Source organism: Pseudoalteromonas sp. Z1A8 (genome assembly GCF_011378855.1).
In the GTDB taxonomy this organism is placed as follows: Bacteria; Pseudomonadota; Gammaproteobacteria; order Enterobacterales; family Alteromonadaceae; genus Pseudoalteromonas.
Genome location: NZ_WTLB01000004.1, coordinates 106,462 through 149,855 on the forward strand (window position 1 = coordinate 106,462; position 43,394 = coordinate 149,855).

Here is a 43,394-nt window from a genome sequence, read left to right on the forward strand (position 1 = left end):
AACGTTGGTGCGCGACGGGTCGCGTTCAACATTCTAGCAACTGAGCTAGTGTCGCATTAATTGATGGTAATTCAATCACTCAAACACACTAACCCCGCGTGGGTTATCGTCTTGAGCGGGGCAGGATTCTACAATAATACGGAGTGTTTGCAAGTGTTTTTTACAAATTAAAGAAATTTTCTCTATAGACTTTTAATTCCATAATAGAATCTTTAATGTCATCCAAAGCAAGGTGTGAGCCTTTTTTGTTCACTTTTGCAAGAACTTCAGGTTTCCAGCGACGTGCTAATTCTTTAATCGTACTCACGTCTAAATTTCGGTAATGAAAGAAGTCTTCGAGCTCGCGCATGTACTTATTCATAAAGCGGCGGTCTTGCCCAATTGAATTACCACACATTGGCGAAGCGCCAGCTGGAACCCACTGCTTTAAAAACTCTATAGTTTGTTCTACAGCATAAGTTTCATCAAAGGTACTTGCTTTACAGCGCGCTGTTAAACCCGACTTGCCATGCTGAGTGGTACACCACTCGTCCATGCCATCAAGGAGCTCATTACTTTGATGAATGGCTATAGTTGGCCCTTCGGCTAATATATTCAAGTCTGCGTCAGTGACAACCGTCGCAATTTCGAGTATTTTATCGGTCTCTGGTTCGAGTCCGGTCATTTCAAGATCGAGCCAAATTAAATTTGATTTATTAATAGTCATAATTACCTAAGCGGTGCTTTCCTTTAGATCCAACGCATTTCGATATATCATATTAGCATCAACCGTCGAGCTAAAGCTTTTTTTAGGAAAAGCGACATTTAACTAAGGTTATAGGCCTCCAGTGGCAAAACAAAAAAAATTAAGTAAAGGCCAATCGCGTCAGATCAAGGCCAATCACCAAAAGCGCATTAATAGCGCAGACTCAAGACCTGCTAAAAAAGGGGCGCAAGAATGGCAAACCGATAACTTAGGTCAGGTCGAAAGCGCAATTGTGATCAGTCGTTTTGGCCAACACGCCGATGTCGAAACTGAAAATGGCGATGTACTGCGCTGTAATATACGCCGCACCGTATCAAATTTAGTGTGTGGCGATGAAGTATTGTTTCGCCGTGCAAAAGTAAGCGAAGGTGATTTAGCGGGTGTAATTGAAGCTACGCAAGAGCGCCGCTCGCAGCTTACTCGCCCAGACTTTTACGACGGTGTAAAAGTTATTGCAGCCAACATTGACCAAATACTGATGGTATCGGCTGTATTGCCTGAGTTTACCCCTAGCATTATCGACCGTTATTTAATTGCCTGTGAAGATATGGGCATTGAGCCAATTTTAGTGCTTAATAAAACCGATTTAATTGATGAAGCGGGCCTTAGTGAAATACAAAAGGTTCTCGATATCTACCGTAAACTCGACTACAAAGTACTTCTTGTTAGTAATATATCGGGTGATGGAATCGATGAGTTAAAAGAAGTACTTGTTGATAAAAATAATATTTTTGTTGGCCAAAGTGGTGTGGGTAAATCAACCCTCGTTAACACTGTTTTGCCAAATGCTGAAATATTAACTAAAGAAGTATCTGAAAACAGTGGCCTTGGCCAACACACAACAACTGTTTCACGCCTTCACCATTTACCAAGCGGCGGTAACTTAATCGACTCGCCAGGAATTCGTGAATTTGGTTTATGGCATTTAGATGTTGATCGTGTAACGTGGTGTTTTAAAGAGTTTAGAGAATTTATAGGCGGATGTCGCTTTAGAGACTGTAAACATCTAAACGATCCGGGTTGTATAGTTAAAGAAGCTGTAGCTGATGGCAAAATTTCGCAATTGCGCTTTGACAGCTACCACCGAATTTTAGAAACAATGGCTGATGGTCGTGCCGGTTCTCGCGCACCTCGCGTATAATTTAGGAAAAAACTGTGAGTTTAGACAAATTTAAAATCGCAATGCAGTATGCAATGCCAAAACATTTTATTTCGCGCGTAGTAGGTAAATTAGCTGCTGCTAAAGCGGGCGCTTTAACAACCACGTTAATTAAACTATTTATTAAACAATACAAAATAGACATGAGCGAAGCACAATATTCAGATCCTGCTCATTACAAAAGCTTTAATGAATTTTTTACCCGTCCTTTAAAAGACGGCGTGCGTCCAATGGTAGAAGATAGTGACATTATTATTCATCCAGTGGATGGCGCAATCAGCCAGCTAGGCGATATTGTTGATGGACAGCTAATACAAGCTAAAGGACACGATTACAGCTTGCAAGCGCTACTAGGCGGCTCACAAGATGATACAACACCATTTTTAGGCGGTAAGTTTGCCACTATTTATTTAGCGCCAAAAGATTACCACCGTATTCATATGCCAATTGATGGCACCTTAAGTAAAATGATTTACGTGCCAGGTGATTTATTTTCAGTAAATCCACTTACAGCGCAAAACGTGCCTAACTTATTTGCACGTAACGAACGCGTAGTTGCAATTTTTGAAACTGAAATTGGTCCGCTTGCTATGGTACTTGTTGGTGCAACAATAGTGGCAAGTATCGAAACTATTTGGGCTGGTACAGTAACACCACCAGCAGGTAGCGATGTATTCAGTTGGAAATACCCAACCACAGGCGATAACGCCATCACACTTAAAAAGGGTGAAGAAATGGGTCGCTTTAAATTAGGCTCTACTGTGGTACTTGCATGGGGTGCTAATAAAGCTGAAATACTGGATGATCAACTACCAGAAGTGGTAACTCGCTTAGGTACTGCGTTTGCAAAAATTAACGACTAAAATCAATCGTTAATTAGAAATCAAAAAACCGCGTTTATTTAAACGCGGTTTTTTAATTTTTGTAGGCGCTTACACGAAAAATGCAGTTTTTAATTTATAACTAATAGCTTACTTACTCATCGGTTTATCTAAAGCGCAGCGCCCTCTAAACCTCTTTGTGAATAAATCACTTAAGATCTTATTGCACAAAGAGAGGCAAAAGTGGAGTAAATGAGAAAACATAAAATATAGTAATTACGAGCTTTGCTCGTCACGCCAGCAAGCTGTGCATCTACAAGTTTGGTGTGAGAGTTTAGATTTACTGTAGGCGGAGAGCTTGCTCCCGCGAGAAGCGAAGCTTCTAATTACTTAACTTCGAACGGTTATAAACCATCAACTAAAACGCTTACTTCACGCCACACTCTTTACACTCTAAATCTTTAATCACTTTGAAGTGTTGTTGTTTTAAAGTAAGCGCATCAAACGTTATAAATACACTGCCACTTAAGTGACCTAATAATAAGTTAAGCGTAAGTTGCGCCTGCATGGAGCCAATTACACCAAGTAGCGGGCTAATAACCCCTGCGTTACTGCAATTAATAACCGGTGTAGCTTCGCCCTGTGGAAAAACACAGCCATAACATGGGCTATCACTTTGCCTAAAGTCAAAGCCCATTAACTGCCCTTTAGTTGCCAAAGCTGCACCTGAAATTAACGGTGTTTTATTAGCAATACAATAACGATTAACACTATAGCGAGTACTAAAGTTATCAGAGCAATCAAGTACGATGTCAGCCCCTTTTAGCATGTTAACTGCATTATTCTCATCTAACTTTTGGCAATGCGTTACTATGTCTATTTGATTATTAAGGCTCGCTAATACTTTAACTGCGGCGGCAACCTTGCTTTGCCCCAAGTGATTTATCTTATAAAGCACTTGGCGCTGTAAGTTTGAAAGCTCAACTTCATCATCGTCAATTAAAATAAGCATTCCAACGCCCGCAGCGGCTAAATATAAAAGTACTGGGCTACCTAAACCACCAGCCCCCACTACTGCAACCGTTGAAGATTTAAGCGTTAACTGCCCTTCAAGCCCAACTTCTTCAAGCAATAAATGGCGACTGTAACGCAGGGTTTCTTTATCGCTTAGCTCATTCACGTTTACCGGCCTTATTAGTATTACCCTTGTTAGTATTAATTTGCACTGCTTATGGCTACTTGCAGAGCGCTTATAGCCTCTACATAATTATCAGCCTCGGTAATCGCACGCACGACGGCAACACTGCCTACGCCGGTTTTCGCTACCTGCTTTGCACGGCTTAAATCAATACCGCCTATTGCTACCGTTGGATAGCTTTGCATAAGCGGTACAAATTTAATCAGCTTTTCAAGGCCTTGTATTTGCCCTGTCATATCTTTTGTTGTGGTTGGGTAAATAGCACCAAATGCCATGTAACTAGGGCGATAATTATGCGCACGCAGCATTTCATAAAAACCATGAGTAGAAAGCCCAAGCCTTAAGCCTGCCTCTTTAATTGCCACTAAATTAGCAATCTCTAAATCCTCTTGTCCTAAATGCACGCCATACGCACCATGCTTAATAGCTAACTGCCAGTAGTCGTTTATAAATACCTGTGCGCTATATTGCTTGCCCAGCTCAACAGCTTGCTTAATGAGCCCATCAAGCTCGTCTTGTGTTTTATTTTTAACGCGTAACTGCGCTGTTTTAATGCCTTGTTGTAAGCACTTTTCTAACCAATCGGTACTATTTACAACCGCATACAAACCCAGCGATTTACTTTCACAAGGCGCAAAATCAGCCGCCATATTAAAATCAAACGGTACATCAAAATCTAATTCATCGCCCAGCCAGCTACCTGGCTCAATTACTTGTGGGTAGTCATCTAAATTAGTAGGGAACGAGGTATGAGCAACCGGACCAATACCTTCTCCATAGCGTACCGACTGTTTTAGCCCTTGGTTTATATACGCTTTAGCTAAAATAAAGGCATCTTTTAATGGGTAGTCTTTAGCTAAACACGCAGCAATTACCGACGCCATGCTACATCCGGTGCCGTGGTTATGCGGTGTTTGTATTTTTTGATTGCCTAACCAATATTCTTCGCCATTTTGCGTATTACTATCAATACAATAATCAATGCAGTAGCCACTTGGATAATCCCAATGTCCGCCTTTAATAACAACCGCTTTAGCGCCCCAACTTAGTAACTTATTTGCCGCTTCTTTAATTGCAGCCGGACCAATTAAATACACACCCGTTAATAACTGTGTTTCGTGTGTGTTTGGAGTTATTACATCCACCAGCGGCAGTAAACATTCTTTTATTGCGCTTACTGTGTCTTCCTCTGTTAGTAAATCACCGCTTGAGGCAATCGCAACAGGGTCATATACAATAACGGGAGGCACAGGCCACTTAGCTTTATAGTGACTTATATGTTCGCTGATCAACTGAATTTGCTGCACATTGGCAAGCATGCCAATTTTTATCACTTTGGCTTTCATGTCTTTTTCAAGTGCAAGTAACTGTGATTCAATAATATCGGTAGAGACTGCATTAATTGCTTCTACACCTAAACTATTTTGCGCAGTAAGCGCCGTAATTGCCGTACACCCATGCACACCAAAACTTTGCATTGCTTTTATATCTGCTTGAATACCTGCACCGCCGCCAGAGTCAGATCCGGCAATTGTCCATACTACGTTATTCATATTCTTTCCTTACTGCTGATGCCAAAAAGGCATACCCATTGTTGGGGTTGATGGGGCTGCAACTTCTTTTTCAGGCATCGCTTTTGCCTTGTATGCAAAGCGCCCTGCTTCTACTGCGGCTTTAAATGCGCGGCTCATAGTAATTGGGCAACCCGCCCCTGCAATGGCTGAATTTAATAATACCGCATCATACCCCATTTCGAGTGCTTGGCAGGCATGCGATGGCAAACCTAAACCTGCATCTACTATCAATGTAGTATTGGGTAAGCGCTCTCGAATAGTTTTTAAATTATAACTATTTAACAAGCCTTTACCGGTGCCTATTGGCGCCCCCCACGGCATAAGCACCTCACACCCTAGCTCATTTAAACGCCGGCAAAGTACTAAGTCATCGGTGCAATAAGGTAATACTTTAAAACCATCATCAATCAATATTTTTGTGGCTTCAAGTAGCGCAAAAGGGTCAGGCTGTAAATTGTAATCATCGCCAATTAGCTCTAGCTTAATCCAATCGGTGGCAAATACCTCTCGGCACATTTTTGCGAGTGTAATCGCCTCTTTGACACTGTGGCACCCTGCGGTATTAGGCAGTATTTTTAAGCCTGTATTTTTTATTAACTGCCAAAAATCATCGCCTGCTGCTGCACTTTGTTGGCGCCTAAGCGACACCGTTACAATTTCAGCGCCTGATGCGGTTAGTGATTGGGTCATAATATCGGGCGACGGATAAAGTGCAGAGCCTATTAATAAACGACTCTTTATTTGCTCTCCATAAATAGTTAAACAGTCTTTAGTTTGCATGAGCTTTATCCGCCTTGAATGGGTGACAGCAACTCAACACTGTCGCCTTCATTAAGTACATAGTTACCGTGCTGACTTTGTGGAATAAATTCGCTATTAATAGCCACAGCAAAAGGCGCGGCTGCACCAAAACTTTGAAGTACCTCAACGAGCGCTTTGCTATTAACATTAAGTAGCTCGCCATTAATTGTAATGTTCATTTTATTCTCACTCTATTCTTACTGTATTTGCGAAACTGCTTGCGCCACTAATGCCGGCGCCAACATATAACCATGTCGATACAAGCCGTTAATACTAATTACATTACCTACTTTTGTTACTTCTGGGCGGTTGTCGCTAAATGCGGGGCGTAATCCGGTTTGAATATTAAGGAGCCGTGCTTCGGCAAATCCGCTGTGTACGGTATAAGCCGCTGAAAGTAACTCAAGGGTTGAGCGCACGGTTGCAGCGCCATTGTCTTGCGATTCTATTTCGGTCGCACCAATTACATATTCACTGTTAGGTTTAGGCGCTATATAAATTGGGTAACGTGGGTGCATTAAGCGCACGGGCCTGATTAAACTTACCTCTGGTGCGTATAACCTTGCTACTTCGCCGCGCACGCCTCTAAGCGGTTTATCACTTTGAGCTGTTTTAGCGCCAAGCCCACGACAATCAATAATGTAATCGAAGGGTCGATTGTTTATTTTGTTGTCGCTAATGGTTACGCGCTGGTTAAACACAAATTTTACTTTGCGTTTATTAAGCTGTGCAAAGCTGGCTTTATAAAATGCGTGGTTATCTATTTGCCCTTCGCAGGGTAAAAATAAGCCTTGATTAAAGCGCCCTGCAAGTTCGGGTTCAAGCATTGTAATTTGCTGAGCATTTACATGCTCAGCAGTGTGATCAGCTAACGGTTTTATACGTTGTGCAAAGCTTTGTAAATCACCTTTATCTTGCTGATGCGCAACGACCAATGTACCTTGCTGCTGAAAAAAAATCTCACTTTCAAGTTCAGCAATAATATCTGGCCAGCGCTTCATTGAATCAAGCCCCATTAAAGCTAAATCAGCCTCGCATAATACCGACTCTGCAAGTGGGGCAAGCATAGCTGCAGCCACTTTGCCCGCACTATTTTGTGTATGCTCGTCGTCTGCTTCAAAAATAGTGACATGATGCTGCTTACTCAGCTCAAGCGCAGCTAACCTGCCCGCTAAACCAAACCCGACCACCGCAATGTTATAAAACATAAAACCTCCAAAGCAGTTAATTAGTAGGTGCGAATTTACTTCGTACTTCTTCAATTTTTAAAGAAGCGAGGTATAAAACCTCACCTACAATTGCCTCTAATCCCGACTAATAACTTAAAGCAACTTTATACCGCTTTATGGTAAATCTCTGAGCCTGTTTGCTTAAACTGGGCAGATTTAGCTTTCATTTCGGCTTCTACATCAATCATTTTGATCTCGATAGCGTCCCCAGCGTTATTAGGATCAATACCACGTGTTTCTAAATCTTTGGCATAATCACGTACTTCTTGGCTAATTTTCATAGAGCAAAATTTAGGGCCACACATAGAGCAAAAGTGAGCCACTTTGCCTGATTCTTGCGGCAGGGTTTCGTCATGATATTCGCGAGCTCGGTCTGGATCTAAACCAATATTAAATTGGTCGTGCCACCTAAACTCAAAGCGTGCTTTTGATAGCGCGTTATCGCGCTCTTGCGCACCAGGGTGACCTTTTGCTAAATCGGCGGCATGCGCTGCAATTTTGTAAGTAATTAAGCCTTCTTTAACATCTTCTTTATTTGGCAGACCTAAATGCTCTTTAGGTGTTACATAACACAGCATTGCACAGCCGTACCATGCTATTTGAGCCGCACCAATACCCGAGGTTATATGGTCGTACCCTGGTGCAATATCGGTTGTTAACGGGCCTAAAGTATAAAATGGCGCTTCATCGCAGTGCTTTAATTGCTCATCCATGTTGGCTTTAATCATGTGCATTGGCACATGCCCCGGGCCTTCAATAAATACTTGTACGTCGTGTTTCCACGCAATTTTAGTCAGTTCACCTAACGTGCGTAGCTCACTAAACTGCGCTTCATCATTGGCATCAGCAATAGAGCCAGGGCGCAGTCCATCACCGAGTGAAAAACACACATCGTATTGTTTTAAAATTTCACAAATATCTTCAAAGTGCGTGTATAAAAAGTTTTCTTTATGGTGCGCTAAACACCACTTAGCCATAATTGAGCCACCGCGCGACACAATACCGGTTACACGTTTAGCCGTCATTGGTACATAACGAAGTAATACACCTGCGTGAATAGTAAAGTAATCAACGCCCTGCTCGGCTTGCTCTATAAGCGTATCGCGGAAAATTTCCCACGTTAAATCCTCAGCTACACCGTTTACTTTTTCAAGTGCTTGATAAATAGGAACGGTGCCAATAGGTACCGGCGAGTTACGTACAACCCATTCACGGGTTTCGTGAATGTAACGGCCAGTTGATAAGTCCATTACGGTGTCTGCACCCCAGCGGGTAGACCACACCATTTTTTCTACTTCTTCTTCAATAGATGAGCTTACCGATGAGTTACCAATGTTAGCGTTAACTTTTACTAAAAAGTTACGACCTACAATCATAGGTTCGGTTTCTGGGTGGTTTATATTATTTGGTAAAATAGCGCGGCCACGGGCTATTTCATCCCGTACAAATTCTGGCGTGATAAATTCAGGAATACTCGCACCAAACGACTCGCCTTTATGTTGTGCTGCAAGTAGTTCTTTACGAATTTCTGCACGTCCCATATTTTCGCGAACAGCTACATATTCCATTTCAGGAGTGATAATGCCTTGGCGTGCGTAGTGCATTTGCGTTACGTTTTTACCCGCGATACCACGGCGAATTTTTGGTAAGTGATCAAAGCGAATATGATCAAGCCCTTCATCTGCCATGCGTTGCTGCGAAAACTGTGAAGTAACAGATTCTAAAACTTCGGTGTCGTCACGGCTTTCAATCCACTGCTCACGAAACTTAGGTAAACCTTTGCGTACATCAAGTTCAAAATTAGGATCGGTATACGGGCCCGACGTATCGTAAACACGTAGCGGATCGTTTGACTCATAAACAGGGTTTTCATCTGTGCCGCCAATAAACGTATCACTTAACGTGATTTCACGCATACCAACGCGCACACCAGGTTGAGTACCTTCAACGTATACTTTGTGAGAGTTTGGGAACGGTTGACCCGTTAAGTTATAAATATATTCAGACGCGGCTGCACGAGTTTCGCGGCGCGATGCTTTATTTGTAGTATTTGACATGACTTGCCTCATTGCTTAAGGGTTGTCTTGTCAGATATTCCGAGGAATAGAGAAAGATCGTAAAGTAGCGTACATGCTACTTTGCAGCCTAAAATAATCAAAATCACTTTATTGTGCGCATAAAAAAAGACGCACAAGCGTCCTTATTTAGGCAGCTTGTTCCCTACGCAGGTATTAACCTGATCAGGTTCACGGATCCCGCTTTCGCGATCTCAGCCACAAACTAATTACTTAGCTTTGGCACTCCGACAAGTATTGATATAAATTCTGTTCGTTGATTTGAAGGTGTTATCCAACAAATCTGCGCTGAGTGTACGTCAGTTAAAAACTGCCCGCAAGGGGCTGTTTTTTAAAAATTTAAAATTACTTAGGAATAAACACAAATGTTTGCTCGCCTTGCATGACCAATTGCTGGTCTTGCATTTTAAGCTCTGCACCTTGCTTTAAGGCTTGCAGTAACTGCTGCTCAAACTCATCGAGTTCTTCGCCGCACGACTTACGCGTCATACCTAATTTACTTACGGTTAGGCTGCTGTCTTCAAGCGAACCTTCCCCAAAAAATTTGTTACAGCCAGCAAAACCATTTACTTGCAGTGCTTCAATAAAGCTCATTGATGCCTTAAAAGAAGGAGGAATTGCTAAACCATCAACTCGTGATAATTGCCATTGGGTGTATTTTAGCTGCTCAGTGGTAACTGTCCCTGTTGATGCGCAACCTACACATAAACCGATTACAAGCATCGGTATTGCTGCTAATTTCATGTTACTACTAACTAATTGTCTAATTAATGCAATTGTAACAATTTCTATGCTGTTTATCCGTTAAAAATGCATGTTTTAAATGTAAATTTTTGTTCTATGATAGTTTAAAAGTTGTTCTGTTAAGCACTAAGTTGTAGTTTTGAATAGGTTATCTATTTGCTCTGGTAAAAACGGTCTACCTTTTTCATTAACAGAGGTACCTATAACCAGTGCATTGAGCATTACTTTTTCATCGCTTTTACGTATAACCGTTTGCTTAAACGCAAATTTTAAACGACTAATACGCTGCGGCTCCACAGCCACATAAAATTCATCACCTGGTAGTAGTGAATGTTTATAGTCCATTTCGCTGCGCATCACGACTAGGTTAATTTTATCTTTCGCTAATTGAGCAAAATCAATACCGTGTGCGTACAAGAATTCATGGCGAGCATGCTCTAAATAATTAAAATAAACACTGTTATTTACGATACCTTGTAAGTCACATTCGTAATCACGTACTTTGAAGTCAACTTTAAAGTCCATATTAGTAATCCTGATTATTTAACGTATAATTGCCGCGTTTATAGCACATGTGTTTAAATAATTGCTACCATACGAGTCCCTAAAATGGAGTTAAGTAACCCAATGAACTTACGTTTGTCTTTAATTACTGCCGCACTTTTACCGCTGATTGGTGCACCACTTGTAGCTCATGCTGATGACAGCGATCTGGAAAGAATTGTTGTAACCGGCGATTTTCAGCGCGAAAGCATTCAAACTTTAAGCGCGAGTGCGAGCTTATTCAGCGAAGATGAAATTAATCAACGTGGTGCAAGTTACTTAGACGAAATGTTAGGCAGTGCCGCCAATGTAAATTTTGCATCTGGTGCGTCGCGTGGTCGTTACATCCAAATTCGTGGCGTGGGACTTCGCTCACAATTTGTAGACCCTATTAATCCATCTGTAGGCTTAGTTATTGATGGTATTAACTATTCTGGTCTTGGTGGCAGCTCATTATTATTTGATATAGACCAAGTAGAAATTTATCGTGGCCCACAAGGTACACGCTTTGGTGCAGACGGTATGGCTGGTATGATCCAAATGGGTTCAGCTAAAGCCACGAGCGATCCAAGTTTAAAATTACAAGTAGGTGCTGGCACATACAACACCCGCGAAGCAGGCATTGCAGCAAGCACAGGCTTAACAGATGACACTAGCGCACGCGTTAGCTACTTTCGCAGAAAGTCAGATGGTTACGTAGATAATCTGTATTTAAATGACGAAACACAAAATCAAGACGAACAAGTAGCCCGCTTTAAAATAAACAGTCAGCTTACAAAGCATTTAAATACTGAGTTAAATCTTCACTATATTGATATAAACAACGGCTACGATGCGTTTACGCTTGATAACAGCCGCAATAGTGTAGCCGATGAACCAGGCCAAGATACTCAAGAAAGCTACGCAATAGGTATTAATAATACTTACACGGGTTTTGATTTATTTGATGTAAACCTAAATCTATCGGCTATTGATACCGAGCTGCTTTATAGTTTTGATGAAGACTGGGGTTGTAATGATGCAAGCGAGCCACAGCTATGTGCTGCGGGCTTACATCCAGATGGATACAGCTCAACCGATCTCTATAGCCGCGATCGCGATGATCAATCTGTAGATTTACAGTTTAATTCTAAAACAGGTAACTGGGTTGCAGGTATTTATTACCAAAACCGTGATGTTGATTTAGAGCGCCAATACACATGGTTAGCAAGCCCATTTTCTTCAACTTACGAAACAAGTAATGTTGCAGTATACGGACAATTAGCGACTCCTGTTGGCCCTAAAACAACACTCATTACAGGTTTACGTGTAGAGCAATATCAAGGTGACTACACCGACAGTAACGGCTTTATACAAGATACTGACGACGTAATGGTTGGCGGTAAAGTTGCGCTAGAGTATCAAGTCATTGATCGCACAATGATCTACGCAAGTATCACCCGTGGTTATAAAGCTGGTGGTATAAACTCAGAAGCACTGGCTAAAGCGAAAGATGAAGGATTAAACCTAAGCGCTGATTTTTTCCAGCAGCATACGAGCTTCGACCCAGAATATTTATGGAGTGGTGAGTTTGGTGTTAAGGGCTCATCGCTTGATGATAAATTTACGCTTCGCTTAGCTGCATTTTACATGCACCGCGATGATATTCAGTTAAAAGCATGGCAAGTAGAAGGTCAGCAATTTACTGGTTATGTTGATAATGCCAGCTCTGGCAGTAATTACGGACTTGAAATTGAAGGTAGTTACCAGTTAACTGATAACTTATTTTTAACGGGTAGTGCTGGCTACCTAAATACAGAAATAGACGACTTTGTAACGCAGTCAGGCTTAAACCAAGACGGCCGCGAACAAGCACAATCACCTAAATACCAGTATGCGTTTACTGCTCGCTATAACTTTACAAGTGAGTTTTACGGTATGGTTGGTGTTGAAGGGAAAGACGATTACTATTTCTCAGATAGCCATAACTCACAAGCGCCAAGCAGCAACTTAGTTAATTTAAGTTTTGGCTATGAAGCAGACATGTGGGCTGTACGCGCATGGGCTCGGAACGTGTTTGACGAAACAGTCCCAACACGTGGCTTTGAATTTGGTAATGACCCACAAGATGGTTACGCAACGCATACATACACACAACTAGGCGAGCCTCGCGTAGCAGGTGTTACGTTTACGCTTAATCTGTAAAACACAGCCGTTGACTTTCAAATGAAAGATTTCAGCAAGCAATAAAAAACACCGCGTTTAATTTAAACGCGGTGTTTTTATTTGTAGCCGTCGAGCTTGCTCACGTGAGAAGCGCAGCTTCTAATTACTTTAAACTAAGTATAATCGACATATAATAAAACAACTTTTTAAAGCTTCGCTTTAACGCGTCAGCAAGCTGCACGCCTACAGAGTATTTAAAATACCAAGTTCAATTTTATGGCTGTGTTGTAGACGTAGAGCTTGATCACGTGAGAAGCGCAGCTTCTAATTACTTAAATTAATCATATAAAGAAATCTTAAAGCTTCGCTTTAACGCGTCAGCAAGCTGCACGCCTACAGGGTATTTAAAACACCGAGTTCAATTTTATGGCTGTGTTGTATCCGTCGAGCTTGCTCACGTGAGAAGCGCAGCTTCTAATTACTTTAAACTAAGTATAATCGACATATAATTAAACAACGTTTTAAAGCTTCGCTTTAACGCGTCAGCAAGCTGCACGCCTACAGGGGATTTAAAACACCGAGTTCAATTTTATAGCTGTGTTGTAGCCGTCGAGCTTGCTCACGTGAGAAGCAACGCTTCTAATTACTTTAAACCAAGCATAAGCGACATATAATCAAACAACTTTTTAAAGCTTCGCTTTAACGCGCCAGCAAGCTGCACGCCTACAGGGTATTTAAAACACCGAGTTCAATTTTATGGTTGTGTTGTAGCCGTCGAGCTTGCTCACGTGAGAAGCAACGCTTCAAATTACTTTAAACTAAGCATAAGCGACATATAATCAAACAACTTTTTAAAGCTTCGCTTTAACGCGTCAGCAAGCTGCACGCCTACAGGGTATTTAAAACACCGAGTTCAATTTTATAGCTGTGTTGTAGCCGTCGAGCTTGCTCACGTGAGAAGCGCAGCTTCTGATTACTTTAAACCAAATATAAACGACATATAATCGAACAACTTTTTTAAAGCTTCGCTTTAACGCGTCAGCAAGCTGCACGCCTACAGGGTATTTAAAACACCGAGTTCAATTTTATGGCGGTGTTGTAGACGTAGAGCTTGCTCACGTGAGAAGCGAAGCTTCTAATTACTTAAATTAATCATATAAAGAAATCTTAAAGCTTCGCTTTAACGCGCCAGCAAGCTGTGCTTGCCTACAGGGTTGGCATTACGCCCTTTGCACATCAAACGCGATTACGTCTTTAATTTTCTCTTTGTTTGTTGCGAGCATTACCAGCCTATCAATTCCCAAAGCAACCCCTGCGCATTGTGGTAATCCATGCTCCAGCGCTTTAATTAAGCGCGTATCCATTGGTACTTGTTTTAAACCGTTGTTGGCGCGGTATGTGTTATCTTCATTAAAACGTTTAGCTTGCTCACTGGCATTTGTAAGTTCGTTAAAGCCATTCGCTAATTCCATATTTTTATAATAAAGCTCAAAGCGCCCTGCTACTCGCTCATCGTGTTCACAAATTTGCGCTAGTGCCGCTTGAGAAGCTGGAAAGTGATACACAAAGCATGGCTTATCTTGTCCTATTGTTGGCTCCACTTTCATACAAAATAATAATTGCAGTAAGGTATCTTTATGCGTTTCATTTTGGGCTATATCAGCAAACCCATGCTCACACGCAAGTTGCTTTAACTGCTCTATGTTCGCTGTTAGCGGGTCAAGCCCGAGTGCTTGTTCAAACGCTTTTTGATAGGTAAATCTAGTTGCAGGTTCAACATCTAAAACAAGCTGCATTAGCTCATCCATTTCATCCATAAGTGCAAATTCGTCAAAGCCTGGGCGATACCATTCCAGTATTGTAAATTCGGGATTGTGATGTCTACCCGCTTCTTCATTTCTAAATGCTTTACAAAGCTGAAAAATAGCGCCTGAGCCTGCTGCTAACAAGCGTTTCATAGCAAACTCTGGAGATGTTTGTAAAAACAGAGGAAGGCCACCAGCATGGCCAGGGCCTACAAATGTGGTATTAAAACTGGCTAAGTGCACATCGGTTACACTGGCAGCACTTAAGCTTGGAGTTTCTACCTCTAAAACATCACGTGCATAAAAAAATTCACGGATGCTACGTAATATCGCTGCGCGTTGTTTTAGTGTTTCAATGCTTGCGCTTGGGGCCCAAAGATCTGCTGACATATTTTCTCCAAAAAAAATCCCAGCATTAAAGCCAGGATTTTATTAAACAACGTTAAAACTTACTTAACGCGGCTTACGTATTCACCATTACGAGTGTCTACTTTAATTACTTCGCCAATTTGTACGAATAATGGAACTCGTACCACAGCACCTGTGCTAAGCGTTGCTGGTTTACCACCAGTACCGGCTGTATCACCTTTAAGGCCAGGATCTGTTTCAGTGATCTCAAGCTCAACAAAGTTAGGTGGTGTAACAGCAATAGGGCTGCCGTTCCATAATGTAATTGTGCATAAGTCATTTTCAACTAACCATTTAACTGCATCGCCTAGTGCTTTTTCGTCAGCAGCAATTTGCTCAAATGTTTCGTTGTTCATGAAATGCCAAAATTCGCCGTCTGTGTATAGATACGCTAAATCTGTATCCATTACATCAGCACCTTCAACTGATTCACCCGATTTAAAGGTTTTTTCAAGCACCTTACCAGAGATAAGTTTACGGATACGAACACGGTTAAACGCCTGACCTTTACCAGGTTTTACCATTTCATTTTCTAAGATACTGCAAGGCTCGCCGTCCATCATAATTTTTAGGCCGCCCTTGAACTCGTTGGTGCTATAATTCGCCATCGTTTCCTCTATTTATATTTTTTCGAGTAATCTACATGCCAATGATACAAAGAAATGAAGCAAATTTGCATAAAAACTGGCAAAAAGAATTAGCAAATGTAGTTACCTGCCCAAAAACCTTGCTTAAAATGGTCGGTTTATCGAGCCAAGTCCATGAAAACGACCTAAAAGCCCGCAGTTTATTTCCGGTACGGGTGCCTATCCCTTTTATAAAAAAAATTCGTAAAGGTGACGCAAACGATCCGTTACTGCTACAAGTTATGCCACGCCATCAAGAATTTTTAACTAAATCAGGTTTTAATAAAGATCCCCTACTCGAGCAAGATAACGACCAACCAGGCCTGTTACACAAGTATAAATCGCGTGTTTTAGTGATGTTTAAAACCGGCTGTGCGGTAAATTGTCGTTATTGCTTTAGAAGGCATTTTCCGTATCAAGAAAACCAACTCAATAAAAAAAGCCTACTTGAAACACTGAGCTATATAAAATCAGATGCCAATATAAACGAAGTGATTTTAAGTGGTGGCGATCCGCTAATGGCCAAAGACGATGCAATAAGCTGGTTTTTAGATGAGCTTGAGCAATTACCACAAATTAAACGAATGCGAATACATAGCCGTTTGCCGGTAGTTATACCTGCGCGAGTGACCGATGAGTTATGTGAACGATTAGCAAAATCGCCGTTAAAAATTATTTTTATTAATCACATTAACCACGCCAACGAAATAGACGCTGACTTTAAAGCCGCCATGCAAAAGCTAAAGCAAGCAAACGTAACGCTATTAAACCAAGCTGTAATTTTAAAAGATGTGAACGATACTGTTGATGCGCAAATAAATTTAAGCGAAGCGTTATTTGATGCCGACGTATTGCCGTATTATTTGTATTTGCTTGATAAGGTAGAAGGGGCGAGCCACTTTGATATTAATGAAGCGCAAGCAATAAAAATAATGGCAGAGCTATTAAAAGCCCTGCCCGGATTTTTAGTGCCTAAATTAGTAAGAGAGATCGGTGGTCAAAAAAGTAAAACACCTATCGATCTTAAGTTAATTTAAACATATATATTTACGTTATTACCCAGTGATGCAGTCGCCGATTTAGCCGGCGTTTGCGCACTTGACGATTGCGCTGCACCTTCAATAAGTGCAAGCGCTGCAGCGCCATCAGCTAATTGCTGTTTTTTAGACAAAGCAGCAGTGTAAAGCTCACTGCCTTGGCCTGAACCAGACATAGCTGGTAAATTTCCACCTGATATATTCATAATTATAAGCCTTAATCAACCTGACTTTTAAATGTAATCCACGTATTATGTCGGCCATGCAGCACAAAGCTTTAGGAAAACCATGGATTCTATAATTGAACAACTCAACACTAACTTAAAAATTGTTTATCGTCAGGCACTTGACGCCGATAAAAAATTAGACGAATTACAACAACAAGGCCATGGCAAATTTAAAGCCTTATTTGCACAAGATGCCGGTTTTAGCTTTGAAGCTAAACGTTTTAAGCCTTATGTTCTTGATGTAGCCGCTGATGTTGAAAGCTTATCTAACGATGGTTTTGATGAAGAAAAACTTAAAACAACCGTTATTAAATTACAGCAAATACTCACGTTGTTAGCTACCTTTAAGTAAAGCTTAAAAACGAAAATGCCGCTATTTAGCGGCATTATTATTTTGAGTTAATCTAAACTTGGTAATATTTGCTCACCAAACCATTCTGTTAGTAAGCGTTTTTCGTAATAAAATGATTCGTCGCGACCCATTTTTATTTTATCCATAAAGCCCATGTCTTTAAGCTCTACGTCACTACCTTTACTTAATACTGTACCGTCGTTATCGGTTAACGAATAATTTAACTTAATGCGTGGAAAGTAAATCGGTTTTACTACACGAATTTCGTCCATACCGCCATAACGCACATCACCTGCTAAATCTAAATCAGTAAACTCTACATTTAATTTATAATCTTTTGGCAATTGCTCAGCTAATTTAGCCATATGTTTTTCAAAACTTGTCGCAATATTTTTATGATATGAGCTCTTAGTTTGGTTTGACGCTCGCACATCACGATAATCATTAAAGTCATGCCATTTAACAACAGACTCACCCGCATGGGCAAGTGCAGGCAATGCAATACACATTGTTGCTGCTATTTTTTTAACTAAATTCATATCTTTCTCCAAAGAGGTAAACCAATCACAAAAGTGTAGACTGGAGTAAACCTAGCATTAGCTATTACTAGACTCATTTTAGCACTTGTTTATTAACTATAACTTAATCTTAAGTATAAAGTGTTACTTGTACTGAGTAAAATATAATCAAAAGTGCTTGATTTACCGTTATTAAAAAAAGATGTTATTTAAACTATAGAAATTACAGATAAAGCATGTAAATCACCTCTATTTATGGTGAAATTAACTCAATTGATAAAAGGTACCCACGGAGCTTTCATGACTATTTTAGTAACCGGTGGCGCTGGCTATATTGGCTCGCACACTGTTTTAGAACTTTTACAGCAAGGTAACGATGTTGTTGTTATTGATAATTTAAGTAACTCATCACAAGAATCTCTTGCACGCGTAAAAAAAATCACAGGTAAAGAAGCTACTTTTTACCAAGGCGATATTCTCGATAAACCCTTTTTAGATTCAGTATTTGCAAAACACACGGTTGATAGTGTTATACATTTTGCGGGTTTAAAATCAGTGGGTGAGTCGGTTGCAAAGCCCGTTGAGTACTATCAAAACAATGTACAAGGTACACTTACGCTTGTTGATGCAATGCGCGACGCGGGTGTATTCAAGTTAGTATTTAGCTCGTCAGCCACGGTATACGGCGACCCTGCAAGCTTACCGATTAAAGAAGACTTCCCTGTAGGCGGTACTACTAACCCGTACGGCACATCTAAACTAATGGTTGAAATGATGCTACAAGATATCGCTAAATCAGATGAGCGCTTTGCGTTTGCTATTTTGCGTTACTTTAATCCAGTAGGTGCACATGAGTCGGGCTTAATTGGTGAAGATCCTAACGGTATCCCGAACAACCTTTTACCGTTTATCGCACAAGTAGCGGTCGGTAAATTAAAGCAACTTGCTGTGTTTGGTGATGATTACGATACCATTGATGGCACAGGTGTACGCGACTATATACATGTAGTCGATTTAGCAATGGGTCATTTAAAAGCACTTGATAAAATTGCCAGCAGCACGGGTGCATTAGTTTATAACCTAGGTACTGGTAACGGGTATTCTGTACTGCAAATGGTTAATGCATTTATTAAAGCAAGCGATCAGGCTGTACCCTACCAGGTTTCACCTCGTCGCCCTGGTGATATTGCAGCGTGTTATGCCGCACCAGAAAAAGCACTTAATGAACTTGGCTGGGAAGCAGTACGCGGTATCGATGAAATGATGCAAGATACATGGCGTTGGCAGTCAAATAACCCTAATGGTTATAAGGGTTAAGTAAAGCAAGCTTCAAACTTAAAGTAAGTGCGCGGTATAAAACCGCGCCTACAGAGTACTTTAAATACCGAGTTCAATTTTATAGCTGTGTTGTAGGCGATGAGCTTGCTCACGCGAAAAGCGCAGCTTTTAATTACTTAAATATCTATCCCAAAAACTGCGTTTTTGAACGCCTGCAAGCAGCGCGTCTACAAGAGAATTAAACCACAGTGCTAGACTTTACCTGTAGGCGAAGAGCTTGCTCTCGCGAAAAGCGCAGCTTTTAATTACTTATACATAATGATGGGCATCTTTATTATGTCTGTGCCCACTGTCTTAACAAATTATGATAAACACCCGTTAACTGAATAATCTCAGGGCTGTCTTCTACTTTGCTGCGCAAACTTTGAATCGACATATCTAAATCAAACAACAAACCACGTTTTTCGTCGCTGTTTACCATGCTTTGTAACCAAAAAAATGAGGCTAATCTACGCCCACTCGTTACAGGCATTACACGATGTAAGCTCGTTGAAGGGTACAGCACCATACTGCCTGCTGGCAGCTTTACGCTATGTGAGCCATAAGTGTCTTCAATAACAAGTTCACCGCCCTCATAGTCTTCAGGGTCATTAATAAATAACGTCATTGATACATCTGTACGAATTTTTACAGGCGTACCCGGCACTTGCCTGATTGCATTATCTACATGCACACCAAACGATTGCCCGCCTTGATAACAGTTAAATAACGGAGGAAAAATTTTTGCGGGAAGTGCTGCCGACATAAACAAATTACTGCGCGCAAGTGCTGCCATAATAATGTCGCCAAGCTCTTGGCATTCAGGGCTATTTTCAGGTAGCTGTAAGTTATTTTTTGCTTTGGTTGATTGATGTCCTGCGGTAATACTGCCATCAGCCCACTGCGCTTTAAGCAAAACCTCATGACAATAAGCCACTTCTTCTTTCGTTAATAGCTCTGGAATTTTAACTAGCATGTGCGCCCTCTCACATTTTTATCAAATAATTAAGGGCAGAGTTAACTCTGCCCTTTTATGCCGTACTTATTTTACTCTTAGAAAGAGTAGCTCGCTGTTAAGCTAAACTTACGACCATCACCTGGTACAAAGTGCCCGCCACCTAGCTGATCAACGTAATCTTTATCACCTAAGTTTTCACCATTAAACTGCAGGCTCAAATCTTTTGATATGTCATACGCAACCATCAGGTCAAAAATAGTATAACCTGGCGCTCGAGAGCGTGTTGCAGTAGTACCGTTGTAACGCTCACCTACATATTGCGCACCTAAACCAAACGATAACTTATCCGACATATCGTATGTAGTCCAAACACTTGCGCTATTTTTAGGCGTACGTGCAAGTTCGTTACCAATTTGAGTTGCGTCGTCGCCTAATGCTTTAGTTACTTCGCTATCTTGGTAAGTGTATGAAGCAATTACAGTCCACTCTTTAGTAATTAAGCCTGTCGCTGAAAGCTCTAAACCTTGTACGCGCTGTTCACCACCGAGTATTTCGTCTCTTGAGCTATCTGCAAAAGGGTCATCAGTACGGGCATTGGTTTTTTCAGTGCGAAATAGTGCCGCATTAGTTTGCAGGCGCCCATCCATTAAGCTCCACTTAGTTCCTAGCTCGTAGCTGCGGCTTTCTTCTGCATCTAAATCAGCTGCATTTGAACGTGTAGATACCGTTAGCCCTTCAGCAGATGGGTTAAATGAATTACCCGCGCCTAAATATATACTGCCGTTATCGGCTGGTTTATAAACTACAGCCGCATTCCAACTAAATAAGTCATCACTTGTAGAAATTAAAGCGCTTGGGTCATTATAATCGTTGTGATAATCCGTAGTGAAGCTATCAAAACGAATGCCGCCCGTTACTTCCCATTGTTTATTAAGTGTTACTGTATCAAATGCATAAATAGCTTGGTTTTTAGCTTTAGCTTCAATACTTCTACCGTCACGACCATATACACCGGTAAATGCAATTGTTGCATCAGGGTTGTATAAGTCATTGCGTATTTCGTCTTCAATTAGGTTATCAGGCGTAGTTGCAACAAAGTTATGGCGTGTAAACGTTTCATTTGCAAGCTCAACACCCACTACAACATCGTGAGTAAAGCCAGCAAATTCATAGTTACCAATTAAATCAACTTGAAGTGCAGCAAGTGAATTTTCTGTATCACGTGTTTTTTCATCTGCAAAGGTAATGTCAGTGTCTGTTGTAACAGAGAAGTAACGCGGTGCAGTTGTTACTGATTCACGTTTTACTTTACCTAAACGACCTTGAACACGTAACGTAGTATTTTGAGAAAAATCATACTCATAACGAGCTGTTGTTGAGTAGGCTTCAATATCTTCGTAATCACGATAAATATTACCGTAAAAATTATCAAAATCGACAGGAGAAGGTGAGCGCGCGCTATCTGCAAGTTCAGCTACTGGCGTATCACTGTAAACCCACGGAATGCCGTAATCTGGTAAATTGTCTTGGCGTTGATACTCTAGGTTTAAATCAAAACGGCTGTTTGTACCAAGCCCTGTTGCAAATGCAAACGCAACAGCATTTGTTTCGTTTTCAATATGGTCACGACCTGCAACATCACCTTTATCAGTAAGAAGGTTTATACGTAGTGCGCTTGTGTCGTTTACTTGAATGTTAGTATCAAAACGACCACGGTAATCGTTTTCTGTGCCTAAACGTAGCGAAACGTCGTTAAAGCTGTCTAACTTCGCCTTTTTACTTTCTAAATTAACACTACCACCTGTTGCGCCACGACCAGAAACTGCTGAGCCTGGGCCTTTTGCAACTTCAACGGCTTCAATGTTGTAAATATCACGTGTGTAACCTGCAACATCACGAATACCATCAACAAAAATATCATTTGTTGCACTAAAACCACGAATCGACATGCTATCGCCAGTAGGTGAGCCACCCTCACCTGCAGCTAAAGAAATACCAGACACATTGCGTAAAGCATCACGTAAGCTATCTACGTTTCTATCTTTCATTACCGCTTGGTTAATTACCGTTACAGTTTTAGCTGTATCGAGTAACGGTTGAGTGTATTTATGCGACGTTGATTTTTCAACAACATAGCTAGACTCTGTTTTAGTTTCTGCTTTAGTTACCGATAGTTCTTGAACATCCTGTGCACTTGCCCAAGTTGAAAGCGTTGCCGTAACAACCGCTGCAATTGGCTTTATGTAGGCATTTCCTTTATTCGATGGCTTACTCATGGTTACTCCGTAGTTTTTATTAAGCACTTAACTATTGTTAATTTAAGGTACATATTTAATTTCGGCGAAATCCTACCACCCAAACAACGCAATGTAAACGATAACTGCTATCAATTGCATTGTTATGTAAATTCCTATATTGTATACACACTCAAAAATTAACAGTAATTACGTCCTTGTAATTGCTTGTCGTAACTTTCAGGATTGTTGTTAAGTAATGCGAAGCTTAATTAAACCAATTAGCGTAGTTATCGCGCTTTGTAGCACTATGGCAGTAAAAGCCGACACTGTTAGTGAGCTAGAACAACTCGTTAATAAATGGCTACAAATAGAAAATCAAAACACAGAATTAAATACTCATTGGCTTGAACAAAAAAGCAGCATGGAGCAAACCTTAACGCTTCTAAATGCTGAGCAGCAGCAACTTAGCGAGCTTAATCAGCGTAGAAAAAAAAGCACCAGTGAGCTTGCCCAAAAACGCGAACAGCTTGTTACTCAGCAATCAGAACTTGAAAATGATCAACAGCAATTAAATGATCAACTAGCGCGTATTTCTCAGCAATTACTTTCATTACAAGTGCAACTCCCCCCGCCACTTTTAAGTAGTTGGAAAAACACCGGTGATTTAAGCGATTCAAAACTCAGTACAACTGACAAATTGCAAACAGCCCTAAAAATGCTGACGTTACTTAGTGATTTTCAACAACGTATTTCTATTCACGAAATGGCTATTAAGCATCCTGATGGGCAAGAAGTGTGGGTAAAGCAGCTTTATTTAGGTGCAGCACAAGCATGGTTTGTAAGCGAAGATTTAAGTTACGTAGGTATTGGTTTTCCAAGTGACTTAGGTTGGCAGTGGGAATTTGACCCAAGCATTAATGCTGAGCAAGTTGCACTGGGTATTGCTGTACAGCAAAAAAAGCGCGCTGCTGATTGGGTAACACTCCCAATATTAAGTTATGTAAATAAAAACCAGCAAGGGGCTAAATAATGGCTACTAACAGCATAATTGCAGTATTTAGCGCCACGGTTTTACTTTTTAGCGCAAATGTTTCTTTTGCAGCCAGCAGTGATGATGCTAAACAAAGTATTTTAAGTGATATTAAAACAGCGCAACGTACTCTAAATAAAACTCAAAATAGTATTTCAAAAGAGCAAGCTACCCTTGCAAAGCAAATTTTTACCAAGCAGCAATCGCTCAGTAAATTGCGCGAACAAGCAGCCGTTAATCGCCGCCTAGCTGACGAAAACACATTAAGTCTCGATCAGTTACAAACCCGATTAGATACTTGGCAACAGCAACAGCAATATCAATTAAACTTACTTAGCCGTTTTGTGCGCCAAAATACCAGCAATAGTGCTAGCAGTAACGAGTCGACTAATAACCAAAACGAGTTATTAAGCCGCGTTATATCGCAAATTAATAATCAAGAGCAGGCACTTTATCCACAGTTTAAAAAACAATCGGTTGTGCTAAGTAATGGCGAATTAAGCCAAGCTAATACCCTACAAGTAGGGCCTGTTGCATGGTTTAGTACGCAAACACCTAAACTTATGGGTTTATTAAATTTGGATGATGAATCTAATGCATTAAAGGTAGCGTTAGTACAATCAGCAAGTGACGATAACCCACTCGATAATACTTTAAAGCAAAACGGTGTAGGCTCAACATTACTTACTTTTGATCCTAGTTTAACGCACTTAGTAACTAGCCAAGCCCAACAAGAAAGTCCGCTTGAACACTTAGAAAAAGGCGGTTTATGGGCTATCCCTATTATTTTATTTGCCTGCTTTGCACTAACCATTGCGCTATTAAAAGCCGCGCAACTACTGCGTTTAAGTAAAATTAAAATGCACTCTCAAATGCAATTACAGCAATTTTTTAAAGCTGAAAATAGCAGTGAATTTGCAGGCATGCAGCAGCAGTTATTTAACTTAACGCTGCAAAGCGAAAAAGGCCAAGTACGAGACGATCAATTATTTAATCAGTTAATTCACGATAAGCATAAACTCGATAACTTTATTGGCGCTATTGCCGTTACAGCTGCAGTAGCTCCACTACTTGGCTTGTTAGGTACTGTTAGCGGCATGATCGAAACATTTAAAATGATGACATTGTTTGGCTCAGGTGACCCAGAAGTTGTATCGGGCGGTATCGCACAAGCACTTATAACAACTGAATTAGGTTTAGTCGTTGCCATACCAGCTCTGGTATTAAATGCACTGCTATCGCGTAAAGCAAAAGCGTACTACAGCCAACTCGAAGGCTTTGCATTACAGCTAAGTCAACTAGAAAAAGGAGAAACCAATGTTTGAAAAAATCGTTAGTAACCCTATTTGCTGGTGTATTCTTTTACTCGCTTTATTTGTATACCAGTTAATTTTTCATGACTTACTACACCTTAAACAATACCAAGCGCAGCGCAAAGGCTACTGGCAAGAGGTTAGCTCTATTTTAACGGCTGCTCTTCCGCTACTTGGTTTATTAGGTACCATTGTTGGTTTGCTTGATACATTTAAAGTAATGGCGCTGGGCCATAACGAGTTAATGAGTGATGCCATTGGTGATGCATTACTAACAACTCAATTGGGCCTTGTGTGCGCTATTCCCGCGTGGTTAATGCAAGCTTACTTAGCGTATTCGCAGCGTAACCCTAAATTACATACGTTAAGTAAACAGTTAGGGTAACACTATGCAATCACGTTTAAAGCACAAGCTAGAGCAAGAAGCGGGGCAACATATCGATATGTCGCCACTACTTGATGTGGTATTTATATTGCTAATATTTTTTATTGTTACAACTGTATTTGTACGCGAAAGCGGCGTTGAAGTTGATAAACCACAAGCCGTATCGGCCAGCCGTCTTGAGCAACAAGTTATATTTTTAGCTATAACCGACTCTCAACAAGTATTTTTTGATGGTAGCCAAATTGGTGTTGCTGGCGTGCGTAGTAGTGTCGAGCAAATGCTAAAACAGCAACAACGCCCTGTGGTTATTCAAGCTGATAAAACAGTACCTACAGAATTACTTGTTCAAGTAATTGACGAAGCAAAGCTGGCAGGCGCGGCGCAAGTTAACTTAGCGACCAAGCAATAATATGCACACGATTGACTCGCTTCAAAAAACAAAAAACAATCGCCATCCACTTTTTGCATTTGGCCTTAGCCTCATTGTGCTTAGTGCTGCATTACTACTTTTATGGCTTGGGCAACTTGCCGAACACCATATGCAAGACAAAGTGCTTGTACGTGAGATTGCCATGGTGGCACTGCCACCTCCTCCTGCGCCATCAATATCGCAACAGCAAACAAGTGAGCCAATGCAAAGCTTAACGGTAGAAGGGGCTGGCGCGTCTATTCAAGCCGTTAAAATTAAGATAAACAGCAATTTAAGTATTGTAAAACCCGATACACCTAGCGTAAAAGTAAGCGCGCCACAATGGCAATCAATGAGTGTAAATTGGGATGCGTTTAGCTTAAATCAACTCGATGGCCTCCCCACTTTACTTACACCTGTTAAAGCCGTTTTACCAAAAAGCTTAACCCGCCGAGGTGTTGATGTATTTACTGTAAAACTCGATGTATTTATTGATGAAAGTGGCAAGTTAAGTTTAATTGAGGTAGTACAAAATCCATATCCTGAACTTAAACCAGCTATCGACAAAATTATTAAACAAAGCCGCTTTAGTGCACCTAAAAAAGAAGGTGAAACAGTACGCGCTCGCTTTATTTGGCCAATCGAATTTAAACCTTAAGCCTATAAAAATGAAAAATATGAATATATTTAAAACGCTAAAACCATTAACTTCCGCACTGTTGACGACTGTAATGTGCTCATTACCTTTATTAAGTGCAGGTAACGTACATGCAAGCGCTGCCAGTGATACTAATGCGCCACTAAAAGTAACGTTATCGCCTAGCGATCCAACATGGCAGTTGGCTATAAATAATAAATTACTAGGCCCTACAGAGGTCCTTATTGAGCCGACCGAGCGCGGTTTTGCTCGCCAAGTGCAGCCACTCCTACAAGCCAGTAATTACAGTGAAGTTGCTGCGCTATTTAAAGGCCGTGATATAAGCGAAGATAGCACTGCTTTAAACTTATTACGTGCACAAGTTTTGCTTTCAACAAAAGACTTTAATAACGCTGAACGAGCCTACCTAGCGTGTTTAAAAGCCTCACCTGATTTAGTAAAAGCACACCAAGGTTTGAGCCTTTTATACATGCAACAAGCAAAGTATGACAAAGCGCAAACACACTTAGTTCACAGTATTGAACTTGGCCAAGCTGACGCACAAAGTTATGCGCAACTTGCTTATATACACGTACAGCACAACCAACCTTGGAGCGCTGTAGCGGCGTACCGCCAAGCACTTATGCTAGCGCCAGAAACAAGCCAATACCAACAAGGGTTGTTATTTGCGTTAATTGAATCGGGTGATTTAAATCAGGCAAATGCATTACTTAAAGAGTTACTTAATAAAACCCCCGATAAAGCTGAACTTTGGTTGCAACGTGCGCAAATAGCACTACAGCTAGATCAAAAAAAGCAAGCGCTTGCTGCTATTGAAGTGGCCTTAAAACTCAACCCTAAAGATACCAGTAACCAGCTGCTTGCTGCGCAATTACATTTAAGCGAAGGCAGTAGTAAACGTGCAGTTAGCTTATTAAAGCAAGGTTTAAAACACGCCACTAAACAGCAGCAAGTTGAGATTATTAATACCACGATGCAAACTTTAGGCTGGCTTGTATCTCAGCAAAAATGGGATTTAGCTAAAGAGCTAATAGGCAGTGCAAAAAGATTAACTAAACAGCTACCCCATGACGAACAAGCGCAGTTTTCTGTATACAGTGCACAACTTGCTATGCAGCAAGGTAATACTACGCGCGCTCTTAAAAGCTTAAATAATGCACTTAAAATAAACCCGAATTTAGGTGATGCCCTACTTAGTTTAGCGAGTATTTATCGTGATAAAAATCAGCTTACGCAAGCTAGGTTAATGTATGTACGCGCGCAGGCTCTGCCTGACTATCAACTATCTGCATGGCTTGGATTATCGCAAATAGCGATTGATTCTAAAGACTACTCGAGCGCGTTAAAACATCTTAGAAAAGCGTTGCAAGCAAACCCACAACGCCAAGATTTAATAACCAATATTCGCGCCCTTGAGAATATAGTGCGCCAAGAAGGATAAGTTTATAGGTTTTACGTGAGCAAGCTAAACGCCTACCGCCAAGGTGTAGCTGTGGGGTTAACTTGTAGCGTGTAAAAACGCAGTTTTTAAAATGGCTTAATAATTAGAAGCTGCGCTTCTCTCATGAGCAAGCACATCTACAATATATCAAACCAAAGCGTTACCAATTTTGCATTTCGACTATGCGCGATTGCGTGCGTGCATATTCAAAGCTCAACTTTTTACCTTTATACAAATGTTCAATGTCGGTTTGAGCATTTATCACCAGTAATTTATGGCAATCGTAAAACTCATCTACTAAGGCAATAAAGCGACGTGCTTCGTCGTCAAAGGTGTGCTCATCAAGCGTTTGTTTTTCACGCTGATAACTATCTTCTATACCGTGTACAATAACTTTACCCGTTGCTTTAACCCCCATTTGCGGCACGTTCGATACATATAACACATCAAATTGCGTTGCTAAAAACATATAATCGTTAGCACTACGAGGGCCTGAGCATAGCGCCATAAAATCAATCATCAATGCGTTATCGGCTTTTAATAAATAAGGTAAATCGCGGCCATGCACGCTAATTGTATTTCTATATGTTACCTCTGTATAAGAAGTTAAAAACTCATTTTCAAAATCGTGATTTGATAAATTAATAAAATAGTGACGGCTGTTTTTACCATATCTAAAGCGGTGATCCTCCTCCCCTGCTACGTTAATTATATGGCAATGGCTATTAATTAAATCGATGGTAGGTAAAAATCTCGTTCGTTGCAGGCCGTTGTAATAAAGTTGCTCTGGCTTTGCGTTCGATGTGGCCACCAGCACAACACCTTGTTCAAACAAGGCATTGAACAATCTCGCCATAATCATGGCATCGCCAATGTCGCTCACAAAAAACTCGTCAAAACACAGTATGCGGATGTTTTTAGCCCACTGTTTTGCAATCAAAATTAATGGATTTTTTTGACCTTGTAGCTGCGAAAGTTGGGCATGCACCTGCGCTATAAAATGATGAAAATGCAGCCGCTGCTTTTGCTCAGTAGGTAGGTTTTTATAAAATAAATCCATCAACATTGATTTACCACGCCCTACTGGTCCATATAAATATACACCTTTTATTAAAGGCGCTTTTTGCCACCATGATGTGTGAGCTTGAAGTTGCTCGCTTAATGTATTTAAAGCCTCCACTGCATTTTGCTGCGCAGCATCAAAACATAGTTCACCCGAGTTTATTTTTGCTTGGTAAAGGCTTAAAATTTGTGTGCTGTGCACTGTCATGGTATTTCACTATCGGCTATAATCGCGCCCATTGTAGCCGACTAAAAATGTGAACCAAAATGAAATTCCCTTGCCGCTTAGATAAATTTATTAGCCACTTAGCTGAAATACCGCGTACCCAAGCTCGCGCGAGTATTAAGCGAAAAGAAGTAAGCGTTAATGGTGAAGTAATCACATCACATAATTTTCAGCTAGCCCAGCAAGATGAAGTACTATACCAAGGTACACCTTTGGTATTTTTAGGTAAGCGTTATTACATGCTAAACAAACCTGTTGGCTATGTATGTGCTAACAGTGACGAGCTACATAAAACTGTTTTTGACTTACTTGATGAGCCAAATATGAGTGACTTTCACGTGGCAGGTCGCCTTGATATAGACACTACAGGCTTAGTCATTATTACTAATGATGGCGATTGGTCACATAAAATTACGTCACCTAAAAGCAATAAATTTAAAACCTACCTAGTCGAAACCCAAGAACCTATTACCGATGAAGCACTTGAGCAACTGCGTACAGGTGTCATGCTGCACAACGAAAAAGATTTAACTCGCCCAGCTATAGCCGAAAAGCTTGCTAATTACGGCCTGCGTTTATCAATAAGTGAAGGTAAGTATCATCAAGTTAAGCGTATGCTTTACGCGGTAGATAACAAAGTAGTTGAGTTACATCGCGAGCAGATTGCCGGTATTACTCTAGATGAAAACTTGGCTAGCGGTGAATATCGCCTATTAACAGCGCAAGAAATCAAACTATAAAAGCCCTTTAAGAGAGCCTAAGTTTGGATTATTAGTTAAAACAATATAGCCAAACTTTTACTTGAGCCTTTTAACTTGCTCCACTAAAATAGCGCCCTTCAAAATTACTAAGGTCGGCCGTGTTAGTTAACTACAACCCCCCTATGAGTCCGTATTTAACAATACTTTTTCAGGATGACGACTTACTGATAGTTAATAAACCAAGTGAGTTATTAACTGTCCCAGGTAAAGATCCTAAACATGCCGACAGCTTAATTAATCGTGTTAATCGTGTTTTTCCAACAGCAAGAATAGTGCACCGCTTAGATATGGCGACTTCTGGCATACTGTGCCTTGCCATGAATAAAGCAGCGCACAGACATTTAAGTATGCAGTTTCAAGAGCGCGAAACAGCTAAACGTTACATAGCACGTGTATACGGACAACTTGAAGCTGAAACAGGATCAGTAGATTTACCCCTTATTTGTGATTGGCCTAATCGCCCAAAACAAATGGTTGATCACGACAGAGGTAAACCTTCGCTTACGCATTTCAAAATACTTGAGCGTGAAGACAATGCAACCCGTGTGGAGCTAACGCCTATCACTGGTCGCTCGCATCAGTTACGTGTACATATGCTAAGCCTGGGTCATCCTATTTTAGGTGATAGACTTTACGCCCACAAAGAGGCACTTGCTGCCGCTCCTCGCTTACAATTACATGCACAAATGCTGCAATTAAAGCACCCTGTAACTGAGCAAGTACTTACTTTTGAAGCTAAATTGGAGTTTTAATCGGCTCTAATTTACTAATTAATTGATCCTAAACTTTTAGCTAACGTTGCCGATACCTAATTTATAGTCATTAGTTAGGTTTATTATGGTGTTTACACGGTTTTTAAAAGGGGCTTTTTATATACAGCTCAGCTGTGCGTTACTTTTGGCTAACCCTATCAGCGCGGCAGAACATATTAACCCTCCAACTTTTTCAAGTATTGAAAATAGCGACATTGAGCGACTACTTCCAAGCGATGAAATAAAGCCTATATTAGCTGGCGAAACAGAATTTTTAAGCCTTTACAGCGAGTATATGAGTAGCGACTTGAGAGGGGTTGTATTACTTATACCCGACTGGCACTCTACCCCAACAAACAACTCAGGTATGAGTTACTTACGTAAAGAGCTTAATAACTTAGGTTACAGCACCTACGCAATGACAGTGCCCGACATTGATTGGCAAGCTAGTAAAATGGCAAAAACAACGCCAAATGAGGCTGAAGTTGCGCCTAGCAAAACCGAGGAGCCTGCATCACCCGACACCACAACAGACGCGCAACCGCAGCCTGAAAAAATAAAAGATGAGCCTCATTACGTTAATGCAATTGAAAAAGTAACCGATGACATACTTGATAACTATAAAATAAATCTCATTTCTCGCTTTAATGCGCTGTATCAAACTGCTATGGAAGATTCGAGTAATATAGTGGTTATTGCACAAGGCACGAGTGCTGGCGTGTTGTTGGAGTACTATGCAGATTTTCCGGATGAGAGACTGGATGCGTTTATAAGTTTAAGTAGTTACCTGCCTAACACAAAGCGTAACGAAAGCTTGAGCCAAACAGCATCACTTGTTACACCCGCCTTGCTTGATATTTACTATGCAAATGACAGCACAGACATTTTAATGAGCCTTAAAAGCCGTCAGCGCTGGGTTAACCGAAATGCAAAGTTTGACTACCGCCAACGCCAGTTGTTTGGCCTGCGCGATCAACCCGATCAACACGCACGCCTAACAAAAGAAATAGACGGCTTTTTACGCCGACTTTTTTAAATACTCATAAGCAGCTTGAATATCTTGGCTCTTTTTAACAGCCAATTCCATCATGTGTTTTGGTAAACCTTGCGACACTAATTTATCTGGGTGATGTTGCGACATAAGTTTACGGTACGCTACTTTTATATCACGCTGCGTTGCATCGCTATTTAGCCCTAATAATGCCAATGCTTGCGCACGGTCCATATTATTATTTGGCGGTACATGATGGCCAGAGCCCTCACGATAACTACTACTTTGACCTTGATTTTGTTGCTGCTGATTAAAACGCTGTTGTTGCTTTCTAAAGTTAAACTCAGCTTGGTAACGTTTTAATACAAATGCAAAATGTGTTTTAGAAATGCCTAGCTGTTTACTTACTTCTGCTAATAATTGCTTTTCTTGCTCGGCTAACACTCCATCAGAAAATGCCATCTGAATTTGTATTTCTAAAAATAACTGTATTAGGTCGTTTCGTTTAGCAAAGCGCTCTTTAAAATCGTGTACTGTTTCTTTAAGTGAAAAGTCGCTCTCTTTACCTGACTGAAATGCATGTTGTGCTTCACGGCGCTCTTCGCCTTTTAAGCCCATTTCGTCCATAAACAAGTTAGCCGCTTTTATATGTACTTCGCTGACTCGACCGTTCGATTTGGCAATATGCCCCATTACCGCAAAGCAGCTTGAAAAGAATAAAGCTTGGCGTTCGTGAACATCGTCACCACTAAATAAACTAGAAAAGCCGCCCGCTTTATCAAAGTTATTTTTTAAGCTTTTATCAAATAAATGACCTAGGTATAAACCTAAAATGGCACCAAATATTTTGCCAAACATAAAGCCAAAACAAAAACCGAGAATTTTTCCCCACATTTATAATACTGCCTTCTTAAAAATTGAGTTATTACGCCCCAAGACGCGTGTTTAATTGATTTAAACGCTCTGGTGTACCAATATCATCCCACTGCCCTATATAGAGCTCAGTAGAGACTAAATGTTCACTTAGCTTTTCACGTAAAATAGGCCCTAAAGGGCGAATACCTTGCGTTAATCCTTTAAAAAAATCAGCCTGATACCGGCCAATCCCTGAAAATGTATATTTTTGGCTCTCGGCCGATAAATGGCTCAATGCAAAGTCGCCATCTGGATTGTGTGGCGGGTTTTCTATCAGCACTATGTGCGCCTCACCGGACTGTAAATGCAATTGCATAAGCGCACTTACATCATAATCGGTGTATACATCACCATTTATAACAATGAACGAGTCGCCTAGCAGTGGTAACGCTTCAATTATACCACCGGCAGTTTCAAGGCCACCTTCAACTTCTTGGCTGTAAAGTATGTTTACACCAAATTGGCTGCCATCTTTAAAGTAGTCTTTTATTTTATCACCTTGCCACGCAAGGTTTATTACAATATCGGTAATGCCGGCAGCTTTAAGATTATTTATATGGTGCTCAATAAGTGGTTTTTCTGCCACTTTTAACATTGGCTTGGGCATATTTTGCGTTAGCGGCATCATTCTCTGCCCGCGCCCTGCAGCTAAAATCATCGCTTTCATGAGCGCTCCTTTGCTAATTTTTCAGTTACTTTTGGCACTATGGTATTTTTAGTCCACTCACTTAATGCTTTAAGCTCTGGGTAATTAGCCGCTACTTCAATAATGTAATCAAGAGTTGGTAAAATATTATCTAAATAACCTGTTTTACCATCGCGTAAATATAATCGACAAAATATACCCGCCGCTTTTAAGTGGCGCTGTAAGCCGGTTAGATCAAACCAATATTTAAATTCATCAAATGAAGTGTTAACCATTAAGTTTTGAGCTGTAAATTCTTGATAAGCAAAATCAAGCAAGCTTGTTAACTCTTTTTGAGGCAGTTTAAAATAGCAATCGCGCAGTAGCGATACTAAATCGTAGCAAAGCGGTCCGCGTACCGCATCTTGATAATCTATAATTGCCCACTGGCCGTTACTATTCATAATATTACGGCTATGGTAATCGCGATGAACGGTAACAGTGGGTTGCTCAAGCATGGCCTGTATTAATAGCGTTGAACTTGTTTGCCACATTACGTTTTGCTCTGCGCTTAGTGGCTCATTAATAAAGTCACTCACTAACCACTGGCTAAATATATCTAGCTCTAGCTTTATAAAATCTTCGTTATACGCTTGCATAGCCGAAGCTGCCGGCGTTTTAGCCCATTGAGCGCTTAAACTAATTAATACTTGATAGTGCTCGGTGCGGTTTGCATCATCAAGCATGTCAGCTAGGTGCGTACTCCCTAAATCGCTGAGAATAAAAAAGCCCTGTTTCTCATCACTTGCAATAATAGTGGGAAGTAAAAAACCTTGCTCAGTAAACACCTTATTTAGTGAAATATAGGGGTCGTTATTCACTTTTTTTGGATCAGAGTCCATCACTATTAAATGCTTATTATCGTGATTTAAACGGTAATAACGGCGAAAACTCGCATCACCCGTGATCGCGTTTAAAGTATGCGACTTAGCATTAAGGTGTGAGTTTATAAATTGTTGTAAATTCTCAAAGCGTGTCATTTTATAAGATATCTATTTTTATAGGTCAATTACTGTAATTGCCATTATTTTCCTTTATTATGTGTATATTATATTAAACACACAGTATTAAGGTCGATAAATGAGCAAAACCTGGGGCATATTGATGCTAAGCGTTGTTAGCGCACCATCGCTTGCCGAAACTGAATTGGCACACAACCTTTGTGGCATTTCAATGCAAACCAGAGCTTGGCAACCACTTGAAGGCCTTAACCTTGGTGAAGTTGATATTCAAGCTGATGATGTTGAGCTACTTGGCACTCAAAGCGCTGAATTTACCGGCAATGTTGATATTAACACCCTTAAGATGAGTTTGTCCGCACAAACTGCGTTGATAGACAAACAGCGTGGTTTATTAAATGCAACGGGGCCAATTACTTATCAAGATTACGTAAGTAAAGTAAACAGCGCCGGATTAAATGCCGATTTAAATAATTCAGAAGTTAGTTTGTTAGGCGCCGACTACAGCCTAACCGAGCAACAAGGTAAAGGCGGCGCTGAAAAGCTCACTGTTAATCAGTCTGGCCTATTACTCATGAATGCAAGCTTTACTACTTGCCCAAGTGATACCCCTGTATGGGAAATTGAAGCTGACGAAATAAACCTTTCTCGCGAAGAAGGCTGGGGCGAAACATATAACGCGGTATTACGCATTCTAGATACACCTGTTTTATATTTGCCTTATTTTACATTTCCGCTGGATGAACGCCGTAAATCGGGGTTACTTACCCCCACTATTTCAAGCTCTGATAAATACGGTCTTGAAACAATTACGCCGTACTATTTAAATATTGCGCCTAATTTTGATGCCACAATTACGCCTCGTTATATGTCTAACAAAGGGCTGCAACTGCAAACCGAATTTAGATACCTAACAGAGCAGCATGAAGGCTTAGTAGGAATTGAGTATTTAGATAGTGATGATTCTGAGCCAGATTTAAATGAACGCTACATGTTTCATTGGCAACAACAAAGCTACCTAGGTGAAAACTGGCGCGCAAATGTTGATATAACCAATGTGAGCGATGATAACTACATCACCGACTTAACTTCAAACTACGCAAGTAAAACCGATACTCAGTTATATCGTACCGGCTCACTTACGCATTTAGGTGATACATGGCGCACCGATATTAAAGTACAAAACTTTGAAGTACTGGGCGATCACTTAGAGTCATACACTGCTTTGCCGCAAATTAACTTTACGCAAACCGCCCCATGGCGTTTTGATAACTTTGACTTTAGTGTGTCAGGCGAAATCAGTCATTTTACTAATGATTCATCTGAAGTGGCCATAGACAACGCAACTCGTGTACACATAGAACCTAAAGCGCGCTACAACTATGCTAATCATGCATGGTCTTTTTTATCTGAAGTGAGCTTATTACAAACTAATTATAAACAAAGCGGAAACTTAACCGGCACGCAATATAGCGATACCGTATCGCGTACTATCCCTAAAGTACGTTTGTACTCTCAGCTTAATTTTGAGCGTGATGCATCTTACTTTTTTGAAGATGGTATACAAACGTTAGAGCCTCAAATTCAATATTTATATACACCTAATAAAGATCAGTCAGATATTGGCTTGTTTGATACAACCAAGCTACAAGACGATTATTATGGTTTATTTAGAGACGTGCGTTTTTCGGGCGTTGACCGCATAGCCGCAGCGAATCAATTTACTTTAGGTGCTACAACGCGCTTATTTGATAAAAAACAAGAAGAAGTGTTTAACTTTAGTGCCGGCCAAATATTTTATTTAAGTGACGATGCAAAGCCAACAGAGCAAGGCTTAAACTCAGACACTAATTATAATGCACTATTTGCAGCTCAAACCATGTTACATTGGCACCGCCGTTGGTACCTCGCAGGAGGTATTCAATACGATACAGATGGCAAGCAAATGGTACAGTCAAATGTAACGCTTGATTATAAAGGTGATAATAATCAGGTAGTACAATTGAACCATCGCTATGCAAATGATGTCTCAGGAAATACAATCGAGCAAGCAGGTGTATTTACGAGTATTCCTATTAGCGACGAATGGCAATTTATTGCGAGTTACCATCGAGATCTTGAAAACAACAGAAGTATCGAAGTATTGAGCGGATTTCAGTATGAATCATGCTGTTGGGCTATCCAAATTACTGGGCACCGCCAAATTGAAACTGACTTAAATCAATCAATAGGCCAAGAACAAGCAACTTTTGATTCAGGTATTAGTTTGAATTTTGTATTAAAAGGACTTGGCAGTAAAAGCCGTTATGATGCACAAAAATTATTACAACAAGGTATTTTTGGCTATCGTAGACCGTATTTTCTTAGTAACTAGGGCCTGTTTATCTTTCGAGGTTGAATTTGCAGCCGTATGTTTGGTTTTTAGGCAAGGCAGAGCCTATGTTGTGTGGTTGTTCCACATAAATAGGCGATAACGCAGCATAAATGCCAAACATGCGCTGCCCTAGGGTTCATCCTAGGGGGATTAACTCTTTAGGTGTAGGTAAGAGGCGCGAGCAGGACGCGGAAGCTTTGCTCGGTTTTACTTATTCCACTGGGTTACAAACCTCGTGCCGCGATTAAATCGCCTCTAGGTTGAACAAATTTTAATCCTGAGAGGTCAACAGACCCTGGTATCACAACAGTACTATTAGCAGAGTAGTAAAAAGAATATGAATTTAAAAAAATTATTAACATCAGCAGTTTTAAGTGTCAGCCTTTGTCAAAGTGCAATGGCTGCACCAGTCGAAATAGATAAAGTGATTGGCGTTGTAAACGAAGGCGTCATTTTAAAAAGCGAAGTAGACACCATTATTAACCGTGTTAAAAAGCAAGCCGAAGAACAAGGCCAGCAATTACCAAAAGACGAAACGCTTCGTGTACAAGCAGTTGAGCGTTTAGTAAATCAAGCACTTATGATGCAAATGGCTGAGCGTATGGGGTTACAAATCTCAGATAGCCAACTAGATCAAACGCTTGCAAGCATGGCAAAAGAGCAAGGCGGTACCATTGCCGACTTACGCCGCACTATTGAAGGCGCCGGTGAAAGCTTTCAAAGCTACCGTGAAGAAATTCGTAAAGAGATCACAACACAGCAAGTAACACGTGCCAGTGTTGATCGCCGTATTTATATTAGTGAGCAAGAAGTTGATAACCTTTTAAAAATAATGGAAACCCAAGGTCAAAGTGCTGAAGAGTACGACATTGGCCATATTTTAATAGATATCCCTAACGATGCAACGGCCGATGAAATTGCTGATGCAAAAACACGTGCAGATAAAGTTATTGAGCTATTGAACGATGGTCAAGAATTTAAGCGTATTGCTATTTCATCATCAAGCGGCTCTAAAGCACTTGAAGGCGGCCAACTTGGTTACATGGGCATTAACGAAATGCCTTCACTTTTTGCTGAAGCAGTAAAAGGTCAAAAGAAAGGCGCTATTGTAGGCCCGCTTCGCTCTGGTGCTGGTTTTCATATCATTAAAGTACAAGACGTTCGTGGTTTACAAATTGTAGAAACAACTGAAGTACGTTCACGCCATATATTAATTAAGCCTTCGATTATTTTAAGCGAAGAAAAAGCACGCTCAATGCTTGCTGGTTTTGCAAAAGAATTACGTGCAGGCACTGCTGACTTTGGCGAACTTGCTAAAGAATACTCAGAAGATCCAGGCTCTGCACTTAAAGGTGGCGAGTACGATTGGACAGATCCAACTACTTACGTACCTGCGTTTAAAGATACATTGCTGTCTCTTAAGCAAGACGAAATAAGCGAACCGTTTAGAACACAGTTTGGTTGGCATATTGTGCAGTTACTTGGTAAACGTGTAGCTGATAAAACAGAGCTTGCTAAACGTAACCGTGCTCATGGCATGTTATTTAACCGTAAATTTAAGGAAGAAAGTTTTAACTGGCAGCAAGAAATGCGCGAGCAAGCTCACGTTGATATTTTCCCAATAGATTAATAAATATGACCTTAAGAATTGCGATTACACCGGGTGAACCAGCCGGTATTGGCCCAGATTTGCTACTCACGCTTGCTCAGCAAGCGTGGGATGTTCAACTTATAGCGATTGCCGATGGCAAGCTATTAAAAGAACGTGCAAAGCATTTAGGCTTAACAATAAACTTAATTAAATTTGATGATAACGCACCAGCAAAAGCAGCACCTGCTGGCAGCTTGTATATTCATCAGGTTGATTTAGGAGCTGATGTAGAGCTTGGCGTACTAAACGACGGTAACGGCCAATACGTGTTAGATACCTTGCGTATAGCAAGCGAAAAAAACATGGATGGCACCTTCGACGCGGTTGTTACTGGCCCTGTTCACAAAGGCATAATTAATAAAGCGGGCATTTCGTTTAGCGGGCACACTGAGTATTTTGCGCAGCAATCAAACACTGCTGATGTAGTTATGATGCTTGCAACTGAAGGCTTACGCGTTGCACTGGTAACCACTCATATTCCACTTGCGTATGTATCGCGTGCAATTACACCTGAGCGCTTAACTAAAGTAGCGGGTATTTTAAATCACGACTTACAAACTAAGTTTGGTATAGAAAAACCACGTATTTTAGTATGCGGGTTAAACCCACATGCCGGTGAAGATGGCCATTTAGGTCGTGAAGAAATAGAAACAATCACGCCCACGCTTGAGATACTTAGAAGCGAAGGTATGAATTTAATTGGTCCACTACCGGCCGATACCTTATTTCAAGATAAATACCTATCTGAAGCAGATGCAGTGCTTGCTATGTATCACGATCAGGGATTACCTGTGCTAAAATACAAAGGATTTGGTAAATCGGTAAATATTACCCTTGGTTTACCATTTATCCGCACCTCAGTTGACCACGGTACTGCACTTGATTTAGCAGGAACTGGTACAGCTGACGTTGGCAGTTTTGAATTAGCGATCCGCGAAGCAATTAAGCTCGCCCAAGAAAAAGCACAAATCAATGACCGATAAAGTACATTTAGGACACCGCGCTCGTAAGCGTTTTGGGCAAAACTTTTTATTTGATGAATCTATCATCGACAAAATAGTCTCTGCGATCGATCCTAAACCAGAAGACAACCTAGTAGAAATTGGCCCCGGCCTTGGCGCAATTACTGAGCCAGTAGCCGATTTAAGCGGCCATTTAACGGTTGTTGAATTAGATAAAGATTTAGCGCAACGATTAATTGAACACCCATTCTTGGGTCCTAAATTAACCGTTAACCAAGGCGATGCAATGACGTTTGACTTTGCAAGCTTGGTTCGCGATGACAAAAAATTAAAAGTGTTTGGTAACTTACCTTACAATATTTCGACACCGTTATTGTTTCATCTTTTTGAATTTTCAGATCATATTGAGCACATGCACTTTATGCTTCAAAAAGAAGTAGTAAAACGCATGGTAGCAGGCCCAGGTAGTAAAACATTTGGCCGCTTAAGCGTAATGACTCAATACTACTGTAATGCAATGCCGGTTGTTGAAGTACCACCTGAGTGCTTTAAACCAGCGCCAAAAGTTGACTCTGCGGTTATTCGTTTAATACCTAAAAAGCCAGAGCAACGTACAGCAAAAAGCGTTAAAATTTTAAACACCGTGTGTTTAGAAGCCTTTAACCAGCGCCGTAAAACGCTACGTAATAGTTTAGGTAACTTACTTACCGCAGAAGAGCTTACTAGCATTGGTATTGACATAACGCTACGTGCTGAGCGCTTATCTTTACAACAATTTATTGATATAGCTAACTGGATTTATGACAACAAGCAGTAATATTGGATCGCCTGTAAAGGTGTCTGTAGAAACATTTTACGTAGAAGGTCAATCTCAACCTGAGCTTGATAAATACGTATTTGCCTACTCAGTAACAATTAAAAACCATAGCCTATGTAGTGCAAAACTACTAAGCCGCTATTGGTTAATTACCGATGCAAATGGCAAAGAAGTAACTGTTGAAGGTGAAGGCGTTGTTGGTGAAATGCCAGACATTGGCCCAGGCGAAAGCTATAAATACACCAGCGGTGCAATTTTAGATACACCGGTAGGCACAATGCAAGGCCACTATACGTTACGCAACGAATTTGGCTCTGAGTTTCAGGCGCCTATTAATGTGTTTCGTTTGGCTTGCCCTAACATTTTACATTAAGTAGTAACCACTGATGGCAGATTATGCGATAGGTGATTTACAAGGGTGTTTTAGTGAATTTAGCACCCTTTTACAACGGGTTGATTTTAACCCAAGTAAAGATCACCTTTATTTAGTTGGTGACATAGTTGCCCGAGGGCCAGATTCCCTAGCCTGCTTAGACTATATTTACCAACATCAAAATAGCATGACCATCACTTTAGGCAATCACGACCTCCACATGATTGCCTGCTACTTCCTTAACAAGCCTACCAATCCAAAAGATAAACTAAACCCAATATTCCAAAGCCCCAAATTAGCGCACTACATCGCCTTTTTACAAACACAACCATTGGCTTTAGAGCTTAAAAAGCATAACTGTTTTATATCTCACGCAGGGTTAAATCCCGACTGGTCAATTGAATATGCGCTAAAACAAGCGCAATTTGCACAACGCTGTTATCAATCAAGTAGTGCTAAAGCATTTTTTGAACACATGTATCAGGCTCACCCAGAGCAGTGGTCAAGCAATCTTGATGGCTTTGAAAAATTTAGATACATAGTTAACTATTTTACCCGCATGCGCTTTTTAACGAGTGACAACAAACTTGAGCTTAATGCAAAGGGCGCAGTAACCGATAGCCAAATATTAACACCGTGGTTTAACCACCCTAATATTGCTAAAACTAAACACGATATTATTTTTGGCCACTGGGCAGCACTTGAAGGTAAAACGGGTAATTCACGCGTTCATGCTCTAGATACCGGTTGTGTATGGGGTAACACCATGACGTTAATGGAGCTAAGTACTAAAAAAGTAATTGTAGAAAAATCCCTCCTTTCATCTAAATAAACTGAAAAAAACTAATACATCTGTTAGATTTATCAATTAATAGTTAAAATTAGTTAAAGTAATTGATTTTAATTACTTAACTTATCTTAATTAAAGCCGATAAGTCTTAATTGAAGTACTTTTGAGTGGAAATCTTATGAACCTGACAGTAAGCCAACGTATTTGGGGTGGTTTTATATTTATCACCTTATTATTATTAATAATTGGTGGTAATTCCTTAATAAAAATAGCAAACATCGATCGTTCTACTCAAAAGGTGAACCAACTATCACTTCCTGCATTAAATAAAAGCTCTGAACTACAAGCCGAATTTATTTTAATGAGTAAAGCCGCTCAAGCGAGCTTTTACACTTCATCAGCAAGTGAGCTCGCACCAATAAAATCACAAGTCCTTGAGCAAAAACAGCTATTCAGCACTTTGCACCGTGAACTTCAAGACGTAGTAAAAAACGATGCAGCACTAAATCAAAGCAGCCAAAACGTAGAAAAAACCTATTTAAGCTTTTTAAGTACTGTTGAAAATTTATTAGAAGATAAAAGCAAACAGCTTGCACTTACCAAGGCTTTAAAAGCACAACTTGAAAACATTGAGCTTACAGCTGAAGATGCAAACTCAGTAGTACTTGATATTATCGACATTGATGGGTTTGAGCAAAACCACCCGCGAGCTTATCAAGCTGCAAACAATCTAGAAAATAACTTTATGTCGGTAGTTAGTAACAGCACCGACATGCTAACCGTTAAAACGCTTAATACACTCGACATCGTTAAAAACGAGCAAACGTATTACTTAGAAGAAGTAGTACGTACCGTTGCGTTAATTCAGCCCGCAATAGAGCAAACTCATAGCGATTTATATTCAAGCCTAAAAGAATATGTTGATACCTTAGAAAGTAATATCAAAGGTAGTAACAGTTTAGCTGCAAATAAAAAGCGTTTAATTGATTCGATTACGCTTACGCAAGCAGAACTTGCCCAGTCGGAGCAAGCAACCAAAATGGCACTTAACCAAATTGATGAGCTAGTTAATCAAGCAAGTGACGTTGCGTTTAAATTACAGCAAGGTGTACGTAGCGACGTAGATTCAGCTAATTTGTGGACCTGGGTTGGTATGATTATAGCCACTCTATTAGCTATCGCGATTGCTATTATTACCGTTAGCCGCATTACTAAGCCCCTTGCTGAAGTTAACCGTATTTTAGATATTGTTGCCAGTGGCGACATGACACAACGATTAGACGACAGCGCTAAAGACGAATTTGGCGAACTATCTAAAAGTTGTAATACATTAATTGATAGCCTACGCAGCTTAATTAAAGGCATTATTTCGCGTTCTACTCAGCTTGCAGCAGCATCAGAGCAAACATCTGCCATTACCGCAGAATCAAGCCAAGCAATTCGTAATCAGCAAGCACAAGTTGAACAAGCAGCAACGGCAACAACCGAAATGAGCAGTACATCGCAAACGGTTAGCAACAGCGCTCAACAAGCACTTAGCGAAATTAAAAACGCTGACAAAGAAGCTGAACGTGTCAAAGGTATTTCGAACAACAATAAAGCAACTATTGAACAGCTTGCTCGTGAAGTAGACGACGCTTCGCAAGTTATTAATAAACTACATCAAGATAGCGCATCAATAGGCAGCATTTTAGATGTAATACGCGGTATAGCGGATCAAACTAACCTACTTGCACTAAATGCCGCAATTGAAGCCGCACGTGCTGGTGAATATGGCCGAGGCTTTGCTGTTGTAGCAGACGAAGTACGCTCACTAGCGAGTAAAACTCAAGAATCGACCCAAGAGATACAATCAATGATTGAGTCTCTTCAAACAGGCGCAGAAGCCGCAGTAACGGCAATGAGTAAAGGTAAGCAACGTGCGGTATCGTGTGTTGAGCAAACAGACCTAGCAAGCAGTGCACTTGATTCAATTACATTTGCGGTTTCGCAAGCCCACGATGTAAGTGAAGAAATTTCGACAGCAGCGCTTGAGCAACAACAAGTAGCACAAGAAATTAGCGAACGCCTTGAGTCGATTGTAGCCATAGCAGAGCAAACAGCCGAAGGCGCAAACCAAACCAACATTTCAAGCTCAGAAGTAGCAAAACTTGCCGAAGAACTACGCTTGTCGGTAGACGAATTTAAAGTTTAGCTTTACTAAAACGATTAAAAAACCCGCCTACAAATATCACCTAACCCGTAGGCGGGAGTTTACCTCGCGCAGCTCTTGAGAGTTTACCTCGCACAGCTCTTGAAAGTTTACCTTCACGCATCCATAA

General features: G+C 40.7%; 41 protein-coding genes and 1 riboswitch. Of the genes, 22 read left to right on the forward strand and 19 right to left on the reverse strand.

The window, feature by feature from the left end; translation table 11 throughout:
• Window positions 1-160 precede the first annotated feature (160 nt).
• Window positions 161-706, reverse strand: coding sequence for an oligoribonuclease (orn, locus tag GQR55_RS03050; RefSeq protein WP_166419388.1), 546 nt, complete (start codon window positions 704-706; stop codon window positions 161-163).
• Window positions 707-827: 121 nt separating this feature from the next.
• Between orn and rsgA the strand changes: the two genes are divergently transcribed.
• On the forward strand, window positions 828-1,886 hold the full coding sequence (gene rsgA / locus GQR55_RS03055) for a small ribosomal subunit biogenesis GTPase RsgA (RefSeq protein WP_166419389.1): 1,059 nt from the start codon (window positions 828-830) through the stop codon (window positions 1,884-1,886).
• A 14-nt stretch (window positions 1,887-1,900) separates the two neighbouring features.
• Complete coding sequence (gene asd, locus GQR55_RS03060) at window positions 1,901-2,767, forward strand: archaetidylserine decarboxylase (RefSeq protein ID WP_197179467.1); 867 nt, start codon at window positions 1,901-1,903, stop codon at window positions 2,765-2,767.
• Between the two features lie 385 nt (window positions 2,768-3,152).
• On the opposite strand, the gene GQR55_RS03065 is transcribed toward asd, so the two are convergent.
• From GQR55_RS03065 to GQR55_RS03100, 8 genes are all read right to left on the reverse strand, one after another.
• Window positions 3,153-3,905: a HesA/MoeB/ThiF family protein gene (locus tag GQR55_RS03065; RefSeq protein ID WP_166419390.1), complete on the reverse strand. Its 753-nt coding sequence runs from the start codon at window positions 3,903-3,905 to the stop codon at window positions 3,153-3,155.
• A gap of 35 nt (window positions 3,906-3,940) precedes the next feature.
• Entirely contained in the window at window positions 3,941-5,476 is a 1,536-nt protein-coding gene (gene thiE, locus GQR55_RS03070) for a thiamine phosphate synthase (RefSeq protein WP_166419391.1), read from the reverse strand.
• Between the two features lie 9 nt (window positions 5,477-5,485).
• Entirely contained in the window at window positions 5,486-6,277 is a 792-nt protein-coding gene (locus tag GQR55_RS03075; protein WP_166419392.1) for a thiazole synthase, read from the reverse strand.
• A 5-nt stretch (window positions 6,278-6,282) separates the two neighbouring features.
• A complete protein-coding gene (thiS, locus tag GQR55_RS03080; RefSeq protein WP_166419393.1) occupies window positions 6,283-6,477 on the reverse strand; it encodes a sulfur carrier protein ThiS in 195 nt (64 codons plus the stop codon).
• Window positions 6,478-6,495: 18 nt separating this feature from the next.
• Window positions 6,496-7,506, reverse strand: a complete 1,011-nt coding sequence (locus GQR55_RS03085) for an FAD-dependent oxidoreductase (RefSeq protein WP_166419394.1) — start codon at window positions 7,504-7,506, stop codon at window positions 6,496-6,498.
• Window positions 7,507-7,631: 125 nt separating this feature from the next.
• Window positions 7,632-9,584 (reverse strand): phosphomethylpyrimidine synthase ThiC, encoded by a 1,953-nt coding sequence (gene thiC, locus GQR55_RS03090; protein ID WP_166419395.1) that lies wholly within the window; start codon window positions 9,582-9,584, stop codon window positions 7,632-7,634.
• Between the two features lie 143 nt (window positions 9,585-9,727).
• Window positions 9,728-9,842: riboswitch (TPP riboswitch) on the reverse strand.
• 105 nt (window positions 9,843-9,947) lie between these two features.
• Window positions 9,948-10,346 carry an META domain-containing protein gene (locus tag GQR55_RS03095; RefSeq protein ID WP_331461447.1) on the reverse strand — a complete coding sequence of 133 codons (399 nt, stop codon included), beginning with the start codon at window positions 10,344-10,346 and terminating at the stop codon, window positions 9,948-9,950.
• Between the two features lie 126 nt (window positions 10,347-10,472).
• Entirely contained in the window at window positions 10,473-10,871 is a 399-nt protein-coding gene (locus GQR55_RS03100; RefSeq protein WP_166419396.1) for an acyl-CoA thioesterase, read from the reverse strand.
• Window positions 10,872-10,955: 84 nt separating this feature from the next.
• Between GQR55_RS03100 and GQR55_RS03105 the strand changes: the two genes are divergently transcribed.
• Window positions 10,956-13,073: a TonB-dependent receptor gene (locus tag GQR55_RS03105; protein WP_206012014.1), complete on the forward strand. Its 2,118-nt coding sequence runs from the start codon at window positions 10,956-10,958 to the stop codon at window positions 13,071-13,073.
• Window positions 13,074-14,254: 1,181 nt separating this feature from the next.
• Here GQR55_RS03105 and epmA read toward each other — a convergent pair.
• Complete coding sequence (gene epmA / locus GQR55_RS03110; RefSeq protein WP_166419397.1) at window positions 14,255-15,229, reverse strand: elongation factor P--(R)-beta-lysine ligase; 975 nt, start codon at window positions 15,227-15,229, stop codon at window positions 14,255-14,257.
• A gap of 59 nt (window positions 15,230-15,288) precedes the next feature.
• Window positions 15,289-15,855, reverse strand: coding sequence for an elongation factor P (gene efp, locus GQR55_RS03115; RefSeq protein WP_024596699.1), 567 nt, complete (start codon window positions 15,853-15,855; stop codon window positions 15,289-15,291).
• A gap of 41 nt (window positions 15,856-15,896) precedes the next feature.
• Between efp and epmB the strand changes: the two genes are divergently transcribed.
• A complete protein-coding gene (gene epmB, locus GQR55_RS03120; RefSeq protein WP_166419421.1) occupies window positions 15,897-16,910 on the forward strand; it encodes an EF-P beta-lysylation protein EpmB in 1,014 nt (337 codons plus the stop codon).
• Here the strand turns inward: epmB and GQR55_RS03125 are convergent.
• On the reverse strand, window positions 16,907-17,116 hold the full coding sequence (locus tag GQR55_RS03125; RefSeq protein ID WP_024600329.1) for a hypothetical protein: 210 nt from the start codon (window positions 17,114-17,116) through the stop codon (window positions 16,907-16,909). The genes epmB and GQR55_RS03125 overlap by 4 nt on opposite strands.
• Window positions 17,117-17,198: 82 nt before the next feature.
• Here GQR55_RS03125 and GQR55_RS03130 point away from each other — a divergent pair, with 82 nt between their 5' ends.
• Window positions 17,199-17,489 carry a hypothetical protein gene (locus GQR55_RS03130; protein ID WP_002960798.1) on the forward strand — a complete coding sequence of 97 codons (291 nt, stop codon included), beginning with the start codon at window positions 17,199-17,201 and terminating at the stop codon, window positions 17,487-17,489.
• Between the two features lie 47 nt (window positions 17,490-17,536).
• Here the strand turns inward: GQR55_RS03130 and GQR55_RS03135 are convergent, their stop codons facing one another.
• Entirely contained in the window at window positions 17,537-18,028 is a 492-nt protein-coding gene (locus tag GQR55_RS03135) for a DUF3016 domain-containing protein (protein ID WP_166419398.1), read from the reverse strand.
• A gap of 279 nt (window positions 18,029-18,307) precedes the next feature.
• Here GQR55_RS03135 and galE point away from each other — a divergent pair, with 279 nt between their 5' ends.
• Window positions 18,308-19,324, forward strand: coding sequence for a UDP-glucose 4-epimerase GalE (galE, locus tag GQR55_RS03140; RefSeq protein WP_166419399.1), 1,017 nt, complete (start codon window positions 18,308-18,310; stop codon window positions 19,322-19,324).
• Between the two features lie 295 nt (window positions 19,325-19,619).
• Here the strand turns inward: galE and GQR55_RS03145 are convergent, their stop codons facing one another.
• Window positions 19,620-20,300: a Fe2+-dependent dioxygenase gene (locus GQR55_RS03145; RefSeq protein ID WP_007585050.1), complete on the reverse strand. Its 681-nt coding sequence runs from the start codon at window positions 20,298-20,300 to the stop codon at window positions 19,620-19,622.
• A 77-nt stretch (window positions 20,301-20,377) separates the two neighbouring features.
• A complete protein-coding gene (locus tag GQR55_RS03150; RefSeq protein ID WP_166419400.1) occupies window positions 20,378-22,558 on the reverse strand; it encodes a TonB-dependent siderophore receptor in 2,181 nt (726 codons plus the stop codon).
• A gap of 217 nt (window positions 22,559-22,775) precedes the next feature.
• On the opposite strand from GQR55_RS03150, the gene GQR55_RS03155 reads away from it, so the two are divergent.
• The 6 genes from GQR55_RS03155 to GQR55_RS03180 are packed head-to-tail and all read left to right on the forward strand — an operon-like array spanning window position 22,776 to window position 27,755.
• Entirely contained in the window at window positions 22,776-23,549 is a 774-nt protein-coding gene (locus GQR55_RS03155) for a DUF3450 family protein (protein WP_166419401.1), read from the forward strand.
• Window positions 23,549-24,874 (forward strand): MotA/TolQ/ExbB proton channel family protein, encoded by a 1,326-nt coding sequence (locus tag GQR55_RS03160; protein WP_166419402.1) that lies wholly within the window; start codon window positions 23,549-23,551, stop codon window positions 24,872-24,874. The genes GQR55_RS03155 and GQR55_RS03160 overlap by 1 nt, the downstream gene beginning before the upstream one ends.
• Window positions 24,867-25,247 carry a MotA/TolQ/ExbB proton channel family protein gene (locus tag GQR55_RS03165; protein WP_002960812.1) on the forward strand — a complete coding sequence of 127 codons (381 nt, stop codon included), beginning with the start codon at window positions 24,867-24,869 and terminating at the stop codon, window positions 25,245-25,247. The genes GQR55_RS03160 and GQR55_RS03165 overlap by 8 nt, the downstream gene beginning before the upstream one ends.
• Window positions 25,248-25,251: 4 nt before the next feature.
• The gene (locus GQR55_RS03170; RefSeq protein ID WP_010555259.1) at window positions 25,252-25,656 is read left to right on the forward strand and encodes a biopolymer transporter ExbD; all 405 of its coding nucleotides are present in this window, start codon (window positions 25,252-25,254) and stop codon (window positions 25,654-25,656) included.
• Between the two features lies 1 nt (window position 25,657).
• Window positions 25,658-26,314 carry an energy transducer TonB gene (locus tag GQR55_RS03175; protein ID WP_166419403.1) on the forward strand — a complete coding sequence of 219 codons (657 nt, stop codon included), beginning with the start codon at window positions 25,658-25,660 and terminating at the stop codon, window positions 26,312-26,314.
• A 19-nt stretch (window positions 26,315-26,333) separates the two neighbouring features.
• Entirely contained in the window at window positions 26,334-27,755 is a 1,422-nt protein-coding gene (locus GQR55_RS03180) for a tetratricopeptide repeat protein (protein ID WP_166419404.1), read from the forward strand.
• 160 nt (window positions 27,756-27,915) lie between these two features.
• Here GQR55_RS03180 and zapE read toward each other — a convergent pair whose 3' ends face one another.
• Window positions 27,916-29,025, reverse strand: a complete 1,110-nt coding sequence (gene zapE / locus GQR55_RS03185; protein WP_166419405.1) for a cell division protein ZapE — start codon at window positions 29,023-29,025, stop codon at window positions 27,916-27,918.
• Between the two features lie 59 nt (window positions 29,026-29,084).
• Between zapE and rsuA the strand changes: the two genes are divergently transcribed.
• From rsuA to GQR55_RS03200, 3 genes are all read left to right on the forward strand, one after another.
• On the forward strand, window positions 29,085-29,783 hold the full coding sequence (rsuA, locus tag GQR55_RS03190; protein WP_166419406.1) for a 16S rRNA pseudouridine(516) synthase RsuA: 699 nt from the start codon (window positions 29,085-29,087) through the stop codon (window positions 29,781-29,783).
• Between the two features lie 119 nt (window positions 29,784-29,902).
• The gene (gene rluA, locus GQR55_RS03195) at window positions 29,903-30,556 is read left to right on the forward strand and encodes a bifunctional tRNA pseudouridine(32) synthase/23S rRNA pseudouridine(746) synthase RluA (RefSeq protein ID WP_166419407.1); all 654 of its coding nucleotides are present in this window, start codon (window positions 29,903-29,905) and stop codon (window positions 30,554-30,556) included.
• An 85-nt stretch (window positions 30,557-30,641) separates the two neighbouring features.
• Window positions 30,642-31,592 carry a DUF3530 family protein gene (locus GQR55_RS03200; protein WP_166419408.1) on the forward strand — a complete coding sequence of 317 codons (951 nt, stop codon included), beginning with the start codon at window positions 30,642-30,644 and terminating at the stop codon, window positions 31,590-31,592.
• Here GQR55_RS03200 and djlA read toward each other — a convergent pair.
• Genes djlA through GQR55_RS03215 form a run of 3 tightly spaced genes read right to left on the reverse strand, consistent with a single transcriptional unit; the run spans window position 31,575 to window position 34,127 of the window.
• A complete protein-coding gene (djlA, locus tag GQR55_RS03205) occupies window positions 31,575-32,441 on the reverse strand; it encodes a co-chaperone DjlA (protein WP_166419409.1) in 867 nt (288 codons plus the stop codon). The genes GQR55_RS03200 and djlA overlap by 18 nt on opposite strands.
• A 31-nt stretch (window positions 32,442-32,472) precedes the next feature.
• Complete coding sequence (gene murU / locus GQR55_RS03210; RefSeq protein WP_166419410.1) at window positions 32,473-33,129, reverse strand: N-acetylmuramate alpha-1-phosphate uridylyltransferase MurU; 657 nt, start codon at window positions 33,127-33,129, stop codon at window positions 32,473-32,475.
• Complete coding sequence (locus tag GQR55_RS03215; RefSeq protein ID WP_166419411.1) at window positions 33,126-34,127, reverse strand: phosphotransferase; 1,002 nt, start codon at window positions 34,125-34,127, stop codon at window positions 33,126-33,128. Before GQR55_RS03215 ends, murU begins: the two co-directional genes overlap by 4 nt.
• A 100-nt stretch (window positions 34,128-34,227) precedes the next feature.
• On the opposite strand from GQR55_RS03215, the gene lptD reads away from it, so the two are divergent.
• The 7 genes from lptD to GQR55_RS03250 all read left to right on the forward strand — a co-directional run bounded on the left by lptD (window position 34,228) and on the right by GQR55_RS03250 (window position 43,267).
• A complete protein-coding gene (gene lptD, locus GQR55_RS03220; RefSeq protein WP_166419412.1) occupies window positions 34,228-36,480 on the forward strand; it encodes an LPS assembly protein LptD in 2,253 nt (750 codons plus the stop codon).
• A 337-nt stretch (window positions 36,481-36,817) separates the two neighbouring features.
• The gene (surA, locus tag GQR55_RS03225; RefSeq protein WP_166419413.1) at window positions 36,818-38,110 is read left to right on the forward strand and encodes a peptidylprolyl isomerase SurA; all 1,293 of its coding nucleotides are present in this window, start codon (window positions 36,818-36,820) and stop codon (window positions 38,108-38,110) included.
• Window positions 38,111-38,115: 5 nt separating this feature from the next.
• On the forward strand, window positions 38,116-39,114 hold the full coding sequence (gene pdxA, locus GQR55_RS03230; protein ID WP_166419414.1) for a 4-hydroxythreonine-4-phosphate dehydrogenase PdxA: 999 nt from the start codon (window positions 38,116-38,118) through the stop codon (window positions 39,112-39,114).
• The gene (gene rsmA, locus GQR55_RS03235) at window positions 39,104-39,910 is read left to right on the forward strand and encodes a 16S rRNA (adenine(1518)-N(6)/adenine(1519)-N(6))-dimethyltransferase RsmA (RefSeq protein ID WP_002960838.1); all 807 of its coding nucleotides are present in this window, start codon (window positions 39,104-39,106) and stop codon (window positions 39,908-39,910) included. Before pdxA ends, rsmA begins: the two co-directional genes overlap by 11 nt.
• Complete coding sequence (gene apaG / locus GQR55_RS03240; RefSeq protein ID WP_166419415.1) at window positions 39,894-40,283, forward strand: Co2+/Mg2+ efflux protein ApaG; 390 nt, start codon at window positions 39,894-39,896, stop codon at window positions 40,281-40,283. Before rsmA ends, apaG begins: the two co-directional genes overlap by 17 nt.
• Before the next feature lie 13 nt (window positions 40,284-40,296).
• The gene (locus GQR55_RS03245) at window positions 40,297-41,115 is read left to right on the forward strand and encodes a symmetrical bis(5'-nucleosyl)-tetraphosphatase (protein WP_166419416.1); all 819 of its coding nucleotides are present in this window, start codon (window positions 40,297-40,299) and stop codon (window positions 41,113-41,115) included.
• 136 nt (window positions 41,116-41,251) lie between these two features.
• A complete protein-coding gene (locus GQR55_RS03250) occupies window positions 41,252-43,267 on the forward strand; it encodes a methyl-accepting chemotaxis protein (RefSeq protein WP_166419417.1) in 2,016 nt (671 codons plus the stop codon).
• Window positions 43,268-43,394: the final 127 nt, after the last annotated feature.

What these genes read in the sequence shown, in the direction of transcription:
- orn (WP_166419388.1), bottom strand. Translation starts at nt 706, where the DNA reads ATGACTATTAATAAATCAAATTTAATTTGGCTCGATCTTGAAATGACC.
- thiE (WP_166419391.1), bottom strand. Translation starts at nt 5,476, where the DNA reads ATGAATAACGTAGTATGGACAATTGCCGGATCTGACTCTGGCGGCGGT.
- GQR55_RS03075 (WP_166419392.1), bottom strand. Translation starts at nt 6,277, where the DNA reads ATGCAAACTAAAGACTGTTTAACTATTTATGGAGAGCAAATAAAGAGT.
- thiS (WP_166419393.1), bottom strand. Translation starts at nt 6,477, where the DNA reads ATGAACATTACAATTAATGGCGAGCTACTTAATGTTAATAGCAAAGCG.
- GQR55_RS03085 (WP_166419394.1), bottom strand. Translation starts at nt 7,506, where the DNA reads ATGTTTTATAACATTGCGGTGGTCGGGTTTGGTTTAGCGGGCAGGTTA.
- thiC (WP_166419395.1), bottom strand. Translation starts at nt 9,584, where the DNA reads ATGTCAAATACTACAAATAAAGCATCGCGCCGCGAAACTCGTGCAGCC.
- GQR55_RS03095 (WP_331461447.1), bottom strand. Translation starts at nt 10,346, where the DNA reads ATGAAATTAGCAGCAATACCGATGCTTGTAATCGGTTTATGTGTAGGT.
- GQR55_RS03100 (WP_166419396.1), bottom strand. Translation starts at nt 10,871, where the DNA reads ATGGACTTTAAAGTTGACTTCAAAGTACGTGATTACGAATGTGACTTA.
- GQR55_RS03105 (WP_206012014.1), top strand. Translation starts at nt 10,956, where the DNA reads ATGGAGTTAAGTAACCCAATGAACTTACGTTTGTCTTTAATTACTGCC.
- epmA (WP_166419397.1), bottom strand. Translation starts at nt 15,229, where the DNA reads ATGTCAGCAGATCTTTGGGCCCCAAGCGCAAGCATTGAAACACTAAAA.
- efp (WP_024596699.1), bottom strand. Translation starts at nt 15,855, where the DNA reads ATGGCGAATTATAGCACCAACGAGTTCAAGGGCGGCCTAAAAATTATG.
- epmB (WP_166419421.1), top strand. Translation starts at nt 15,897, where the DNA reads ATGATACAAAGAAATGAAGCAAATTTGCATAAAAACTGGCAAAAAGAA.
- GQR55_RS03125 (WP_024600329.1), bottom strand. Translation starts at nt 17,116, where the DNA reads ATGAATATATCAGGTGGAAATTTACCAGCTATGTCTGGTTCAGGCCAA.
- GQR55_RS03130 (WP_002960798.1), top strand. Translation starts at nt 17,199, where the DNA reads ATGGATTCTATAATTGAACAACTCAACACTAACTTAAAAATTGTTTAT.
- GQR55_RS03135 (WP_166419398.1), bottom strand. Translation starts at nt 18,028, where the DNA reads ATGAATTTAGTTAAAAAAATAGCAGCAACAATGTGTATTGCATTGCCT.
- galE (WP_166419399.1), top strand. Translation starts at nt 18,308, where the DNA reads ATGACTATTTTAGTAACCGGTGGCGCTGGCTATATTGGCTCGCACACT.
- GQR55_RS03145 (WP_007585050.1), bottom strand. Translation starts at nt 20,300, where the DNA reads ATGCTAGTTAAAATTCCAGAGCTATTAACGAAAGAAGAAGTGGCTTAT.
- GQR55_RS03150 (WP_166419400.1), bottom strand. Translation starts at nt 22,558, where the DNA reads ATGAGTAAGCCATCGAATAAAGGAAATGCCTACATAAAGCCAATTGCA.
- GQR55_RS03155 (WP_166419401.1), top strand. Translation starts at nt 22,776, where the DNA reads ATGCGAAGCTTAATTAAACCAATTAGCGTAGTTATCGCGCTTTGTAGC.
- GQR55_RS03160 (WP_166419402.1), top strand. Translation starts at nt 23,549, where the DNA reads ATGGCTACTAACAGCATAATTGCAGTATTTAGCGCCACGGTTTTACTT.
- GQR55_RS03165 (WP_002960812.1), top strand. Translation starts at nt 24,867, where the DNA reads ATGTTTGAAAAAATCGTTAGTAACCCTATTTGCTGGTGTATTCTTTTA.
- GQR55_RS03170 (WP_010555259.1), top strand. Translation starts at nt 25,252, where the DNA reads ATGCAATCACGTTTAAAGCACAAGCTAGAGCAAGAAGCGGGGCAACAT.
- GQR55_RS03175 (WP_166419403.1), top strand. Translation starts at nt 25,658, where the DNA reads ATGCACACGATTGACTCGCTTCAAAAAACAAAAAACAATCGCCATCCA.
- GQR55_RS03180 (WP_166419404.1), top strand. Translation starts at nt 26,334, where the DNA reads ATGAATATATTTAAAACGCTAAAACCATTAACTTCCGCACTGTTGACG.
- zapE (WP_166419405.1), bottom strand. Translation starts at nt 29,025, where the DNA reads ATGACAGTGCACAGCACACAAATTTTAAGCCTTTACCAAGCAAAAATA.
- rsuA (WP_166419406.1), top strand. Translation starts at nt 29,085, where the DNA reads ATGAAATTCCCTTGCCGCTTAGATAAATTTATTAGCCACTTAGCTGAA.
- GQR55_RS03200 (WP_166419408.1), top strand. Translation starts at nt 30,642, where the DNA reads ATGGTGTTTACACGGTTTTTAAAAGGGGCTTTTTATATACAGCTCAGC.
- djlA (WP_166419409.1), bottom strand. Translation starts at nt 32,441, where the DNA reads ATGTGGGGAAAAATTCTCGGTTTTTGTTTTGGCTTTATGTTTGGCAAA.
- murU (WP_166419410.1), bottom strand. Translation starts at nt 33,129, where the DNA reads ATGAAAGCGATGATTTTAGCTGCAGGGCGCGGGCAGAGAATGATGCCG.
- GQR55_RS03215 (WP_166419411.1), bottom strand. Translation starts at nt 34,127, where the DNA reads ATGACACGCTTTGAGAATTTACAACAATTTATAAACTCACACCTTAAT.
- lptD (WP_166419412.1), top strand. Translation starts at nt 34,228, where the DNA reads ATGAGCAAAACCTGGGGCATATTGATGCTAAGCGTTGTTAGCGCACCA.
- surA (WP_166419413.1), top strand. Translation starts at nt 36,818, where the DNA reads ATGAATTTAAAAAAATTATTAACATCAGCAGTTTTAAGTGTCAGCCTT.
- pdxA (WP_166419414.1), top strand. Translation starts at nt 38,116, where the DNA reads ATGACCTTAAGAATTGCGATTACACCGGGTGAACCAGCCGGTATTGGC.
- rsmA (WP_002960838.1), top strand. Translation starts at nt 39,104, where the DNA reads ATGACCGATAAAGTACATTTAGGACACCGCGCTCGTAAGCGTTTTGGG.
- apaG (WP_166419415.1), top strand. Translation starts at nt 39,894, where the DNA reads ATGACAACAAGCAGTAATATTGGATCGCCTGTAAAGGTGTCTGTAGAA.
- GQR55_RS03245 (WP_166419416.1), top strand. Translation starts at nt 40,297, where the DNA reads ATGGCAGATTATGCGATAGGTGATTTACAAGGGTGTTTTAGTGAATTT.
- GQR55_RS03250 (WP_166419417.1), top strand. Translation starts at nt 41,252, where the DNA reads ATGAACCTGACAGTAAGCCAACGTATTTGGGGTGGTTTTATATTTATC.